This window comes from Paenibacillus sp. JSM ZJ436, from assembly GCF_044383795.1.
In the GTDB taxonomy this organism is placed as follows: Bacteria; Bacillota; Bacilli; order Paenibacillales; family Paenibacillaceae; genus Paenibacillus_AQ; species Paenibacillus_AQ algicola.
On record NZ_JBISEO010000021.1, the window covers coordinates 1 to 57,298 of the forward strand.

A 57,298-nucleotide genomic window follows, 5' to 3' on the forward strand; every position below is an offset into this window, starting at 1 on the left:
GCACGAAGGAGTTGAACTCGTCAGTTCCCTCTTTCCCTTTATACCAGATTTTAAAGAAACTCTCAGATCTAAGCGATCCTATGAATCTACAGAATTCGGTGTTAGCCACTCAATTCAGCGAAGAGCCAAAATATAACGCCCGCTTGTATTTTAAAATGTCATCTGCTATAATCAATTCTGTTGCTAAATTTTTAACTGAATATGCGCCCGTGGTCCAATGGATATGACGTAGGCCTCCGGAGCCTGAGATCGAGGTTCGATTCCTCGCGGGCGCGCCATTTTTACTTACCATCTTCAGTTTTCCCAATATTGTTTTACCCATAAGCGCCCTGAACGGCTCTTTTTTTTACCCATTAGTTTGACTTTCTTTGACTTTTTGATTTCAATTGTTTATCATATGGGTAATACGGTAACAGTATTTTAATGAGGAATGTACTTTAGAGGAGGTTTCACGAATGAGTTTTATCCCTATGGTCGTAGAACAAAGCAACCGCGGTGAGCGGGCCTATGACATCTATTCCAGACTGCTGAAAGACCGCATTATCTTCCTCGGCTCCGATGTCAATGACGTGGTCGCCAATTCCATCATTGCGCAAATGCTGTTTTTGACAGCGGAAGACCCAGAGAAGGACATTCATCTGTATATTAACAGTCCGGGCGGCTCCATCACGGCCGGTATGGCTATTTTTGATACAATGCAATTTATTAAGCCGGACGTATCCACAATCTGTGTCGGCATGGCTGCCTCGATGGGCGCGTTCCTGCTGAATGCCGGCGCCAAGGGCAAGCGCTTCGCGCTGCCAAACAGTGAAATTATGATCCACCAGCCGCTGGGCGGTGCTCAGGGACAGGCTACGGATATTGAAATTCGCGCCCGCCGCATCCTGAAGATGCGCGATAAGCTGAACCACATTCTTGCCGAGCGCACCGGACAGCCGCTGGAGCGCATCGAGAAGGATACCGACCGTGACTACTTCATGACCGCTTCCGAAGCGAAGGAGTACGGACTGGTGGATCAGGTGCTGGAAAGCACACCGCCGCAAGGCATCTAACATCCAATCAACTTTTTCTCACAGCAAGAACAGGGGCTGTCTCTTGAGATCCGTAATCTCAAGGGACCGCCCCTTTTTCATGTGCCTAGATGCTCCTGCCAGAAACAGGCCTACTTCTTCCAAACGCTGAAGGGCAGCTTCATCTCCGGGAAGCCGTAGGCGTACGCCGTATATTCATACAGCTGGAAGTAGAGCACCGCCGCATCCCCTTGAATATAGAACGATGCATCGGCCGGCACACCCTGGAACCCGCCGAGGTAACCGCCTCCTTCCTCCAGCGTTTCCAGCACATACGTATCCAGCTTTTGTTTACGGTCACCCTGCAGGTTGATTACATCAGCAAGCTGCAGCTTCTTTCCATCTTGAAGTGAGAATGTCCAGCTGGTGCGATAGGTCATTCCGTGCGCCCCGCCAGCATAGGTATACTCATGTGCAGTCAGGCTCAGAATACCGTCACGATTATGGTGCACGATAAAATCTCCGGTATACTCATACGGTATCCCTTCCCGCGGAGCCGGCATCTCCTTCAATCCCTCGACCGATTCCGAGATGAAATCCTCGGCATGCTGTCTGAAGACGGCATTCATATCCGCCTCCGCCTTGGCATTCGCCATCCCGCTCAGAACCGGGTAGCGAACCGAGATGTCCGCCTTTGGCGTCACTTCACGAAGAGTCCGGGTTTCAAGAATGAGCTTATTTTGCGGCAGGCTGGTCAGGCTCAAGGTTTGTTCTGCAGAGCTCCAAGCTCCCTGCACGCCCATATATTGATGAAGCAGGTCGTATGGCAGGTATAGTCGTCCGTTGACCAGCTTTGCGTCTTTGCTGTTGCTGTAATAGCCGTTCACGAGCAGTCCGATCTCATCTCCCCCGTACACGTAGATCTTGATTTCGTGAAGAGCTCCGCTCAGCGTATAGGAACGCTCTTTGGCATCATAATGCAAGGACAAGCCCAGGACATCCCGCACCTCGGTGATTGGAACATAAGAAGAGCCGAGGCTGACTATGCCCTTGCGGGAGAGCTCTTTTCCATCCCAGGTTACGGTAATCTCATTCACGGCCTGCAGGTGGCTCCGGGAGACCGTCGCGGCCTCAGCGCCCTGCGCCCCGCCGTCCATGACACTGCCCAAGGCAACGCCTGCTGCCAGCATCGCTGTGATCCATGTTCTGCGTAAGTTCATTTCCATCACCTTTTCCTTATTTTGAAAAATTATGTATATGTCATTACCCGTCTCCCATTATATCTAACGGCACAGGGGTGAAAGGTAACAATGTCAGTGACAATTCTGCAATGCAACACAATGCAAAAAAAGAACTGCCTCCGCATCGAATTTCTCCGCTTCAGGCAGCTCTTATGCATATTCAAACTCACCGCTGACGGTCTTAACGTCCGCTCTTCAGCTCACTCCAGGCCCGGTCATACACCGGCAGCGCTTCGCCGACATCGCTGAGCCACTCCGTGCGCTCCAGCTCTTCCGCTGTAAGATTAATCATGCGGTCATTGCGATATTCTTCACTGTGGAATTCCATTGCCTTGACGTTCGGGTTGCTGTAGCCGATATATTCGTAGTTCTTTGCGCTGACCTCCGGCTCCATCATGTAGTTCATAAACTTCTCGGCAAGCTCCTTGTTCTCTGCTCCCTTAGGAATGGCATAGTTGTCAGAGAAGATGGTCGCCCCCTCTTCCGGTACGACAAAGCCGAGATCCGGCAGCTCTTTCGCAATAAAGGAGGCATCCCCGGACCATACAGTAGCGATCCAGCCTTCCTCCTGAATCATTTTCTGCTTGATGCTGTCGGTATCGAAGGCCAGTACATTCGGCACCAGGCTCTTCAGATCATTCACTGCCTCTTGAATTTCGGCCTCATTCGTAGAACTGTTGGAATAGCCATTCTTCTTCAGCGACATGCCGATGACCTCGCGATTGTCATCCAGCAGCAGCTTGCCGCTGTATTCCGGATTCCACAGGTCGTCCCAGCTGCTAATGTCTTCCTTCACATAGTTCTTGTTATAGGCGATACCGGTAACCCCGGAGGTGTAAATGATCGAATACTTGTTGCCCGGGTCAAAATCCGGGTTCTTGAAGGTATCCGACAGGTTCGCAAAATTAGGAATGTTGTCCAGCTCCAGCGGCTCCAGCAGATCCTCGCTGATCATCGTCTTCACCATATAATCGGAAGGCTGAATCAAGTCATAGCCGCCGCCGCCCGCCTGGAGCTTCGCCAGCAGGTCCTCATTGTTGGCGTAGTTGTCATACGTCACCTTGACATCGTACTTCTCCTCGAAATCCGCCAGCACCTCCGGGTCAAAATTATCCGCCCAGCTATAAATATTCAAGGTTTCCTTCTCCGAGCCGCAGCCGGCCAGAGACAAGGCTGCCACTGCAGACAGCATTCCGGCCAGCAGGAGCCGGGTCCATTTGTTTTTCAGGTTCAATTCCATCCATCTCCTTTCAAAATAAACCGCCAGCATCAGCTAAGCTGAATGCAATGCGGACATCCATTTGCTGCGTGGCTTGCAGGCTAGAACGGAAGCGCCTTTTGCTTCTTCTGTCCTTTGCCGCGATTGAGCATATACTGTGCAAGCAGAATCAATATCACGCTGACGAGAATAAGCAGCGTACACAGTGCATTAATCTCCGGCGAGATGCCGCGCTTGACCTGTCCATAAATATAGATCGGCAGCGTGGTAGAGCTGGGACCGGCCACAAAAAAGCTGACCATAAAATCATCCAGCGACAGCGTAAACGCGATCAGCGCACCGGCAATCATACCGGGAGCAATTTGCGGCAGGGTCACATGCCGGAAGGTCTGCCAGCCGCTCGCACCCAGATCCATCGCCGCCTCCTCCAGCTGCCTGCCCATATTGGCCAGGCGGGCAGACACCACCACGTACACATACGACAAGCTGAATGTAATGTGGGCGATCATGACCGTGAGCTTGCTGAGCTCCAGCTGCAGCTGGGAGAACAGCACGAGCAGAGACAGCCCCATAATAATATCCGGGATGATGACCGGCAAATACAAGAGTCCGTTCAATCCCCCGCGGCTGCGGCGGCTCAAGGTCCGGAGCGACAAGGCTGCCAGCGTGCCCAGTACCGTGGAGACCGCTGTCGATACCAGTGCAATACTTAGGCTGTTTATCAGCGCCTCCTTCACATGCCGGTTATCCAGCAGCGAAAGGTACCAATCAAACGTAAAGCCTTCCCAGCTGCCGCTGAGCCGCGTGTTATTAAAGGAGTAGAGGACAATCATCAGGATCGGCAAATACAAAAACACCATCATGAGCAAGGAGTGCAGACCTAGCAACGCAGAGCCGCGCTTGTTCAAGATCTCCCCTCCTTCACATTCAGATGCCGGGCCTGCATGGCCCGGTTAAACAGCAGGATCATCACCAGCGAGGTCAGCACAAAAATAACTGACAGCGCGGCACCGAAAGGCCAGTTCCGCGCCCCCTGAAACTGGGCTTGAATGATGTTACTGAGCATGCTGGATTTGGCGCCGCCCAGAATGTCCGACACGACGAACATGCCAGAGGTAGACACATAAACCAGCACGCAGCCGGTCATCATGCCGGAGCGGCTCTGAGGCAGAGTCACGTATCGGAAAGCTTTCCAGCGGGAAGCGCCCAGATCGGAAGCGGCATCCAGCAGGCGCTTGTCCATCTGCTCCAGTGCAACATAAATCGGCAGCACCATAAATGGAATAAAGTTGTACACCATGCCGAGCAGCACGGCTCCCGGCGTGTACAGCATCTGCAGCGGCTCGGCAATCAAGCCCGTCTCCAGCAGCAGCGTATTGACTACACCCTGCGTTCTCAAGAGGAGCACCCAAGCATAGGTGCGGATCAGAAAATTGATCCAGAACGGTACCGTTACCAGCAGCAGGCCCCAGGTCTGGACACGCGGGGAAGCGTTGGCTATATAGTAGGCCATAGGGTAGCTAATGAGCAGGCAGATAACGGTCGTTAACACAGACAGCACAATGGTATCCCAGTAAATGCCGATATAGAGAGGGTCAAAAAATGTCTTATAGCCCTCTATGCTAAACGAGAATTGAAGCTGGCCGAGTGCATTCCGCTGCAGCAGAGAGATGCCGATAACAATCAGCATCGGTACAATCAGAAATAGAGCCATCCACAGCAGCACAGGTGTCAGCAGCAGCTTGTTTCTGTTCATGGCCCAATCACCACTTGATCCACGTCGTTCCAGCTTAGGCCAATAAAATCTCCGATGTCATACAGGTGCTCTTGGGACAGGTCCAGCGCCAGCGTCACCTTCATCGGCTCCTGATCCAGCTGAACCACCAGCTTGTGCACATTGCCAAGATACTGGATATCTTGAATGACGCCTGCCCTGCGAGCGCGGCTGTCTCCTTGAGGGAGCGGAATCAGCTTCTCCGGCCGGACAGCAAAAAGACCCTCCGGCGCAGAGAATATATTGTTCTCTCCGACAAAGGTCGCCGCGAACAGCGTCTTGGGCGACGCATAAATCTCCCGCGGCGTGCCGATCTGCTCTACTCGGCCTCCGTTCATAATGACGATCCGGTCGGAGAGCATCATCGCCTCCTCCTGATCATGCGTCACATACACGAACGTAATGCCCAGCGTTCGCTGCAGATGCTTCAGCTCTGACTGCAGGCTTTTGCGCAGCTGCAGATCGAGTGCTCCCAGCGGCTCGTCCAGCAGCAGCACCTTGGGTTTGTTCGCAATTGCCCGGGCAATAGCCACACGCTGCTGCTGGCCGCCGGACAGCTGATGCGGATAGCGCCCAGTGAACGCAGCCAGCTGGGTCATGGCGACAGCCTCATCGACGCGCTTTTTGATTTCGGATTTGGAAAGCTTCTTCATCTTCAGTCCGAAGGCAATATTGTCCGCTACCGTCATATGCGGAAACAACGCGTAGTGCTGAAACACGAGATTCAGGTCCCGCTGGTTCGCCGGCTGCTGTGTTACATCCTGCCCTGCGAGCCAGATTTGTCCCTCCGTCGGGTTCTCAAAGCCGGCAATCATGCGGAGAATCGTCGTTTTTCCGCAGCCGCTGGGGCCGAGCAGAGTCAGGAACTCTCCCTCCCGAATGGACAGAGACAGCGGCTGCACGACGGTCTGTCCCTGAAATTGCTTGGTAATCTGGACAAGCTCTATCACAGATAAGTTCCTCCCCTTCCCGTTTCGGAAAACCGTCTTTTTGCGATACCAAGAAAAAAGACCATATCCACACGGTATGGTCCGGACTATAGTCATGGTCGATTTTTGCATATTCACTATACCTTGTTTTGATGCGGTACACAACACTTTTGTCAGATGTAATCTCTTGCAGAAGGCGGGTTTCAACCCATCCTGTAACAAGCTTCACTCCACGCAAAAAATGCCCGGCTGCACCAAGGGGCAGCCAGGCATCACTTTAGGCTCTCATGCGGATCTGCAAGGCATATAGATCCCTTTACTTCAACTCGTACTGCACCTGCAGCTGTGTATTCAGCTTGATTTCGCCCGGCTCCACCGATGTGGAGGCGAAGTCCGCTGAGGACGACAGCTTGGCTTCGTTTTGTACATATTCAAAACCGTAGTTCTGAACCTGACCTTCTACCACCTGGGTCACCACACCTAACTGGCGTTTAGCGGACTTGGCAATAGCTTGTGCCTTCATCTCTGCATTCGCCATCGCTTTCTCGATCACCTGAGCTTCAAACGCATCGCGGTTTTCCACGGAGAAGCGGACATCGCCAATCGCGTTCGCTCCTGCCTTGGATACGCCATCCAGCAGCTCACCGACCTTGCTGAGATCGCGCAGCGTCACCTGAAGCGAATGGCGGGCCGTGTAGCCTTTAACCTGCTGACCCTCTTTTTCGGTATAGGTATAGTTAGGCTGTACGTGGAACCGCTCGGTTTGAATGTCCTTATCCTGAAGCTTCCAGGTGTTCTTCAGCACCTTCAGCACCTTATCCATTTTCTCGGCGTTATGCTTCTGGGCCGATTCTGCAGTAGCGGCCGTGGACTCTGCCCCAATGGACAGATAGACGATATCCGGCTTCACCGAAAGCTCGCCCTTACCGATCACCGTCACTCCCTGCTGTGCCGCGGCTTCCACAGCCAGCACCTCTGCCGCACCTCCAGCAGTAGAAAGCACAGCCGCGCCGCCGGTCAGCAGCGAGCCAGCCAGCATGACAGCACCTAAACGCTTGATCAGACTATTCATGTTAACATCAGCCTCCTTCATCAAATATATGGCAGCCCCTCTACTGTAGCTTGCCTTACTTTTCTGACGAAGCTGTACTGGTAAATGTTGCAGAAGAAAGAGAGTTCTCTAAAGTTTAATCCGGCACTCCTCAATCGACACTCTGCGCTGTCCTCCACTGCGCACCTCATGAGCGACAATCTCCGGCGCATCCTCGCCGGCCTCCACCATTCGCGTGATCAGTCGTGCTCGCAGCTCGTCAGCAACAGTACGATAGGCCTCCATGCCTGCAAGATTGCTCAGCTCATACGGATCTGCTTCCAGATCATACAATAGCTCCTCAACATACCGGGCAGAGCCTGCATCATCCTTCGGGTGGGCATCCGGCGCGGTCACGGCATACTTCCAGCGCTGCGTCCGAATCGCTCTGCCCACCTGAGATTCGCTGATTTGCACAAGGACCTCCTCCGGCCAGGATACCGGCTGCTTCTGAATAATCGGCAAAATCGAGCGCCCCTGCATGTCTGCCGGCACCTCGATGCCAGCGGCGTCGAGCAGGGTCGCAGGCAGGTCCACCAGGCTGACCAGCTCACGCAGCTGTCCGCCTTGCAGGAAGCCAGGGCCATACAGCGCTGTCGGTACGCGAATGGAGCTGTCATGGGCGCTGCGCTTATACTCCTCATTCCGCGTCTTGAAGTGACAGCCGTGGTCAGAGGTAAAGAGAATGATTGTACGCGAGGTCAGATTTAGGCTTTTCAGCGCGTCCCGGATTCTTCCTAAGCCCTCATCCAGCCGTTTCACCATGCCGTAATAGCCTCCCAGGTGCTGCGGCGAGCTGCCCGTGAGCGCCCGCAGATCCGGCGGTGTCCAGCGGTCCGTATACAGCTCCTCCGAGCCGTCCGGTGCAGGATAATTGTCGGTATGGTTCTGGTGATGAGGCTCTATATAGGATAAGAAAAGAAAGAACGGATGATCCTGATGGGCATCCATGTATCGAATCGCTGCATCGGTCTGGGCATCGACCCGGTATCCTGGCAGCCTGACCTCGTTGCAGTCGTTGTCGTACATGACCGTGTTGTAGGCATCCGAGGAGAATTCAAGCACATTGGATGCGAGCCAGTATTCATATCCGCCCCGCTCGTCAGCGGGAACCGGCTCTTGAGACGCCAGATGCCATTTGCCGATATATCCGGTGTCGTAGCCGGCATCCTTGAAATGATGCGCCAGTGTACGGCGGTCTCGCGGCAGCGGTATGGAATTGCGGTAGCAGCCGCTTGCTGTCGCATACAGGCCAGTCTGCAGACAGGAACGGGCAGGGCCGCAGACCGGCTGGCAGGTGAACATATTATAGACATGCGTCCCTTCTCTTGCCATTCGGTCAAAGTTGGGCGTCAGCCCCAGTGGATTACCATGAACTCCCGTAGTATCCCACCGCTGCTGATCTGTAAAAAAAACGATTACATTAGGCTGTTCATTCGAGCGGGCTGCAGTCATATCAGCACCATCCTTTACTCAGATTCGTTCCTGGCCAGAGGCACAGCAGCATGCTGCTCAAGGCCCAGCCGGATGTACTGCTCTGCCGGCGCCTCCTCGCGGGCCATGACCTCCTGCAGCAGCTTCAGCATTCGCTCCTCTGCGTCCGGATCAGTGATCGGCTCCAGCTGCTGCGGGTCCTGCTCCACGTCAAACAGCATCGTCCGGAGATCGTCGATCGGCTTGCCGTGAGCCACCGGTATTTGCAGCACCGGCACGCCCTTCGTGAAGGCAAAAGGCTCGTGCAGCTGAGACGACCTCAGCTCTGCCACCTCAAAGCGGGAGCGCATCCGCGTCGGCATCAGCGTGTAATTATATAACGGTCTGTTGTCTGAAGAAGCCGGTCCCCTCATGTAGACATACCGGCCGTCGGTACAATTCACATGTCCTCCGTGAATGCCGAAGATCGCGGCTTCCCGTACCGGTACATCCTGAGCAATGGTTTGCTGCAGGCAATGCCCTGTCATATCCGGGGGCACCTCAATCCCGAAATAGCGGAGGAGTGTGGGGGCCAGGTCTACATTTTGAACCAGGCTGGAGCGCCGTACTCCGCTTGCCTGTGTCCGCGGGTCCCAGATAAAGAGCGGCATATGGGCAATCTCGTTGTAAAACGGCATATTGCTCTTGGCCCACCAGTCATGCTCCCCCAGCAGAAAGCCATGGTCGGTATTCACAATAAGCATCGTATCCTCCCACATGCCCAGCTCATCCATTACGTCCAGTACCTTGCCTAAGTAGGCATCGCACATACTTAGCAGTGCCGCATACTCCAGCCGGACATGATCAATCTCCTCCTGCGTCTCTGTCACCCGCCGATACATCGGCCAGTCAAAGTGCTTGCCCTCATACGTGTGAGGGTACAGCTCCCGGTATTTCTCCGGTGCATGAAACGGCTCGTGCGGATCAAAGGTTTCCAGCTGCAGGAACCAGCGGTCCTCGCCATGGTTGCGGCGGATAAATTCCAGCCCGGCCGCAAACGTCTTCGCTTGCGGGAAATCTTCTTCCTGACGGCAATATTGACGATTGATCCAATCCTGGCGGAACATGCCCTGCAGCGGACGGGTCGTTACCGTCTCCGGAGGAACCGGGTCCTTCACATGTCCTTTCCACGGATCGCCCTCCTGGCCCCGAATCAGCTCGAATGAGCTGTACCGGGTGTGATAGGTCGCGCCGCCGTCCTCCCAGTAATGCTGATGATCTGTTACAAGATGGGAATACACGCCATGACGCTTTAGCAGCTCCGGCATAGAGTCATCAAACGGCTCGATCGGCCCCCAGCTGCGATGCAAAAAGTTGTGCCGGCCGGTGTGCAGCTCCCGGCGTGCAGGCATGCATGGCATGCTGCCTACGTACGCCTGATCGAACACGGCCGTGCGCTCCGCCAGTCGGCGGAAATTCGGTGTATGGGTCCAGTCGCAGCCATAGGGGGACAGCATGCGGCGGTTCAGCGTGTCAAACATGAGCATTACAGCTTTCATGGACATCCCCTCCAGAAGGATTATGATTAGATTTTTACAGATCTCATGAACCGATATATTAGCAAACCTTAGTTGTAATCGATGCTGCTCAGCACACTCACATCATCAAACCGGGAGTCACTCCGGTGAGAGAACAGCCCGATGGAGCCGGCGGCAAACTGGGTGTCCGTAGTAGACAGCTCCAGCACTCCGTTCACCCAGAACTCCAGATTGTTTCCGTTCAACACGGCCTTGAACGTATACCATGTGCCAGGATTGAAGGTATACGCTTTGGTGGTCAGATCCGTGTACACCCCGCCAACGGTCTTCTGAATCTTGAGAATATTGCCGTTCGTGGAGTAAGAGAATGTGTACTTATTCGCCGCATCCTGATAGCGCGCCTCCAAGCCAATTCCGGAGTAAGACCCCCCGAAGGCACCTGCCTTCACCCGGGCAGACACCTCGTAATCTGTCCAGGATGCACTGCCTTGTACTGCCCTCGCACTTACCGCCGTCGTATTACTCTGGCGATACGCTTTGCTGCCGTCTGTCATCACAGCCCATGACCCGGTATTCGTCACCCAACCTGATGCGGTCCCCGACTCGAAATCGTCGCTGAACAGCACGGCGGGCGAGGCGGGTATTGAACTCACACTCACATCATCAAACCGGGAATCACTCCGGTGAGAGAACAGCCCGATGGAGCCGGCCGCAAACTGGGTGTCCGTAGTAGACAGCTCCAGCACTCCGTTCACCCAGAACTCCAGATTGTTTCCGTTCAATACGGCCTTGAACGTATACCATGTGCCAGGATTGAAGGTATACGCTTTGGTGGTCAGATCCGTGTACACCCCGCCAACGGTCTTCTGAATCTTGAGAATATTGCCGTTCGTGGAGTAAGAGAATGTGTACTTATTCGCCGCATCCTGATAGCGCGCCTCCAAGCCAATTCCGGAGTAAGACCCCCCGAAGGCACCTGCCTTCACCCGGGCAGACACCTCGTAATCTGTCCAGGATGCACTGCCTTGTACTGCCCTCGCACTTACCGCCGTCGTATTACTCTGGCGATACGCTTTGCTGCCGTCTGTCATCACAGCCCATGACCCGGTATTCGTCACCCAACCTGATGCGGTCCCCGACTCGAAATCGTCGCTGAACAGCACGGCGGGCGAGGCGCCGCCGGTATCTGGCCCGGTACGGAACATAACCGTTACCTGTGCCTGAGTGCCTCCGGCTTCCGTAAACGTCAGCACTCTGCTGTAGCTCGTATCCGGCGCCAGACTGGAGGGGTCCATGGAGAAATAGATTTCCCGCTCTCCCCGCAGATTGCCTGAAGTCTGCGACAGGGTTAACCCTCCGCCCTGACCGGCAGCGGACCACAGGGTGCTGAGCCCTCCGCCTTGGTTCACCAGCTTGATTTTGTGCATTTGATTCCGGTTGTCTATCGTTTTGGTGCCGATGTCAATGACAGGAGCAGTATATATTTGGGCTGGCGGAATGCTGCCGATGGCGCCGATCTCATTGGTCTCCTCAAATTTGAGGGTAGCTCCTTTTCGGGCGGTCAGCTTCAGCTGCAGCCAGCGCGCCGATACGTTTGCCGGCACCGTAAAGCTGATGGCCTGCTCCCCTTTATTGCCGTAGGGAACATTGATATTGAACGAGCCGCTCTGAAAGCTGGTGTACGTCCCGTTCGCGGGGTTCGTGTAGCCCGCTTCCCAGGCTACCTCAATACCTGTTCCGTCTCTCTGCTCGTCGTTATACACGATAATGGTTCGGGTTGTACTGCTGCCTGCCGCGAAGACCGGAGGATGGACGCCAATCCGGTTCAGGCGGTCTCCTTCCTTATCAAAGGCAGCCACCGGAGAAAATGTATTCTTGGTATATTCGTAAGAATCCGAACGAATGAAGGCAGGATGCGACGAAGAGAAGACATTGAACATGGGCCGCTCGATTTTGGCAGGCTTGATCCCTTTGGCAGAGAGGTCGGCCCATACCGGGTAAATCGTATCCTCAATCACTTCATAAGCATAAATCCAGTTATGGTAATACCGGATGTCGGCATACCCTGCATAGCGCATACCCCGGACCATGCGATCCGCCGCACGATGCCAGACAGCCTGAGAAACCAAATTATCGTTCATATAATCCTTGGTATTCCCGCTGGTGTAAGCGCCGTTTGCATCCAGCACCGTCCAGCCCTGAGAAGGGGTGTAGGCTTCGCCTTCGCCCTTTGGCTTGGAGGCATTGTTCGTATACAGCCCGTATAAATTGCTGTGGTTCATCCATCCGTCCGGGTACCCGCCGGTATAATGATGGTTCTCCTGATCGTCTGTCGTCGCGTCATCCTGAATGATGGGGCGGGTGGTATCCACCGCCTTGATGGCGTTAGTGACTGCGGGAATCAGCGTATTGGCATTGCCGGAAATATGCTGGAAATTCTCATTTCCGCCGCTCCACATGACAATGCTGGGGTGATTTCTGTTACCAATGACCCATTGCTGAACCCATTTATTCACATGGTCCATCGCAGCCGGATTAAAGCTGTGGCGATTGTGATATTGCCAAAAAGGGGTTTCATCAATAAGCAGCAGTCCGATTTCATCCGCATAATCGTACAGCTCCCGAATGGCTCCACCAATATGAGTTCGGGCCACATTGTAGACGGACTTCCACTCATCCATCTGCAATTTGACCTGGGCAATATTCGTGTCCTTATAGGATTCCTTTGCAGAGAGCGCGGTTCCTGCGCCGCTTCTTACATGCCAGTTGGATTGAAGGGAATCGCCTCTCAGATTGGTCTTGATTCCATTCAGCTGATAGTAATTGCTGTTCACCGAAAATTCCCGGAACCCGAAGCGGGTCGCAGAGGAATCCCTTGTAACGCCTCCCTGTACCAAGGAGGTATTCAGGCTGTACAGCTTGGGATCATGCGTCCACCAATACTTGGCATCGGTCCAGGGTACATTGGACAGCGATACCGTTTGGCTGCTATTCGCAGCCAGGGTTACGGTGCGGTCGCCAAAGCTTTTTTCCAGGCTCCCGCCGATCAAAGACGCACTATTCGTTACGGTCACGCTCTGACTAGAGGAGGTCGCATTCGTAACGGTCACGTGTACAGAGATGGTATCATCAGCTGCATTACTGTTATTGTTCAGATCGGTAAGGATATGGGTGTCTGAAATGTACACCTTCGGATACGCGATGAGCTCGACATCATCGGTAATGCCGCGGCCCTGACCCCAGGACCGATCATCTACGCCTACCGGGTACAGAGATTGTCCACTGGCATCCACCGCATCCGCAGGCAGCTGGTTCGAGCTCCACACCCTCACCTCCACCGTATTGCTCCCACCCACTTGAGCGACAGCCGTAATATTCAGCTTGTAGGGAAGCCGTGTCATTAAATAGCCGTCTGTTTCGGTAGCTAGCGGAACACCGTTTACCAGCACCTTGGCCAGTGGAGCTACCTGCTCAAAGGATAAAAAGATTTCTTTTCCCGCCATCGAGGAAGGCACGGTAAAGCTGCTTCGGTAAATCCCGTGATTCAGCGATTCCCAGCTCGCCGGGTACCCGAAATCGTCAGGACTGTCCCAGTAGGAGGGAACCCGTATATCATGCCGGGCAGCTCCGCCATTAGGGTAAAAATCCCATATTCCGTTTAACGATACGTTCTCACGGTCATGTGCACCTGCATGTGCTGGAGTCGGAAAGGTAACCATGGGCAGCATGGCCAATACCATGCTGATTACGATCAAAAGTGAGAGTGCTTTCAGGGAGTGAACTTGACTACCCATACGCTTGACCTCCTTTTAATGGTCGTTCCGTGCCACAGAGTGCTCATCCAGATTCAGTGTCGAGGAAGCTCCGTCTGCGGAGCGGATCGTGATCTGCAGTCGTTTGCCGCTCTCCTCGATCAAGGCGTTCGTAATGCTCACCTCCTTCTCATCATAGATGATGCTCAAGAGACATGCATTGTCCTGAATCACCCCCTTTACGGAAATGGCCAGCGTTGGCGCTTTGGTTCCGTATTGCTGCGCAATAAAGGCCTCACCCACACGGCTTCTGGCCTGGCTGAAGGTGCCGTCTGTGTACCATCTCATCGTCAGCTGGCGGCCTCCACCAGCCAGATGAAGCGGCTGCACGCCCTCGTCCGGCTCTGCGGCTGGGACTGCCAGCCAGCCCTCCTGCAGCTGAAACCGCTGCTCCGCCTCGTGCGTGCCGGTGCCTTGCAGCCAGTCGGCAAGGATGATAAGCGGCAGCTGACGGTCCACATACAGCCAGCGGCGGTGACGGACCGGTGAAGCCAGGCGTTCATAGCCATTATGAGCCGCATCCACCAGCTCATACTGCTCCGTGCTCAGATGACGGTATACCGTCGGCACGGCCTCGGGCTCTGACCATTGCTGGGTGGAGGCATACGGGGTCTGATCCAAGCCATCAATCGTTACCGTATTGTGCGCATAGGTTGATTTGAAGTATCTCCGCCATTCCCCCTCTTGGTACGTGTATCTGCCCGGGTCCACGAATACCAGCTGGCCATCCAGTGCCCATTCGAAGGAGAGGCAATCGGCATGCCCGTGAGCATCGCCCAGCGGACCGGCATCAAAGGCCAGATAATGTCTGGATGAACGCATGATGTAGTAGCCGGCATCAGGAAATACGGTGCTGACCCCATTTGAAGGAGTATGCCGTGACTCCTGAATGGCATTAAAAGCGGCCTCATAGGCCTCAGGCCCAAGCTGCCACAAGGCATCTGCGGACAGCTCGCCTAGTGCCAGCAGCGAGGAATCCTCCAGCAGTGCCCCGGCCAGACCGATCATATAGCGCCCGCTCTTGCTCCAGTCCGAATCCGACCAAGGTGTACAGGTGCCATCCGGGCGGGTAATGGCCGCCACATAACGTGCCATACGCTCCAGCCGGTCTCCAAACAGAGAAGGAAGGGCATAGCCCAGGCGTGCTCCCATCAGCGCCGGAAGCAGAAACAGGTTCATACTCGAAATATGATAAGAGGTCGCCATTTCGTTGTGCACTCCGTCCGGCAGCACCTGCCGCAGCAGGCACAGCTCCAGCCGCTCCGCAGCAAGCTGACGCCACATCGGAGCCTCCGGTGCAGCCGGCAGGCATATGCCGAGAAAGAACAAGCCCTGCATATGTATGGAGGCATGATTCATGTCCGGCGTACCGAAGTAGGCTGTCAAGTAACGAGCATGCTGACGCAGCGACGCCTCCAGCTTCCCCTGGAAGCTGCCTTCCTGCAGCACCCGGCTTCTCTGCAGCAGCGTTGCACCCCAGAGCCAGCTGTGTGCCCGCATGCTGACCTCCAGCAGACGCCACGGCCCGCGTTTTTGAAAATACGCTGCGGCCTCATACGCCTCTCCCTCCGGCATCGGATTTTGTTCAATCCAGGTGATTACATCACGCTGAAACACCTCCGCGTAGCTCTCCTCACCGGTCAGCAGGTATGCAATCCCCAAACTCATGACATGCAGGTGACGGTTCAGAATCCATTCGAATTCCAGATCCTCCGTGGGATTTACACTCCAGCTGGGCGGAACTCCAATCGGCACAAATTCACGCGCAGCCATGGAAAAAGGTACTTTATAGCAGCCCGTGACAGCCATGTCAGCGGTCTGCATCGCCTGCTCCAGCTCATCTGCGAAATGCTTTTTGTAGATCTGTATGGCTTTGTCCAGCTCTCCTTCGCTCAGAAAATACCGGAGTCCGCCAACATGGACGCTCTGTTCATCTGTATTCAAAGTCTTCATTGCCGCTTACCTCATTTCTATCAGCATTTATGCTTGCATAGTGTTGAACGCTTTCTGGAGCTGCCTGCGGAATCGGTGTCATGATCATGCGGCCCGGCAGGTGCGAAAGAAGGGCTTCAGAGATGGTCATCTCCAAGCCCTGCCGTCGCCAGCCCTATTCCAACGTTATTTCATGGACGAATACCATTCATTGGCTTCCTTCTCCAGCTGCTCGCCACCCGCCTTGCGCCACTTCTCTACAAATTCATCAAAGTAGCTGATCGGCTTGTCGCCAGTAATAATCGAAATGTAGGCCTCATCCTGCAGCTTGTCGAGCTCCGCACGGTATTTGCCTTCTGACTCCAGCGCCGTGAACAGCTCGTTCTGGATGCCGCCCTCGTCCAGCTTATGCTCTGCGCCGAATTGATTTCTCATCTTGTTGTCCACATCCTGGTGCTCCAGCATCTGGAACGGATTGATAACCAGGTGACCGCCAAGCTTCGCCATCGCGGCTGCGTTATGCTCAGGATTCATCGGAGTAGCTACCTTTACGCCATCCTCATCCTGGTAATGCCAGTGCTTGTTCTCCATGCCGTACCACATAATGCTGCGCTCTTGATAAGTAGCGTTCATCGTTTCCAGCATCTCCAGCATGCGGATCATCTTGTCTGGATCCTTCTCCACTTGCTTGCCAAAGCTCACGAAGCTGCCGCTCATCATATTTTGCTGCCACATGCCCCGCTTGCCATCCTCGCCAACCGGCGGCTCGCCCTGCACGAGAGCTTCCGCTGCAGCGCTGTTCAGCTTGCCCAGCTCCGTATTGTTCGGACCTGCATTTCTGCTGCCCAGCTGCGGAATCCAGTGATAGAAGTAGCCCTGGCCAGATGTACCGATACGTCCGTTAATAAACGCATGGGTCAGTGCCCAGTTGCCGCCCTGGTTTTCCCCTGTAATAAATTCCGGATCAATAATGCCGTCCTTAAACCATTGGTTCAGCATTGTAAGCGCTTCCTTCATTTCCGGCTGAATCGCGGAGTAGACGAGCTTGTCATCCCGAACCTGCCAGATCATCTTGTCATTGCCTTTGTCCCCGTTGAAAATATCCGGCATATAGCCGAAGGCGCCAAAGACTGCAGCCATCGCAGAATAGGATAGACCGTACGTGTCCTTCTTGCCGTTGCCGTCCGGGTCCTCCGTTGCAAATTTATACATGAGCTCCTCAAATTCTTCAAGGGTCTTCGGTGCCTCTTCGACCCCGACGTTCTTCATCCAGTCGCCCCGATACACAAGCGGTGCCCGGTGCTGACCCTGTGGAACGACATACGGAATGCCATACAGCTTGCCGTCAATTTTGGAATATTCAAAAATACCAGGAAAGCTCTTCTCCAGGCTGGCATACAGCGTCGGCGCATGCTGCTTCAGCAGGTCCTCCGGAATTTCTGCAAGCACATCGGACTTGATATATTTCTGCAGTGAGCCGAAGCTGCGCACCTGCATCCGGTCCGGAATTTCACCGGAAGCGAACTTTAGGTTCAGAAGCTCCTCGTATTTGTTATTCTCGATGTTCAGAATGTCGAGCTCCACGTTGTATTTTTCATTGGCATACTTCACAAGCTCCCCATCTTTGTCTGTCGGGCCGATGTGATAGGATGCGATGGAAATAGTATGCTTCTTGTCCTTTTCCTCCTCCACAGCCGGTGTACTTGGGCTGCTCGTTCCGCCTTGCCCCGCACTCGTGCTTTCCTTGGAACAGCCGGATACGATCAGAGCCGACGACAGCAGCAGTGCAGCAGAGCCTCGAAGCCATACAGATGCTTTGTTTTTCATGTTTCATGGACCTCCCTGAATAAATTATTATCCTTTTAATGAGCCTACAAGAATTCCTTTTACGAAATGCTTTTGCAGGAAAGGGTAGAACAGGATAATCGGAATCGTCGTTACCATAACCGTCGCCGCTTTGATGGTCTCCGGGTTGGCAACCTCTTCGGCATCGTTTAGATTCATCATCTGCTGCGTACCCTCCAGAACGATTCGGCGCATGACAACCTGCAGCACCTGATTGTTCGGATCGGTAATATAGATGAGGGAATCGAACCACGCATTCCAATGCCATACCGCGGTCCACAGAACGACCGTAGCCAGAATTGGCATGGAGAGCGGAATCACAATCCGGAACAGAATGACAATGTCATTGGCACCGTCAATCTTGGCAGACTCCTCCAGGCTTTCCGGCAGCGCCATGAAGAAGTTACGGCAAATAATCATATGAAAGGTATGAAGAAGTGTCGGGAGCACGAGCGCCCAGGTCGTATTCATCATCCCCAGTGACTTAACGAGCAGGAACAGCGGGATGAGACCGCCGCTGAAGAACATCGTAAAGACAACAAACATCGTCCAGAAATTCCGGTGCGGAAAATGCCGCTTGGCCAGCGGATACGCTGTACATACGGTTACGATCAACGTCAGCGCCGTTCCCAGGGCCGTCCTTATGATCGTATTGCCGAAGCCCGCCAGCACGAACTCGTTGGACAGCACCTTTGCGTAATTGTCCAGCGTCCACGTCTCCGGCAGCAGCCGAACGGTCGCGAACGACGATTCCGGCGAGCTGAAGGAGAGGGTGAACAGAAACAGGAACGGGTATAGCATACTTATACATAATAGAATGAGCAGTGCGTAGTTAAATACGTCAAACGCCACACTCGATAAACTCCATCTGTGCTTCATTGCAGCTTCCCTCCTACCACAAGCCGTAGTCGTTCACCCGTTTAACTATGGCGTTTGTAATGACGATCAATGTAAAGGCGACGACGTTCTTGAACAAACCCACTGCTGTTGCAAAGCTGTACTCCATATCGACTAGGCCTCTTCGATAGGTGTAGGTGCTCAGGACATCCCCGACTTCATACACCGCGGAGTTGTACATATTGAAGACCTGGTCGAAGTCGTCGTTCACCAGCTTGCCGATAGCAAAAATAAACATAATCGTAATAACCGGCATCATCGAAGGAAGTGTAATAAAACGGATGTTATGATAACGATTCGCTCCGTCTACCTTGGATGCCTCGTACAGCTCAGGGTTAATCCCTGTAAGCGCTGCCAAATAAATGATTGAGCTCCAGCCGATTTCTTTCCACATGTCGGTAACGACCAGGACCGTACGGAACCACTTCGGATCGGCCATGAAGTAGATGGGATCGAAGCCCAGCCATTTAATCACGGCATTCAGCGGTCCGATGGACGGGGACAGAAACTGGATGAACAAGGATGCGATCACGACCCAGGATAGAAAATGGGGCATGTAGCTCACCGTCTGGACAATCCGCTTGAAGAACACCAGCCGGATCTCATTCAACAGAATTGCCAGGATAATCGGAGCCGGGAAGCCGAACAGCAGCTTATACGCACTAATAATAAGCGTATTGCGAAACACCTGCCAGAAGCTCTCCATCCCGAAAATGTCCCGGAAGTGCTCCAGTCCAACCCACTCGCTCCCCCAGATCCCTTTACTGAACACATAATCCTTGAAAGCGATCTGGAGTCCGTAGATCGGTACATAATGGAACATGACATAATAGAGGAAAGCCGGCAGAAACAACAGCACCAGATATTTGTGTCTGACATAGGGGCGAAGTGCAGGCAGCTTCAGCTTATTCATATGTTGTTCACCTCGTCTTTCATCGCGGTTTAGCGTGCATCCCGCTTGCGTAGCCTAACTATATCGGCCCTGATGCTTGTTGAACATCGTAAACATTCGCAGGCATATAAAAATGCGTCATTTTGGCAATATAAACATTTCCACCTCATAATAAAAAGCGACGGAATGCCGCGAATCCATTGACTTTTCTCCACTTATTTCCTACATTTTAAAGACTACGTACGATAAGGAGGAGGATCGATGCTAACGAAACTGCGGCGCAGAAGCAATTTCTTCTTCCGGCTTATTCTGTCGTACATCCTGCTGCTCGTGCTTGCGGTTGTGCTGGTAGGCTACGGCTCGTATCTGCAGTTCACCGAGCAGTATAATGAGCAGGTTCAGCAGGTCAATGAGCGGATTCTGAGCCAGTGGAGCGCAACGATTGACATGTCGATTGTCCAGAAAGCGGAATCCATCTACCTGGGGCTTGTCACCGACTCCTTCCAAAATGCCGACCTGCTGCATCTGTTCACCAATACCGCCGACGGACAGTATACCAAGATCCGGAACGTCCAGAGCCTGCTGTCTACAGCCGCGGCCACCGCACCGGACATTGTAGAGTCCGTGGACATGTATGTGCTGGGCTCATCCCTGCGGGTATCGTCACTGCGCGGCGTCACGTACGGGAATGATCCGGCCTCTGACAGCAAGCAGAAGCTGGAGTGGATTACCGCCGCGGCCGAAACAGGCCCGACCTCCTTGTGGCTGCTGACCGACGCCGAGACGCGGCTGGCAGGGCAGCAGCCTGCCAAGCGGCTCACCTTCCTGCGGCCTTATCCCCTGGTAGCCGACCGCTCAAAGCAGCGCGGCTTTATCGCGATTCATATGCATGCCCAGCTGATCGATCAGCTGATTGCCAATAAATCATCCAATGACGAGAGCAGCACGCTCCTGCTGGATGCCTCCGGGAAGGTGCTCGCCTCCAGCGCGCCTTTTTTGCCCAGTGAGGGCTGGGATGACATGGTAAGTCGCATTGTGAATGAGCCCCAGCCCAGCCTGCACCAGCTTGTCGATCTTGGCGGCCAGGCTACCATTGCCGGCTACCAGACCCTGCCTTCCTATGGCTGGAGGCTTGTCAGCTTCACCCCCGTGGAGGAGTTCTACAGCAAGGGCCGCCGCATTCGCAACAATGTGCTGTTTACGAGCCTGGCGGTCATTGCCATCGGCCTGCTGCTGGCGCATATCTTCGCCTCCCGCTTCTACAACCCGGTACGGACCATTGTAACCTCCGCCCGGGCGTGGCTGGAGCAGGATCATGCCGAGGTGAAGCGGAAAGAGAACAGCTCCTCCAATGAGTTCCTGATGATTAATGAGATGATTGGCGGCTTATCTGTCCAGGTGAACGAGCTGCAGCGCACGCTGAGCTCGAACCTGCCGGTCATGAAGCATAATTTCGTATATGGATTGCTGCTGCAGGGCTATACATCGAATGAAGAGGTCAGCGCTCGCCTGAAGCTGCTGCGGTCCTCCTTCCCCTTCTGCCGCTACGCAGCGGTTCAGATTCAGCTTCCTCCGCAGCAGATGATTGAAATGGACACGGAAACCCGAGAGTTTGTGAAGTTCTATGTCATGGGTAAGGCGGAGGAGCAGCTCAGCGATGATACCATGCGGGTCATGGCCGCGGACCTGCCGGGCGATATTATCGGCATCGTCGTCAATCTGGAGGAGCCCGCCATGAGCACTCTGGCAGAGCGTTGTCAGGATCTCGTGTCTGTCATCTACGCCAACTTTATGGTCGAGGCTACGGTGCTGCTCGGCAGCACTGTAGAATCCGCACTCGCGCTCCCCGACTCCTATAAGCAGACGGAGAAGCTGTCAAGCTATCTGTACTACCTGCCGCGAGTGCAAGCGGTGTATGAGGTTGAGCTGCTCCGCCGGGAGGAGAGTCAGGAGGAGATTCCGGAGGAGCTTGTAGACAGCTTCGCCAAGAGCCTTCGCAGCCGCCAGCCGGAGGTGACGGAGCAGGCCATGCTGCTGATCATCGAGCATATGGCCAAGGGAAGCTACTCCCTGCATCATTGCGAGCAGCGCTGGTCGGAGACGATTAATGCTTTTTACGGCTACCTGAAAGAAATGAACTTCCGCTCCAAGGATATTGTGTCTGCTTATATGCAGGAGGAGCTGAAGGAGGTCAAGCACATTGTCGAGTTTCAGCAGCTGCTGTTCCGGATGATCGTCAAGACCTGGACGATGCTGGAGAAGAAGAGCAATGACCGGACTTACGAGGTCGTGGATCGGGTTAAATCCTACATTGAGGAGCAGTACCATATGCCGCTGTCCCTGGATTATTTAGCAGACCTCGTGCAGACCAGCCCGCGTTACTTGAGCAAAATCTTCAAGGATGAGACCGGCATGAACTTCGTGGACTACCTCAATTCGGTCCGTATGGACCGGGCAAAGGAGCTGCTGCTTACGACCGAGCTGACTGTTGAGGACATCTCCAGCAAAACCGGCTTCAACAGCTCTGCTTACTTCATCCGCAAATTCCGTGAAGCGCATGGAACCACCCCTAAAATGTTTCGGCAAATGCAGCAGTAGGACGCTGCGCTACACATACTGAATACCGCCACACCGACAATGGGGCCGCCTTCAAGATCCAAGGATCTTGAGGGCGGCCCCATCATGCGCTACAGCGGTGCGGTTAGTGCCAGCGCAGCGCTAATATTAAAAAAGCCTTGATGCTCAAGGCTTTTCCTTACTTATGTCACAGTGGACGGCGGAGCCATCCTGCATTACTGATTCTCCAGCTCTTCTTTGCTCACCAGGTTCACTAAGGAAGTAACCGCCTGCTCCGCGTCAGCGCCATCGGCGCTGATATAAACCTCAGTACCCGAACTGATAGCAAGGCTCATGATGCCCATAATACTTTTGGCGTTCACTTTTTTATCATCTTTTTCCACGAAAATTTCAGATGAATATTTATTCGCTTCTTGAACGAACAACGCGGCCGGTCTGGCATGTAGACCCGTCTTCAGCCGAACAACTACCGGGTGCTTGGTCATGGAAAGTTTACCCCCTATTTATAAAATCTTGATTACCTTTTTCAGCCTTCACATTTCTAATATTATACCATCTTACCATACAGGACACTAGTTTATAAAGCTTCAGCCGTTTCGGATTTTTTCCGCCAACTCGTCAATCTTGCGCAGCCTGTGGTTCACTCCCGACTTGCTGACGGTTCCCTTCAGCAGCTCTCCGACCTCTTTCAGATTCATATCGGGATGCTGAAGCCTGATCTCGGCGACCTCGCGGAGCTTATCTGGCAGCTTGTCGAGGCCGACCTCTCGTTGAAGCAGCTTGATGTTCTCAATCTGCCGGATGGCGGCACCGATCGTCTTGTTCAGATTCGCCGTTTCACAATTCACGATCCGGTTCACCGAATTGCGCATGTCCCGCATGATGCGGACATCCTCGAATTTGAACAGCGCCTGATGGGCCCCGATCAGATTCAGGAACTCGATAATCTTCTCGCCTTCCTTGATGTAGAAGATGAACCCCTTCTTGCGCTCGATACAGCGCGCGTTCAGGTGAAATTCATTCGCCAGATCGACCAGGGCCTGACAGTGCTCCTCATACATGGAGGCAATCTCCAGATGATAAGAGGAGCCCTCCGGATTGTTCACCGAGCCTCCGGCCATAAAGGCGCCGCGTAGGTAAGCGCGTTTACAGCAATTTTTGCGGATAATTTGATCATCAATCCGGGGAAGAAACAGAAAGCCCTCGGACACAATATGGAGTCCCTTTAAAATTTCCTGAACCTGAGCGGGAATCCGGACGATATATACATTATTCTTCTTCAAGCGCATTTTTTTACGCACCAGGAGCTCCGTATGCACTTGAAAATGCTTCTTGATCAAGGAATAAATCCGCCTTGCAATCGCGGCATTTTCTGTCGATATGTCCAGAACGATCTTCTTGCTGGATAGCTGAACGGATCCGTTCATGCGAATGAGCGCGGACAGCTCGGCTTTCTCGCAGCAGCTCTGGCTTTCGATCATGGTTAGTTCTTTTTTGGTTTGAGCCGCAAAAGACAAGGGACTCACCTCTCTCTGGAAATCCAGTCGTTCACCAGCTGGTAAATATGCTGGCTCAGACGTTCCGCATCATGACGGAGGTAGGTCCGGAACAGCACGAGCTTGTCGGCAATCAGCTTGTAGCCCCGGCTCGTGACCTCATCCCGGTCCAGAAGCACGGGCTTCGCCCCCTGCTCCGCATACTGATCCTGGACCTGTGGCGGAATTTCTCCGTCATTGACGATCACATAGTCAAACAGATGAAGGCCTATATGATCATAAATGGCCTGGAGATGATCACCGACCGTATAATTGTCGGTTTCTCCGGGCTGTGTCATAACATTACATACAAATATTTTTATAGCCTTGGACTGTACTACTGCTTCCGCGAGCTTCGGCACGAGCAGATTGGGAAGAATGCTCGTATACAGGCTTCCCGGTCCGATCAGAATCGCATCCGCCTGCATGACAGCCTCCAGCGCTTCCGGCAGCGGCTCCACTTCCTCCGGCTCGAGAAATACGCGCTTGATCACGCCTCCAGCCTCCGGAATCTTGGATTCCCCGGAAACGATACTGCCGTCCTCCATCTCCGCATGCAGCACCACGCCCTCGCCAGCCGCAGGCAAAACCGCTCCACGACAGACGAAAACCCGGCTCATCTCCTTGACCGCGGTTACAAAGTCACCGTGCATGTCGGTGAGCGCTGCCAGGATCAGATTGCCGAGGCTGTGGCCTGCCAGATTGGAGCCGGCGCTGAAGCGGTACTTCAGAATATCCGCCAGCAGCGGCTCAACATCGGCAAGCGCCGTTAATACGTTCCGAATATCTCCCGGAGGAGGCATCTGCAGCTCACTGCGAAGAATGCCGGAGCTGCCTCCATCATCGGCTACAGTGACGATTGCTGTGATGTCGAGCGGCTTCTCTTTAAGCCCCCGAAGCATGACAGACAGTCCTGTTCCGCCCCCCATCACGACGATGCGGGGACGCTTTCCGGCTGCTTGAGCCACATTCATCACTTCCCTCAGTTAATGCCGGTCCCGGTCATGATCGCGGTGGCTTACCGAAACCTTCTCGGTTTCACTCGCCGACAGCATCTTTCCGAGATATTCCGAGATTGCCACAGAGCGGTGCTTGCCACCGGTGCAGCCAATGCCGATGATTACCTGGCTCTTTCCTTCCTTGCGGTACTGCGGGATCAGGAAATGGAGCATATCGAGCAGCTTCGTCAGAAAGGCCTGCGTTTCCGGCCACTTCATCACATACTCGTATACATCACTGTGCTGGCCCGTATTGGGGCGAAGGGTCTCTACATAATGGGGATTCGGCAAAAAGCGGACGTCAAACACCAAATCCGCATCAATCGGAATGCCGTATTTGAAGCCAAAGGAGGTCACGTTGACCGTCAGCATGCGGTTTTCCAGATGCGTAAACCGGGAAATAATCGTTTCCTTCAGCCGCGCCGGCTTCATGAGGCTGGTGTCGATAACCTGCGTCGCTGAGTTCTTCAGCTCATCCAGCATCTTGCGCTCCAGGCGGATTCCGTCGAGCGGCATCCCCTCCGGCGCCAGCGGATGGCGGCGGCGGCTCTCCTTGTAGCGCTGGACGAGCACGGAATCCGTCGCATCCAGAAACATGATTTCGCTGTGGATCGTAAAGTGATCCTTGATGTAGTTCAGCGACTCCGCCAGCGCGGTGAAAAATTCCCGGCCGCGAAGATCAATGACCAGCGCGACCTTGCCGATCTTGCCGTTTGATTGCTCAATCAGCTCCGCAAACTTCGGAATCAGCACCGGGGGCAGATTGTCGACACAGAAAAACCCGAGGTCCTCCAGGCTCTGTACAGCCAGCGTCTTTCCTGCTCCTGACATGCCGGTAATGATAATTAGCGTGGCCATCGAATTGGTCTTGCCGCGTTCCTCTGTTTCCAGCATCAGCATTCCCTCCCTTGAACATTATCCTCTAGTGACAGGCCGTCTCCTTCGTTATCGTCTTGATTAAGAGCGCAGGTGAAGGCCGGCAGCGCCGACGATTCCAGCATCATTGCCAAGCTCTGCCGCTACGATGCGAACACCGCGCTGCAGCGGCTCCGGCGTCAGCTTCTGAAATACCGAACGAATTTCATTAAACAGGAAATCTCCGGCCTTGGATACACCCCCGCCGATAATGAACACTTCAGGATTCAGGACCGCGGCCACGGAAGACATGGACTTGCCCAGGTAGTAGGCCGCACGGTTGACGATGCGCATAGCTACCTCATCTCCAGCCTTTGCCGCATCAAACACTTCCTTCGCCGTTATGCTGTCTGCCAGTGCCAGCGAGGTGCGATCCCCCCGGGCCACCGCGTCCTTCGCCATCCGAATAATGCCGGTTGCCGAGGAGACCGTCTCCAGGCATCCCATCTTGCCGCAGCCGCATTGAATCGCTTCCAGATCCGGCACGACGGTAATATGCCCGAGCTCGCCGGCCATGCCGCCAAAGCCCTGATAAATCCTGCCGTTGATAATAATACCTCCGCCAACGCCGGTACCCAGGGTAAAGCAGACACAGTTATCCACGCCGCGTCCGGCACCGCTCCAGGCTTCTCCCAGCGCGGCTACATTGGCATCGTTGTCTATTTTGACAGGCTTGCCGAATCGTTCCTCCAGTATGGCGCGAATCGGAACATCCTTGAACCCTACGTTCGGTGCGAATATGATGATGCCTTCACGGATATTTGTAAAGCCTGCAAAGCCGGCTCCCACGCCCGCTAACTGGTCCCAGCTGTAAGGAGACTCCTCGACAATATGACGAACATATTTCTCTATATTGTTAATAACCGCCTCCACGCCCTTGGACGTTTCTGTCGGTCCCTCATATGTCTGCAGAAGCTGCCCTTCCTCGTTGCAGATCCCGACCTTGATCGCCGTTCCGCCTAAATCGACACCTACGTAGATGTTCTCAGACATGTTACAAGCCACCTTTTTCCTTCTATATTATAGATTGCTTCTACTGTACCCACTATAATTGAAGGCATCATTTCGGTCAAGAGAAGACCCCTGCGCCAAAAAAGCTCCGAGCCCTCTTCGGCCCGAAGCTTGAAATTCCTTCGCCATGACGCTGAAGTGCACACAGATGTCATCAACCTAACCGTTTCCTCCCTGAAAGGAAGGATACTTGGTCATGCCGCCATCCGCAAACAGGGTAATCCCGGTAACATAGCTCGATTCCGAGGACGCCAGCCAGGCGGCAACAGAGGCAATCTGCTCCGGCTTTCCGATATATCCCATCGGAATCATCGCCTCTACACTTTTGCGCGATTCCGGATCGTCGAACTTCTCCTGGTTAATCGGCGTGTAAATCGCCCCCGGACCAATGTTGTTCACCCGAATCCCCTTCGGGGCAAATTCCAGCGCCAGCGTTTCCGTCATGAGCTTGACCCCGCCTTTACTGGCAGCATAGTGGACAAAATGCGGCCAGGGGATGACCTCATGCACACTCGACATATTGATGACCGAGCCCTCAATGCCATGCTCCAGCATGTAGCTGATCGCTTCCCTGGATCCCAGGAAGGCCCCGGTCAGATTCACATCAATGACCTTTTTCCAGTCGTCTAGGGACAGCTTCTCGGAGGGAACCTCATTCTCAATGCCGGCATTGTTCACCATGACATGCAGGGCACCGAAATGCTCGTGCGCGGTGGAGATCAGCTTGCGGATATCCTCCTCCTGCGAGACATTTGCCTGCACTGCGACAGCTTGTCCTCCCGCCTCCTTAATCTCTGCGATCATTTCCTCCATCGGGTCCGGATTGCTGTTATAGGTCATGACCACATTGGCCTTCTCCTTGCCGAACCGAAGAGCGATCGCCTTCCCGATCCCGGATGACGCTCCCGTCACGATTACAGTCTTTCCTTGCAAATCTCCGTACATATGCCTTACCTCCTCTTCGCCGGAGCCTGCCCCCGCGGTTGATAATACTTCATTAAACCATTTGCCGAATTTTAATAACGCTTGTCTCGCACTCTTCTAGCCGTCCTCGCCCCGCAGGTCTCTTTCTAGATTGTCCCGAGATGACAAAAGTCATATCAAGTCATGACAAAGTTTACTCATCAGGGCGGGGGCCTCTTCGATAAGATAACCATACCAAGCAATAGAAAGGTGCGGTTGCATTGAGTTTGAATATTACGCAAAATACGGCGGTGGCAGTGGCACTTCATAACGTCAGCAAGCAGTTTGGCAGCAAGCGGGCCGTAGATGGGGTATCCTTTACCCTCCAGCAAGGCAGCATTACAGCCATTCTGGGTCCCAACGGGGCCGGAAAAACCACAAGCCTATCCATGATGCTGGGCTTGCTGGAGCCGGATGCCGGCACGGTTGAGGTGCTTGGCGGCAGTCCGAAGGACCTGAAGGTCCGGCGCCGGATCGGGGCGATGCTGCAGGAGGTCAGTGTGATGGACAGCCTGAAGGCTGGTGAAATCCTGGAGCTGATCAGAGGCTATTACCCCAAGCCAATGGAAACGGCGGAAGTGATGCAGCTGACCGGGCTTAACCAAGAAGATCTTAGCAAGCGGGCGACCAAAATGTCCGGCGGACAAAAGCGCAAGCTGAGCTTTGCCCTGGCGCTGGCCGGTAATCCGGACCTGCTCTTCTTCGACGAGCCCACCGTGGGGCTGGATACGACCGCGCGGCGGCTGTTCTGGTCTACGGTCCGGAGTTTGGCGGCACAAGGAAAAAGCATCCTGTTTACGACTCACTACCTTCAAGAAGCCGACGACAACGCAGACCGGATAGTGCTGTTTAAGGACGGGCGTATCGCTGCAGACGGCAGCCCGGCTGAGATCAAAGCCAGGCTGTCCCGTAAATCCCTGTCGTTCCAGTGCCGCAGCGGCACCGCTGCGAACATCATTGCCCGGCTGGAGGCTGTGCCTGACGTCACCGGGCTCCAGCAGGAGCAGGGGCGCCTGCATGTTTACACTAACAATACCGATTTGGTGTTATCGATCATTTTCAAAGAGGAGCTGCCCGTTCACGACATCCAGATGGATCAGGGCAGTCTTGATGAAGCGTTTGAACAGCTCACAGCCCGGAAAGAGGAGGTCGTCTGATATGACTGGAAAGCTGATTTCCCTGCAGTGCCGCATGGAACTGCTTCGCATTCTGCGCAATCCGTATTTTATATTTTGGTCGCTCGTGATGCCCATTGCGTTCTATTACATCTTTACCCGCGTCGTTAATACGGGGGCTGGGGACCCCGGCGCATACCAGGCTCGCTATCTGATGTCCATGACCACATTCAGCGTGATGGGCTCAGCGATCATGACGCTCGGCATCCGGCTCGTGCAGGAGCAATCGCTCGGCTGGTCCACTCTGATGAAGGTCGTGCCGTTGCCGGGCAGCATTTATTTCCTGGGAAAAATGTTCGGCCAGACGCTGCTGCTGCTGCTCTCCATCGCTGTCATTTTCTCAGCAGGTGTCCTGATCAATGATGTTCAGCTGGAAGCCTGGCAATGGATCAGCAGCGGTGTATGGATCCTGGCCGCATCTGCCCCTTTTCTGGCCATCGGCACACTCATTGGCACCATGAAGCGCGTCGACACCGCCAGCGGCGTGAGCAACGGAATTTATCTGGTACTGGCGCTGCTTGGCGGCATGTGGATGCCGCTGGAGATGCTGCCCTCCTTCCTGCAGTCTATCGGCAAGTGGCTGCCCTCCTACCACTTTACAAGCGGAGGCTGGGCCATAGCCGAGGGCAGCCTGCCGGAGCTGCAGTCCGTGCTTATTTTGACAGGATATTTAGTCCTGTTTATGGTAATATCCACGTATGTACGCCATAAACAGCAAGCTGTCTAAGAGGATGATGCCCATTGAAGCAGCCATTTGAGCTATTTCCGCACAAGCTGGGACTGCTCCCTTATGTATTTCTCATTTATTTATCACTCCCGATCGTCAATCTGTTTACTTACGAGGATGGCCTGAAGTTCGGGTTCGGCGTGGTCATGCTGCTCTTGTTCCTCGTGTCATACCGGGAGCTGTACTTCGGGGAAACTCGGCCCGGCTTTCTATTCTGGCTGCTGCTGCAGCTGGGAATCATATTCACGTTCTCCATGCTCTACGGTCTTACATATTTGTTTATGGGCTTTTATACGGCTAATTTTATCGGCTGGTATACCCAGTCCCGTAAATTCTGGAGTGCCCTGCTGCTGCTCTATATGGTAGAGCTGATCCCGCTGATATATCGAATCAGCCAGGCTTGGAATCCCGATCTGCTCTTTGTATTTCCTTTTATGATCATTATGCTGCTTTCTCCATTCGCCATTCGCTCCATGAACAGCAAGCTGGAGCTGAAAGCGCAGCTGGATCAGGCGAATGAGCAGATACGCAATCTGATCAAGGGGGAGGAACGGATGCGGATTGCCCGGGATTTGCATGATACGCTGGGACATACGCTGTCCTTGATTACTTTGAAGAGCCAGGTGATCGACAAGCTTGCTGCCGTAAATCCGGATCAGGTCCGGGAGGAAGCCCGGGAGATCGAGAGACAGTCGCGCGCCGCGCTCCGCCAGGTTCGCGAGCTTGTGTCCGATATGCGCACCGCCACGCTGGCCGGCGAGCTGCAGGAGGCCGCTGTGCTTCTAAGCAGCGCGGGAATAGAGATGAGGATCGAAGGCGAGCCCCATTTTCAGAGGATGCCGGATACGACGCACAACATTCTAAGTCTTTGCCTGAGAGAAGCCATTACGAACATCGTGAAGCACAGCCAGGCCTCCCACTGCCGCCTCTGCTTTCAGCAGACGGACAGAGACTGGAAAATGACGGTACAGGATGACGGTATCGGGATTTCCCGTGAGGCCGCAAGCTTTAACGTCAGGGAGAAGAACGGGCTGAAGGGTATGGCAGAACGGCTAGCCTTGGTCAATGGCAAAATGGAGCTGCTGAACGCAAAGGGCACACTCCTTCAGCTTTCAGTACCGATTGTCGTGAAGGATCCCCAAAGGAGTGAGGCAGGATGAGCATCCGGGTGTTTATTGCAGAAGACCAGCGCATGGTGCGGGGAGCACTGGCCCTGCTGCTCGATTTAGAAGAGGATATTGAGGTGGTTGGCCAGGCGGGCGACGGCCAGGAGGCGCTGAATGTCATCCGGCAGCTGCAGCCGGACATTGCGCTGCTGGATATCGAGATGCCGGTCTTGTCGGGACTTGAGGTTGCCGAAAAAATCGCGGCAGCTGTCCCGGCATGCCGGTGCGTGATACTCACGACCTTCGCAAGGCCGGGATATTTCGAGCGGGCGGTGAAGGCAGGTGTACAGGGCTATCTGCTGAAGGACGAGCCCAGCGAGCGATTGGCTGAAGCGCTGCGGCGCATTATGGACGGCCGGCGGGAGGTATCGCCAGAGCTTGTGTTCGGCACCGTGAGAGAGGCCAACCCGTTGTCGCAGCGGGAGCAGCAGATTTTGCGCCTGGCTGCGAACGGCAGCAGTTCCAGTGACATCGCACAGCAGCTTCACCTCTCCTACGGTACGGTTCGCAATTATATGTCAGAGGCACTGAACAAGCTGGGGGCCCGAAACCGGCTGGAGGCCATTGCCCTGGCCGAAGAAAAAGGCTGGATCTCATCATGAGAATCCAGCCTTTTCTCGTGCTATGCAGCGGCCAAGAAGCCGCTTTTTTATAATCCTGTAAAGACACGGCGCTTAAAGATCGCAATAATATCCCGCGACTGTCCTTGAGAAATGCTCGTATCAAAGCACGACACCAGCTCCCAGCCCTCGTACCCGAGACCGTTAAACAGCTCGCTCAGATCCTCCTCGTCCACCTTTCCGCCCAGAAATCCCTTGGTGGCGTACTTGACCGTCTTGTACTCCCATTGCTCCATGGATTCCACCTCCTCTCCTTTCTCCACTGGCTAAGAGCATCCGCTTAACGCCGACCTCTCACGCAAATGTCTTATTGGAGTAGTCTTCAACCGCCTTCACATACGATTGCTCTGCCTCAGGACTTCCAAAGGAACGCTTCGGAATGATGACCGCTTGCATCGAATTCACGAAAATATACAAGTAATCCCGATCCCGCCGCAAATCATGAATGCCGCTCCAGTCATAGCGCAGCTGGGTCTTGTCATTGGACTCGTGCACCGCTGTACGGTCCACGGTAATGGTTCGTTCTCCCAGAATGCCCTCATTATGCTTCACCATGCTCATCGTACGGCTCTTGATCCGGTATACAAACAGCAGGTCGCACAGAATGCCGATCAGCACGCCCACCACCACTGAATACACCCAGTCAAAGCTGGAGAATCTCAGCAGCAGAATACTGAGCAGCGGTACGGAAATCAGCGCTGACAGCATCATCGTTCTATACTTCGGCATATGAAACATCACATACCGGTTAAAGCGCCAAAAATCTTCTTTGTGTAAATCAACGTGTACTTCCATCGGTTCTCTCTCCATTCTGAATGGTCACGGCTCCCTGCCGGGCTTTCGGTCCATTATATCACAGGTTGGATATACAAAAGCGCCGCTCTCTCTGGAGACAACGGCACTTCATGGGAAGCTACATTCTTTTATATAACAGGTAAAAAAAGAACGGCGCACCAATCGCAGCGGTAAACACGCCTGCCGGTATGTCCAGCGGCTGGAACAGCATCCGCCCGGCGAGGTCCGCCAGCAGCAGAATGACCGCGCCGATCAGCGCCGCGGTTGGCATCAGGATGCCGTAGGCGCTGCCTACCAGTCGCCTTGCGATATGCGGAGCAATCAAGCCGATAAAGGACAGCGTGCCGGCAATGCCCACCGCCGCGCCCGCCAGGGCAATGCTGCACAGAATAATGAGCATCCTGTCCCGCTGAATCCGCGTTCCAAGCCCGATGGCGACCGTATCGCCCATCGACTGCGCGTTCAGCGAGCGGGAGAAGAGAAAGGACAGCGGAATGATGACACCTGCCCAGGGCGCGATGGCCGCAACCTGCTTCCAGCCTGTGCCATAGACGCTGCCCGTAATCCAGTTCAGCACCTGAGCCGCATGATAAGCTGTGCCGCTGATCAGCAGGAACGTGGTCATCGCGCTGAGGGCTGTCGAAATGCCTACGCCGATCAGCACGAGCCGCAGCGGTGAAACGCCATTTTTCCACGCCAGCACGTATACCAGCATGCCCGCTCCCAGTGCCCCGAGAATCGCCAGCACCGGAATGAAGTGATAGCTGAATGCGCCGGTGTACAGAGTCATAAAGGCCACGACCACCACAGAGGCCCCGCCGGTGACACCGATCAGATCCGGGGCAGCGAGCGGATTACGAATCACGCCCTGCAGCAAGGCGCCGGCTACCGCCAGCATGGCTCCTACCAGCAAGGCAGCCAGGACCCGGGGCAGACGGAACTGGATGACAATCAAGGAACTGCCGCTCTCTCCAAGCCCCAGCAGGGAAGCGGCTACCTCTAGCAGCGGGATGGTGGTGCTGCCGACCGAGATGCTGATTAGCACTAGCAGGATGACCAGCAGCGAAAGCACGCTTAAGATGAGCGCATTTCTTCGGCGGCGGGAGGCAGGATCGTGGCGGACTGCATTCAGTTTATAAGACATAGGACTTCCTCCGTACGATATAAATCAGAAATGGAACGCCAATCAATGCCATGGCAACCCCCACAGGCACCTCTTTTGGCATAATAATGAAGCGCGAGACCAGATCCCCTGAGACGAGCAGGATCCCACCGCCAATGGCACAGTAAGGAATGAGCCAGCGATGGTCGTGACCGACCAGCGAGCGGCACAGATGCGGGACCACAATCCCGACAAAAGCAATCGGCCCCGCAACCGCAACGCCGCTGCCGGCGAGCAGCACGACCGACGCACAGGCGCCGGCCCGCACCAGAAACAACGAAATGCCGAGTCCCTTGGACACATCATCGCCCAGCATGGCTACATTCAAGGCTCTTGCCAGCAGCAGCGCCACGACCATGCCGGCTGCGAAATACGGAAGCATCGCCGTGACGTGCTCGATGCTCCGGTTCACGACAGAGCCGATCATCCAGAACATCGCCTGATCCAGTGACTGCTTATCAATCAGAATAATGCCTGAGGTGATGGAGGCCGAAAATGCCGCAATGGCGGAGCCTGCCAAAGTCAGCTTGACGGGGGCAAAGCCCCCGGGCCCGCTAAAGCCAAGCACGAACACAAGCAGAGCGGTCAGGGCGGCGCCTGCAAACGCAATCCAGATCATGCCGCTCATGGTCAAACCGCCCCCAAGAACGGCAATCGCAATGACGATGCACAGCACGGCGCCGGAATTAATGCCGAATATGGACGGAGACGCCAGCGGATTGCGGGTGATAGCCTGCATAACGGCTCCCGAAGCTGCAAGCCCCGCACCGACCATGGCCCCGATCAAGGTTCGCGGCACCCGCGTATCGCGAATAATCATATGCTCGGTAGAGCCGTTGAAGGCTTGATAGGTATCCAGCAGCATGCTGAAATTGAAATTTTGCAAGCCCAGCAAGATGCTCATCAGCATGACTGCCAGCAGCAGGAACAGCCCCCCAAGCAATCCCCACAGCCGGGCATTGCGGCTTTGAAGCACTCCCATGATGGTATTCCACTCCCTAAAGGATGTTTAATGGTTCAATCAACCCCTTTATTGTAGATGTGAGCGCTTTACGTGTCAATGAATGTGATAATCATTTTCATTTAAAGTCTTGACAAGTGCCTGTTATCACTTTATATTTTAGTTAATTGATAATGATTGTCATTATCATATATAAAAATGTACATAAGGGGAGAGCATTAAACATGTCATCTTTATTTCGTAATAAATCCTGGCTGGTTCTGTTGGCCTTGTCCATGCTGCTGATCGTTTCGGCCTGCGGCGGAAGCTCCAGCAGTGATACAGCAGAGACGCCGGCGGCTTCCGGCTCCAATAACAGCACGAACGAAGGTAGTGCTGCAGAAGGCGAGTCCCGCACCATCAAGCATGCGATGGGAGAAGAGACACTGACAGGCACACCGGAGCGCGTCGTAGTGCTGACGAACGAAGGTACAGAAGCGCTGCTGGCCGTTGGCGTGAAGCCTGTCGGTGCCGTTCAATCCTGGGTAGGTGACCCTTGGTATGATCATATTAAGGACCAGATGGAAGGTGTTGAGGTGCTGGGAGAGGAAACCCAGCCGAACATCGAACTGATCGCGGGACTAAAGCCGGATCTCATTATCGGCAACAAGGTTCGTCACGAGCAAATCTATGACCAGCTGAAGCAGATTGCTCCGACTGTATTTGCCGAAGAACTGTCCGGCAACTGGAAGAACAACATGACGCTGTATGCCGAGGCGGTAAACAAGAAAGCCGAAGGCGAGCAAGCTTTTGCTGATTTTGACAAGCGTGTGGAGGAAGTGAAATCCAAGCTGGACGAGAAGGCCAGTACGAAAGTGTCTGTCGTTCGTTTCACAGCAGCGGATGTCCGTACCTACATGAAGGACAGCTTTAGCGGCGTCATGCTGGAGCAGCTCGGCATTGCCAGACCTGCCGATCAGGACAAGAACGAGTTCGTGGAGAAGCTGACGAAGGAACGTATTCCGGCGATGGACGGTGACGTGATGTTCTACTTCGTGCAGGAGGACGTAGGCTCCACCGATGCTCAGAAGGCAGCCGACGAGTGGATGAACGAGCCGCTCTTCCAGAGCCTGAATGTGGCCAAGACCGGCGAGGTTCATCAGGTGAACGAGGTCGTATGGAACCTGGCTGGCGGCTACCTCGCAGCCAACCTCCTGCTGGAAGAGATTGCGACTTACTTCGAAGTCAATTAATGTAAATACAGCAAGGGAGCCATCTCCCAAGTAGATCATTGGATGCCCACATCTGTAAGACAAAAGCATATATAAGGCAAAATAACCAGCTCAGGGTGTTATACCTGGCTGGTTATTTTTCTTTGTAAGCTACTATATGTCTCGAGGGAATACCAATACGTTCACAGCTGATGAAGCCGGCTGTAAATATAACCTCTGCGATCCTGAATGTAGCGGTAGATGACGCCGAGATCAGCCTGGATTTCCTGCCTGCTCCATTTATATTCCTTATCCTTGTACAGCTCCCCTGCGATAGCATCAAGCCGCTCTCCCGCCTGCTCCAGCTGCCTATGCGGAGTAAATACCGTATCCATGCTGTGAAGCAGCAGGCTCCGGTACAGCCTGCGGTAGGAGGGGATGCTCAAAATCTGCTCGGTCAGCTTGTTATAGCCCGTAATCCGGACTAAATCCGCCCCTACTCTCTTTCCGTAGCAGTTGCGCCCCCAGGTGCCCTCATAGTCCCAGGGCAGCATGTGATAACGCCGGGTTTCTCCATGCTCGTAGATCGTATAGTTTTGATTGAATCCGTCATAATTCCCTGTCAGCACTGCCCCGCATAGCCAGCGTAAATACTGCTCCACGTGAAGATGCTGCTCAAGATACTGCGCCCTCTCCGCCCTGCTCCCTTCATGCATTCCCTGCAAAAAGGCAACGAAGCGCCGCCGCTCCCCCTCTTCCCCGGCGATCAGGCGGTATCCTGCGAACCAGGACAGCCCGCGGCTTTCTTTGTGGGAGAAGTCGGCATGGCGGTTTACCGCGTAAATGATGCTCTTCACGGGAATCCTCCGCCTGCGAAAAAATCGCGGCAGCACGGCCTCAATCTGCAAATACACGCCCGCCCGCTTTTGATTGATATAAAGCAGGCAATGACGGGTTCGGGGACTCGGCACCTTCAACGTCTCAAATAACTGGAACGACAGGGCATTACGAATTAATGATGGATCATCGTGCTCAGCATTGAAATGATAGGTGGCTGACGCCGTACGAATTTCGTAAGAGCGCTTGGGATATTCCCGGGTGTGCCCTCCGCGGTAACGGAGGGAGATAGGCACCTCTTTTCCTTTATAAGAGATCCGGGCTTTGACGAACTGCTCCGACCAGATGTGCTTGTTAAGCCAGGCCAGCTTGTTGTCCTCAATCAGGATTCGGTACACCGGCAGCTCCATACCAGGCCTCCTTCCTTCCCCAGGCAGGCAGCTGCTGATCTTGCAGCCTACCCTGCATGAAACCAGTCCCATATTGACCTTCATTACATATAATGTGGCAGTTAGATTTCATTCCCATCTTGAAAGGAGTAGGGACAGTGCGTACAAATAGAACGAAGCCAGTCTCTCCATATTCCAAAAGAACAACCGCCCGCGTCAAAGCCTTCACCGCTTGGCCGTGGTCTCCCGCAGCCGGCAATGCTTCAGAGGGAATCGCCGCAACCCCGTCCTCAGGCGGTCAGGCTTCCCCGGGCGCTTACGACGGCTACTTCCCCGGCGAGCCGCTCAGTCAGGCGCACCATGGGCATCAATCCGGCTTCCCCGGCTTCCCCGGCTCGCTCGGGCATGCTTCGCACGGCCATCATTCCAGCAGCCACGCCTCTGCAGGCCACTATTCGCACGGCCATCATTCCAGCGGCCATGCCTCTACGGGTCACCACTCGCAGAGCCACCATTCCGGCCTGTACCCGGATGGGCTCCACCCGCCGGATCAGTGGGGCGCATACGACGGCTCCAGCGGTGTTGGCGGCAGCCACTCCTTCGGCAGCGAGCATTGCAGCTGGGCCAGCGAGGGCTGGACGCCGAAGAAGACCCTCAAGAAGCGCAAAAAAAGAGCAGCTGCAGGCGGGCCTTCCAAGCCAGCCAGGACGAAGCCGCGCCCCTCAATGCAGCGCAAGCGAACCGCAAAGCCCAAGTCGAAGCGCTGCTAACAGCGCAGCGCATAGCCATGGCTGGTCCGCAAACGTCATAAAGCATTGTCATACTGACATGGCCATATGCCGTGTCCATCCGACAGCGGATGCCAGCATGGCGTCCGCTTTTTAAGCATGCACCCGTCCTGTTCTGAGATAGTATATGCAATCCGCCCACCTTGGTGAGTTTTCTTGCTTACAGCGTGTGGTTCTCGGGCTTGGGCTTGCGCACCCGCTCATACACAAAGCCCGCCGTAAACACTAGCAGCATGAGTATATAAGACATAATAATGATTTGCGCAGCATCGATACTCCCTGTCAGAAGCAACTGCAGCTGGGTTCCAAATCCTACAATCAGCAGCACATACAGCTGGGCCATCAGTGCAAGCACAAGGCTTCGGGATTCGTCGCCGGCCAGCATAAACTGCCACAGAAACAGCAGCAGACATATTAGCCACAGCGAGTTACCCATGACAAAGCTGAGCGCTGTACTCTTTTTCATCTGCGAGAACTGTCGCCCGGCCCAGAACCAGAACACCACGAATCCGAGATGAATGGTCCAGATCAGCACGCCCGACGCAGGTATCCGCGTCATCAGGGCTTGAAATAACCAGCCGCCCAGCAAAGGGGCAAGCACAATCCAGGTCATTTTATTTTTCTTTAAATAGTCGTTTAGCATCTGTAAGCTCCTCTATCGGCCGTGGACCCTGTCCCGTGCCTCATTTCATCCGCATTATAACATACATCCCGCTCTCGCCAATCATCATCCATATCATAGAGCCGCGCAAAAAAGAGGCCGGTTGCCCGGCCTCTCACCTTCAAAGCTCCATTTACGGATTCAGCGTTTCGCTCCAGTCATGGACCATATGACCTTCAATGAACTTCTCACAATCCATGGCAGCCATACAGCCAGAGCCGGCTGCGGTAATCGCCTGGCGATACCGGGTATCCTGCACGTCACCGCAGGCGAACACGCCTGGAATATTCGTCTCCGTTGTGCCTGGCTTCACCAGAATATATCCGGTCGGATCTGTATTGATCTGGCTTCCCAGGAAGCCTGTGTTCGGCGTATGGCCAATTGCCACGAATACGCCTTCCGCTTCAATCAGCTCTTCGGCGCCAGTCTCGTTGTTCCGAACCTTCAAGCCCTTCACGCCCGTTTCCGTCGTTACGACCTCTAGCGGTGTACGGTCAAGTGCCCACTGAATTTTCTCGTTCTCGCGAGCACGATCCTGCATGATCTTGGAAGCGCGCAGCTCTTCCCGGCGGTGAACCAATGTGACGCTGGAAGCGAAGCGTGTTAAGAAGCTCGCTTCCTCCATCGCGGAATCGCCTCCGCCCACCACGATAATCTTTTTGCCGCGGAAGAAGAAGCCGTCGCAGGTCGCACATGTGCTGACACCCCGGCCCACATTCTCCTGCTCCCCGGGAATGCCCAGATACTTGGCCGAGGCACCTGTAGAAATGATGACCGACTCAGCCTGCAATTCTCCCATGCCCTCGACATTAATCTTGAATGGACGCTGCGAGAAATCAACAGACTCTACCCAGGCGCTCTTGAATTCCGCACCGAAGCGCTCTGCCTGCTGGCGCATATTATCCATCAGCTCAGGTCCCATGATGCCTTGAGGGAATCCCGGAAAGTTCTCGACTTCGGTAGTTGTGGTCAACTGGCCCCCCGGCTGCATTCCTTCAATGACCAGTGGCTTCATATTCGCGCGTGCCAGGTAGATGGCTGCGGTCAGTCCGGCAGGGCCGGTTCCGATTACGATTGATTTGTACATAGAGATTGCCTCCTTTATTGGGTCCTGTTGGTTAGCTTGTCCCGGTTCTAAGATTTTTCTGTAAACGGGCGAAAATTATTGCGAGCCTCTTCCCGATCGGCATCCGTCATTGCCAGCTGCCGGGCGTAACGCCTCACGGTAGAGGATGAAATCTGATAGCGCTCCGCGAGCTTCTCATACGTATACGAGTCTCCCGCTAGCTTGCCGGCCGTATATTCCAGCGCTGCCGCCCAGCCGGAAAGGTTACGCATCTTCGGAATGTCGGGATACATCCGGCTCAGGAATTGAGACCAGAGCCTTTCCATCTCTCTTTTGCGGTAAGGGTCCTGCCGTTGTCCCATAGAGACCGCCAGATCCAGCACCTGCTGCCATTCCTTATGCCACTCCGGAAGGACCTCGTTTAACGAGTCGCTGGGCATCTCGTCTGCTGCCTCCCGGCCTGAAGCTCCCTCCAAGCGCGTTAGCACGAGCTCCGCCGCAGCTTTCAGCTCTACATCCTCTCCTGGCTCCTGAAGAAACAGGTGCAGCGCATGCTGAACCTCTTCATCGGCAATCAGCTCCAGCGTCTGTATAACCTGCAGCTTGATGTGAGGCTCGCCATGGCGTAGCGCCCAGAAGAAGGAGGAGCGGATTAACGGATTGCTCTTCGCTTCCTCAGTTAAGGCAGCTCCATCATGCTCCCACACCTTAAACTGCTCTTCAAAGGGGAGATGATAGTGATAGCTGACCTTCAGGCTTCCGGAATCACTTTCCTGCAAAGAGTCCAGCTGAGCCAGGTAGAAATCAGCGACATCATTTGCCGGGTCCAGCCTCTTGCACTGGCGCCAGTATCTGACCGCATCTTCCATTCTGCCGCTGTTGCAGGCTGCAACGGCTGTATAATGATACAGGCTTGCATCACTGCTAAATTCCTCATCCTTCGTCAGACGGCGAAAATGGCCGTAGGCCGCTTCGTGCCTCCCCAGAATGCCCATCGTTGTCGCGAGCTTGAAGACATGCTCCTGATGAAACGGAACCGTAACAGACAGCATGTCCAGCAGACGGTGAAGCCCTTCCTCATCCTTCTCATGCTGATAAAAAATCGCCAGATTGCACAGCGCATGCAGATTGCCCGGCTCCTTGTCCAGCACATCACCGATGACCTCCTTCGCCTTCGCGAAGCGGCCCATGTAATAGAAGGCAAGCGCCAGATTGTTGCGGGCCGACATAAAGTCCGGACAGTCCTCTACGATCGTCTCCAACAGCTTGGCAGCCTGAGCGAATTTCCCTTCCTCCAGCAGCGCGCGTGCCTGCTCATGCTCCACCATGCCCTCGCGGCTCTTGATCTTGTTCACCTTCGTGGGCCGGTTCAGCTCATAGTGAAGCAGCTCCATCATCTCTTCGGCCTCGTCCATAAACTGGCCGCTGGAATCCTCCTCCAGATACGTAATCAGCGCCTGCTCGGCTTCTTCAAACTGCTCCAGATTCGCGTAGTTGTTCGCCATATAGAAATGGCATTCCGTCATCGAGGAATCTACCTGATCCAGTATATGCTTCAATACCCGGTTCGAGCCCTCATAATCACCGGTCTCTGATAATATACCCGCCATATTGCAATGATTCACAGGATTATCCGGTTCATATTCCACAGCCTTGCGAAAATATTTCAGCGCCTTGCCATATTGGAAACGGTCCAGCGACTTCACGGCGCGTTCAAAGAAAAAATTAGCGTTGTAATCGATAGGAATTATATTTTGCAGGTCCTGATGACCTGGAATGTTTGCATGCATCGAAGCAAGACACCTCCTTTAACTTGCTTCTCTCTATCCTCAACAGTATACCATGATCTCCTGCCGCTTGCAGAGAAAAAGACGCCGGTCATCAGACGCCGGCGTCTTTAAATAAGGTCGCAATGCTGCCGCCTTCCATAATAATATGGATGGCTTCAGCGAGGATCGGCGCTGCCGATAAGATGGTCATGCCTTTCATCGGCGGCTCCCGAAGCGCGATGGAATCTGTCACTACCAGCTCCTTGATATGGCCATGATCCAGGCGGGACAATGCCTCCCCCGAGAATACGCCATGCGTCGCACATACGATCGTATCCTTGGCGCCTAACTTCTTGAGAGACTCCACGACCTGTACAATGGTAGTACCTGTGTCAATAATATCTTCGATGATGATTGGCGTGCGTCCCTCTACGTCTCCAACCACATGCGTAATGACCGCTTCATTATGGGCCGGGCGCTGCTTGACCATCATCGCAAAGCCCGCACCCAGCCGGCCTGCCAGCTTCTCGGCAATTTTAGCCCGGCCGGCATCGGGAGAGACGATGACCGGCTGCTCCAGCTGCTTGCTTCTCAGGTAGTTGGTGATCAGATCCATGGCCGTCAGATGATCGACTGGAATATTGAAGAAGCCCTGAATAGCCGGGGCATGCAGATCAATGGTAATGACGCGGCTGGCTCCGGCTGTCGTCAGCACATCGGCGACCATTTTGGCGGATATGGGCTCGCGGGGTGCAGCTTTTCTCTCCTGCCGGGCGTAGCCGTAGTAGGGGACAATAATATTTATCGTGCGTGCAGAGGCCTGCTTGGCCGCATCAATCATAACCAGCAGCTCTACGAACATTTCATTAATCGGATGGGAGAAGGACTGCAGCAGAAACACATCACAATTACGGATGCTTTCCTCATAATGGACGTAGATTTCTCCATTTTTGAAACGGGACAGCTTGATCTTGCCCAATTCGACGCCCAGCTGCCGACTGATATCCGCGGCCAGCCGCGGATTGGATGATCCGGCGAACAGACGAAGTTTCTGATACATGAATGCCTCCTGGAATACCCAAAGTATAGGGATTGCTTGTACTCTATTATAGCGCATCAGGAAAGCGCTGTCGCGCAAGCAGGCCGTCTCCATCAGCCGCCAGTCCGCGCTCCTCATAAGAACATAGAGCGCGGGACTATGACTTCAGGAAACAGCCTGTATAATTGGCGGTACATTTAGAACAGCTTCAAAAGGCTGGCCGCTTCCATTACAGCGCAGCCATGTCCCGCTGCCGTCCCTCAAAGACAGCCACCTGCTTCACTCCGAGCTCGATTAACAGCTCCCTCGCCTGATCCAGATGCTCACCGAGCTTCAAGGGCTGATGCGCGTCAGAGCCGAGCGTCAGCGGAATGCCGAGCCGAAGGGCCTCCTCCAGCATACGCCGGCTTGGAAACATCTCCCGGCAGTCCTTGCTCAGACCGGAGGCGTTCAGCTCCATCGCCTTGCCGCTCCGGCGGACAGCGGCAAGCGCCTCATTCTCCAGCGCCACAACCTCATCCTGATGCTCCGGCCCAGGGGTAAAGCCGAAGCGCTTGATGACATCCAGATGTCCCATAATGTCATACAAGCCTGTCGATGCCGCCTTGCAGACCGCATCGTAATAGCGCCTGTATACCGTGATCGGGTCACGCCCCTCCCAGCCATGAGTCTGGCGGTAATCGGTAATATCCCATTTCCCGAGAAAATGGACCGAGCCGATCACATAATCCCAAGGATACGCCTCAATCACCTTCCGGACGTCCTCTTCATAGCCTTCGATATAGTCCCCTTCCAGACCGACACGGATCTCAATCTGGCCTTTATAGCGCTCCTTGAGGGTCAGGCATTCCTCCACATAGCGTGGAAGCTCCTCCATCGGCATCGCCATCTCCGGGTAATATTCATGCGGCTTGATATGAATAAGCGGCATGTGATCGGACAGGCCCAGCTGGTCCAGCCCAATCTCAATGCCCCGCAATACATACTCTTCCAGTGCTCCAACAGCGTGTCCGCACCGGGCATGGTGAGTGTGATAGTCAATATGCATAGCCTTGTGCCCTCTTTAACCGTCGCGGCGTGGACGCTCATGACGGCGGCCCAGCTCGTCCAGAATATGATCCAATGGCAGCTTGCGCTCCTGCAGCAGCACCATCAGATGGTAAATCAGATCGCTGACCTCCAGGCGCAGCTCCTCGTTATCGCGATTTTTAGCCGCAATAATCGTCTCGGAGGCTTCTTCCCCGATCTTTTTCAGAATCTTATCCACGCCTTTATCGAACAGATAGGTCGTATATGCCCCTTCCGGACGCTCTGCTTCCCGCTGTGCAATGACCTGCTCCAGCTCACCCAGCACTGCAAAGCGGTCTTGGCTGCCCGAGGACTGCACATCTTCGCCGGACACTGTCGATTGTCCCTGAACGGTAATCGTGTTGAAGAAGCAGGTATTCTCGCCGGTGTGACAAGCAGGTCCTTTAGGATCTACCAGCACCAGCAGCGTGTCGCCATCACAATCGTAGGACAGAGAGATCACCGTCTGCGTATTGCCAGAGGTTGCCCCCTTGTTCCACAGCTCCTTTCGGGAGCGGCTCCAGAACCAGGTTTCTCCTTTTTCCAGGGTCAGCTGCAGGGATTCCCGGTTCATGTACGCCATCATTAATACTTCCTTGGTCTCTGCATCCTGCACGATCGCCGGAACCAGACCATTCTCGTCCCAGCGGATATGCTCCGACACCTGCTGCAAGGACAAATCCTGCATCATGTCATCATGTACGCTCATCGGATCTCCACTCCTTTATGCTTCAATTGTTGTTTCAGTTGAGGAATCCCGATTTCTTTATAGTGAAAAATCGTCGCCGCCAGCCCCGCATCTGCCCGGCCGTCGGTGAACACATCATAGAAATGCTCTTCCTTCCCGGCTCCGCCAGAGGCGATTACCGGAATGGATACCGTGCTGCACACGGCCGAGGTCAGCTTCAAATCGAAGCCATCCTTCGTGCCGTCGGCATCCATGCTGGTCAGCAGAATTTCTCCGGCCCCCAGCGACTCCGCCTGTTTAACCCAATCCAGTGCCTTAATGCCGGAAGGGGTACGTCCGCCGTGCGTGTACACCTCCCACTCATCCCACTCCGGATTGAACCTTGCGTCCACGGCTACGACGACACACTGAGAGCCGAAGCGCCGTGCACCGGCGGATATAAGCTCTGGCTGCCTCACAGCTGCCGTGTTCATGCCGATCTTGTCCGCACCGGCGCGCAGGATCCGCTTCATATCGTCCACCGAGGAAATGCCGCCGCCGACGGTAAAGGGAATCGCAATCTCTCCCGCCGTCCGCCGCACAACCTCCTCCATCGTCGCCCGGCCTTCCACGGAAGCGGAGATATCCAGAAAGACCAGCTCATCGGCGCCTTCCCGGTCATATAGCGCAGCTAGCTCTACCGGATCTCCGGCATCACGCAGATTGACAAAGTTAACCCCTTTAACGACCCGTCCATCCTTCACATCCAGACAAGGTATAATCCGCTTGGCCAGCATCCTTCACATCTCCCCCGATTAATTTCACTTCTGAATCTTCTGGACAGCCTCTGCCAGATCAATATTTCCTGTGTACAGCGCCTTGCCTACAATGGCGCCGCCGACACCGTCCTCGCGGTGCTTGCCCAGAGCCTCCAGATCCTCCATCCGCGTCACACCGCCTGAGGCGATAACCGTCCGGCCGCTGGCTTTGGCTAAAGCTACAATGGCTTCCACATTCGGACCCTGCATCATGCCGTCCCGGGAAATATCGGTAAAAATAAAGTTTTCCGCGCCCTTCGCCGCAAGCTCCTTCGCCAGCACCTCAGCCTGCACCTCTGACGTTTCCAGCCAGCCGCGGGTTGCGACATATCCGTTTCGGGCATCAATGCCGATCGCCACCTTATCTCCATAGCGGCCCAGTACCGTTTCCGTGAATACCCGGTCCTCAATGGCGGCTGTGCCGATAATAACCCGGCTCACACCGAGAGAGAGCAGACGCTCAACATCCTCGATCCGGCGCAGTCCGCCGCCAACCTGAACCGGCACCTGAACATGGGCTGCAATTTGCGCAATGATCTCATCATTGACGGGATGCCCCGCTTTCGCTCCATCCAGGTCCACCAGATGAATGAATTTGCCGCCCTGCTCTTCCCATGAACGGGCTACAGACAGCGGACTGTCGTTGTAAACCGTTTCCTGGTTATAATCTCCTTGCACGAGCCGGACGCACTTGCCGCCGCGGATATCAATCGCGGGATAAATAATGAATGATGACATTTGCAGATTCCCCGTTTCTGTAGAAATAATTAGCTTGCTCCATCCGTTAACGCCAGAAAGCCGCGCAAGAGGCTCATGCCGAGCTCCCCGCTTTTCTCCGGGTGAAACTGCATGCCGTATACATGCCCCCGGCCGACAATGGCGGTCACCGTTTGCCCGTAATCCGTCACGGCCAGAAGATCACTGTTCACTTCAGGAAGAACATGATACGAGTGGACAAAGTACACATGGCCCTCCTCAAGCCCCGCAAACAGCGGCACCTCCGGCTGCAGGAAGCTCAGGCTGTTCCAGCCCATATGCGGCACCTTGTAATCTCCACCTGTAAACCGGACTACCTTGCCGGGCAAAATATTCAAGCCCTCATGCACACCATGCTCTTCACTTTGACTGAACAGCAGCTGCATCCCGAGACAAATCCCTAACAGCGGCGCTGTCCCGGCCGCAGCCTCACGCATGACCTGATCAAGCCCGCTTTCCCGCAAATGCTCCATCGCATCTCCAAATGCGCCGACCCCTGGCAGAATAATGCCGTCCGCCGACAAGATTTCCTCCCGCACTCCGGTAATCAGCGGCTCATAGCCGAGCCGCTCTACCGCTTTGCTGACACTATGGAGATTGCCCATGCCGTAATCCACTACCGCAATGGCCATGTATTACAGCACTCCCTTCGTGGATGGCACGCCCGTGACGCGGGGATCAATACTCGTTGCCTCATCCAGAGCGCGTCCCAGTGCTTTAAACACCGCTTCAATCATGTGATGCGTATTGTGTCCGTAATGCACGATGACATGCAGGGTAATGCGCGCCTCCAGAGCCAGCTTCCACAAAAATTCATGCACCATCTGCGTATCAAAAGAGCCGACCTGCTGAGTCGGATATTCCGCGCGGTACTCGAAATGAGGCCGGTTGCTAATATCAATGACGACCTGAGCGAGAGACTCGTCCATGGGAACAAAGACGCTGGCATAGCGCTTGATGCCCTTCTTATCGCCGAGCGCCTCCCGCAGCACCTGACCCAGACAAATCCCGATATCCTCTACAGTATGGTGATCATCAATCTCGATGTCGCCCTTCGCATTCACGCTGAGGTCAAAGTGTCCGTGCTTCGTGAACAAATCCAGCATATGATTCAAGAACGGCACATCGGTCTCCAGCTGTGACACCCCGGTACCATCCACATTGAATTTTAAGGAAATATCGGTCTCATTCGTTTTGCGGCTGACGCTTGACGTCCGCCCGTTAGCTTCAAAGCTCACTCTGAATTCCCCCCTGTTTGTGATTCCTGCTCCAGCCGGATTTCGATCGCTCGGGCATGACCCTCCAGCCCTTCCCGGCGTGCCAGCTCCATGATGGTCTCGCCGTCGCGGAGCAGTGCTTCCTTACTATAGTAAATCATGCTGGATTTCTTAATGAAATCGTCCAGATCGACCGGCGAGGAGAAGCGTGCCGTCCCGTTAGTCGGAATGATATGATTGGGACCGGCAAAATAATCTCCGACCGGCTCCGAGCTGTACGGACCGAGGAAGATGGCACCTGCATTTTCAATCCGGCCCAGGATGCCCATCGGGTCCTCTGTCATAATTTCAAGATGCTCCGGTGCCAGCTTGTTCACGATCGAGATGGCCTCGTCCATGGAGCGAGCCACAATAGCCGCCCCGTAGCTATCAACCGATGCCCGGGCGATATCGCGGCGCGGCAGCAGCTCCAGCTGGCGTTCTACTTCTGCGCTGACGGCTTTTGCGAGGGCTGCTGACGTCGTCACCAGCACCGCCGAAGCCATTTCATCATGCTCAGCCTGGGAGAGCAGGTCCGCTGCCGCATACGCTGCCTCAGCACTGTCATCGGCCAGAACGACGATCTCACTCGGGCCGGCAATGCTGTCAATGTTTACAGCACCGTACACCTCGCGCTTCGCCAGCGCCACATAAATGTTGCCGGGCCCGCAAATTTTATCGACAGAAGCAATCGACGCGGTTCCATAGGCCAGCGCGGCAATCGCCTGAGCGCCGCCCACCCGGTAGATCTCGGTCACACCAGCCTCCGCTGCTGCCACCAGGATGTACGGATTGATACCTTCCGTGCCTCCCGTTGCCGGAGGGGTGACCATCACAATTTCGGGCACCCCGGCTACCTGCGCCGGAATAACGTTCATCAGCACCGAGGAGGGGTAGGCTGCTTTCCCGCCGGGCACATATACACCGACTCGCTGCAGGGGCCGAATAATCTGGCCCAGGATGCTTCCATCCGGCTGCACATCCATCCACGAGCTGCGCTTCTGCTTCTGATGATAGCTGCGAATCCGTTCTGCTGCCGAACGGATTGCGGTCACGAACGACTCCTCCACCTCGTCATACGCAGCCATCAGCTCGCTGTGCTGTACCCGCAGGCCGCTTGCTGTCAGCTTCGTGTTGTCGAACTGCTCCGTATACCGCAGCAAGGCGGCATCACCTTCGCGGCGAACGTTCCGGACAATCTCCTTGACGGCCTCATTCTGCTCGGGTGTGCCGTAGTCACTTTCCCGCTTTAAATCAAACTCCTCTGCCGGCACTATTCTCATTCCTGATTCCTCCCCGCCTGCTTCCTATGAATTATGCTGCCGATCTACTTGTCTGTATTTGCAAAAATAACGCTCTGAAGCCGGTCGCACAGCTCCTGAATTTCCCGGTTCTTCATCCGGTAGCTGACCCGGTTGGCAACGAGCCGGCTTGTAATTTCGAACATACTCGTCATCTCAACCAAGCCATTCTCGCGCAGCGTCTGACCGGTTTCAACCATATCGACGATGCGATCGGCCAGGCCGATCAAAGGGGCAAGCTCAATCGATCCGTTCAGCTTGACGACCTCTACCTGCTGTCCCTGCTCCCGGAAGTAACGGGAGGCTGTGTTGGGATACTTCGTCGCCACGCGCTGCCGGATGCCCGGCGTCCAGTCTGGCAGGCCAATGACCGACATGCGGCAGCGGGCAATGCCGAGATCAAGAAGCTCATATACATCCTTGTCTTCCTCAATCAGCACGTCCTTGCCGACAATACCGATATCCGCCACGCCGTACTCGACATACGTCGGAACATCGACAGGCTTGGCCAATATAAATTCCATTCCCGCCTCCGGCAGCGGGATCACAAGCTTGCGCGTTTCATCCACGTCAAGGGGAATCGGCAGCCCGGCCTCGCGAAACAGGGCTGAGGCTTTCTTGTATATCCGTCCCTTGGGCATAGCTACTTTTAAGGTTTCTGCCATGTGAGGCACCTCCTGTCTAGGATTGAGATCTATTGTAAGGTAATAATTTCGTCATAGCCTTGATGCAGCAGGCTGGCACCAGGAACATCATTCCGTGCATCCTGCAAGCTTCCATGCTCGCCATCCCCCATCATGGAGGTAATTACGATCCGGCCGCTTTCCCGGAGGGCACTGGCCTTGGCCAAGCCTTCCTTGCGATGCTGCAGCGTGTACTGAATCAGCACCGGCTTCACGGCTTCGCTGTCCTCTGCATCCACACCATCCAGAATCCGGTTCGTCTTCAAAGCAAAGCCCGTGGCCGGCACGCTTCTGCCGAATTGCTGCAGCAGCTTGTTATAGCGTCCGCCGCTGGCTACAGGAGAACCGATCTCGGCCGCATAGCCTTCAAAGGTCATACCCGTATAGTAAGAGAAGTCACCAATCATGGTCAGGTCAATCAGCACATGACTAGAAGCATTGTAAGCCTCCAGCACCTCCCACACCTTGCATAGATGCTCGATCGAGGCCCGGGCCAGCGGGTTCAGGCTCAGCTCTCTCGCTTCCGTGCATACCTCCCGGCCGCCGCGCAGACGGAGAATGCCCTCAAGCTTCGCTGCCTCCTGCGGGGGCAGCTGCAGAGCTTGAATAGTGCTGCGATAGCCGACATAGTCCCGGTTCAGCAGATCACGCTTCAGGCTCTCCTGATCGCCCGGACGGTCCGGCAGCACCTCTTCCAGCAGTCCGTTGAGGAAGCCCATATGACCCATAGCCATTTTGAACGTCTTCACGCCTGCCGCCCGAAGGCTCTCAATCGCAAGCGCCACCACCTCGGCATCCGCCTCCGGAGAGTCGTCTCCCACAAGCTCCACGCCAGTCTGGTAAAATTCAGCCTCCCGTCCCGCTTCCTCTTCGATTGCCCGAAACACATTGGCATGGTAGGACAAGCGAATCGGCAGAGCTTCTTCCTTTAATAGAGACGATACAACCCGGGCAATAGGAGCCGTCATATCGGAACGCAGCACCATTGTCGTGCCCCGGTTATTGAGCAGCTTGAACAGCTTCTGGTCAGAGGTGGAGCTCGACACACCCACCGTATCATAAAATTCAATCGTCGGGGTCATGATTTGCCGATAACCCCAGCGCTCCATGCATTGCAGCACCCGGGATTCAATCTGGCGCAGCCGGGATACCGCATGGGGGAGATAGTCCCGCACACCGGCGGGTTTTTCAAAACCTTTCGGTTTAGACATGGCGTAGTCACCTCGAATTCTATTTTTAAACGATCAAGTCCGGCATTACCCTCTATAAAATAACACCTGACTCTTTATTATGGTAAAGTGCTACCTTGCTAATAAAGTAAAGAATAATGGCTATAGTATCATATCCCTGCCTACGCCGTCAATTCACCTTACTGACCTCAAGCGTATCGGTATCATCTACAGCCCGTACTCTGTATTATAACCTGTATGACCCTCTGCTTTCACGTTAAATCATCATTCCTTCTCAGCACAAAAAAGCCGCCCGCGCTTCTCGCGGACAGCTATATCAGCTACCAATCGACCGACCGGCTCCTTCCCCCGGCGCGAACGTCCCGTTTGGGATTTCCTTTTGGAGGAGAGGGCATCTTGCTCTTGAGGGATTTGGGCACACTGCCTAGCAGCATCCAGGCCCCCGGCATGTATTTCATGATGGTCTGCACCACAATTGCGCTGATTACCAGTGCCGTAACCATTCCCCCATACACCCAGATCAGATAATCATCCGTGACCGGATTTAAATTGAAATCATACAGCCGATAAAAAGCCAGCCAGAGCGGATGCACTAAATAGATGGCAAAAGAAAGCTCTCCAATCCGGATCAGCATAGATTTCATCATCCTCCAGTCGCTGTTGAACAGCCAATTGGTGAGCTGCATCAGCACCAGCGCCGAGAGCATCGTATGCATGTTCCACAGTCCCTCATACCACAACGAATCATGCCAATTGCTGTACAGGCGCGCCTCATACCAGATCAGAACATGCGACAGCCCCATTGCCAGCCAGCCGACCCACAGGATGAAGGTACCCTTTTTCTGCCGCGGGGTCTGATCTTTCCAGCTGGAGCTCAGCCAGGCCTTAAAGGTATCATAATGGATCGCCAGGTACGCTCCCAGTACATAATAGGCCATATAAGAGATCGCAAGGCTGCCTTTATCCACAAACTTCAAATCGTACTTGTTCCAGAGAATGAATCCCCACTGCAGTAGCAATCCGATCGGGACCGCCCAGCGCACCAGAAATTTGGAGGATTTGAACAGCAGCAGGAACAGCGGAAACAGAATATAGAACTGCAAGCTGATAAAAACAAAGTATAAATGCGTATAATTTTTACCGGTAATCAGCCGATGCCAGAAATCAGCCCATAATGCTGATCCGTCCAGCGGACCGGAGAGCATTCCATTTTGGTAGAGCCGTACTCCAAAATATCCGATCGAAATGAGCAAATACGGAAGCAGGATGAACAGCAGCCGTCTTTTGTAGAAGTTAAGAATCAGTCCTTTGGTCAGCGGCCGGTCATAATAATTGTAGAACAGCACAAAGCTGCTCAAAAAAATAAAAGAAGGCGTCCCGTACTTAAAAAAGATATTGATAAAATTGATCATAAAGTAGAATCGGGAGTCTACAGCTTCGACGGTGGCAAACGAGGTGGCATGGACATGCAATACACCTAAAATAGCCATGGCGCGGTAGATGTCCAGCTGCGGCAGCCTCTCCCTTGAGTTGATGGTGGCTTCCATTGCTTTTCACTCCCTTTTAAATTTGCAGGACATGAATCATTAAACCATTCGCTCTTGTTCCTACTCTTCCAACCCTAAAACCTTCATCCTAAAAAAAGAAAAGCCCCTCACGGCGCATCTCGTGGGAGCTACTAGCTTACATTTACTTTTGCGTCCTTACTAATTTTACTACAAGTCCATAAAGATTGGAACTTTATTGCGGTAACGTACTCATGCATTCTCTTCTTCTGGCTTAGAAGGCTTTAGCTCCCGAAGCGGATTTCCGCCGACAAAAGCGCCCGGCGCTACATCCTTATGCACGACAGCACCCGCGGCAACCACAGCGCCGTCTCCGATTGTGACGCCCGGCAGAATCGTGACATTGGCACCGATCAGCACATTGTCCCCGATCACCACATCCCCTAGCCGATATTCCTTGATCAGGTATTCATGAGCCAGGATAGTGCTGTTATATCCAATGACTGAATTTTCGCCAATCGTGATCCGTTCGGGAAAGAATACATCCACCATCACCATCAGTCCAAACGCCGTATGACTCCCTACTCTCATTCCCAGCGTGCGCCGGTAAATCCAGTTCTTGAGCGGAAGCACCGGGCAGTAGCGCGCCAACTGAATACAAATAAAGTTTTTGACCCCTTTCCAGGGGCTCACGGTTCGATAAATATGCCAAAGCGCATTATGGCCCTCTACGGGATAGCGAGTTACGTTCCTGCCCATTCTTAACGGCTCCATTTCTTTTGCTGGATCTGAACTGCTGGCTCTTGGTGCTTCAGATTCATTTAGGCTATCCTTGCCCCGGCTCTAGCAGACGGTACAGATCACGCATATCCTGCAAAATATAATCGGCTCCACATGACCGCAGCATTTCCGGCCCCTTCAATGACCAGGCGACCCCTGCTGCAAGTGCTCCTGCCGCCTTGGCCGACTGCATATCCACCGCACTGTCGCCCACCATCAGGGTCGTTGCCGGGTTAGCACCCAGAAGCTCGATCGCCTTTTGCACCGGCTCCGGATGGGGCTTCGGATGCTCTACATCATTGACCGTCACCACGGCATCCATGTAGGGAGCCAGCTTGAATTTGTCCAGCGTCATCAGCGTCGACGGCCGGATCTTCGTTGTTACGACGCCCATGCGAAGGCCTTGTCCTTGAATCCATTCCACCACTTCATTGACGTAGGGAAAGGTTTTGACCATTTGATCATGATGCTGTTTATTGTACGCGCGGTATAAGGGAACCAGCTCCTCGACGTCCTCTAGGCCAGAGAAGGTCTGAAGCTGATACTCCAGTGTAGTCCCCATGTGGGGAATGATCTGTTCTCGTGTCAGCGGTCCATCGGGATTGCGCTGAAATACATGCATAAATGAAGCAATAATCAAGTCATTGGTATCTATAATCGTGCCATCCAGATCAAAAAGTACAGTTTCAATCATTTACGTTACTCCTTGTGCGAGCTTTTACTTTTCTTTATCGTCTGGCGAGTCCACTACAGAATCCGTCTGCCGCGCTTGGGGCTTCGGCGTCTCCGGCGTTGACGTGGATCGCTGTTCTGAGAGCTCCTCCTTGCGGCGGGAACGGTTCAGATCCGCTTCCGGCGTAGGTGCTCCGGCATTTTTGGTGCTTACAATCGGGTCCATATATCTTGCGCTCGCTTTTCCCGTAGTCCGGCGGATCACAATCAGTGCAATGGCGGCGATAATAATCAGCAGAGCTAGCAGCTGGGAAATCCGAACGTTTCCGTATACAGGATCCAGATAGCCCTGTTCAAAGCCCATCCAGGTCATCGGGCTCCACAGACTGTTCAGGAAGGAAGCCAGGCCCGCCGAGCCTTGAAACGCCAAGCTGTCAGTACGCAGCGCTTCAATAAAGAAGCGTCCGATGGAATACCAGATGAAATAGCTGATAAACAGCTCGCCCGCACGCAGAAACTTTTGTCTTCGAAGCACCAGCAGCAGCGCGATGCCCACGAAATTCCACAGCGATTCATAAAGGAACGTAGGGTGATGGAATACGCCTTTTACGTTCATTTGATCGACAATAAAATCAGGCAAGTGCAGTGTGTTTCGTAAAAAAGACTCTTCCACCGGTCCGCCATAGGCTTCCTGGTTCACAAAGTTACCCCAACGGCCAATAGCTTGCCCGATTAACAGCGATGGTGCACAAATATCGGCAATTCGCCAGAAGGAGTAGCCCTGTCTGCGAACATAAATGAAAGCACAAATAATGGCCCCGATCAGGGCGCCGTAGATGGCAATACCACCCTCCCAAATCTTGAAGGCATCCCAAATATTATCCTTGTAATCCTCCCATTTGAAGGCGACATAATAAATTCGGGCCGCTACAATTGCAGACGGTACCCCGAGCAGCAGGAGGTCCATGAAGAATTCCTGCGGTATGCCGAAGCGCTTCCCTTCTCTGATCGCAAGCAGTAAGCCTGCCAATGCGCCCAGACCCAAAATAATTCCGTACCAATGCACCGGCAGCGAGCCTATTTGAAATGCAATCGGATTGATGAGCAGAGACATCCCCAATTCCCCCTAGTCCATATCGTCCATATCCTCGGCAATGGTTGCCGTTAATTTGTTCGTGAATTGCAGCGCCGCATTTAAACCCATCTGCTTCAGGCGATAATTCATAGCCGCAACCTCGATAATGACCGCCAGGTTTCGGCCTGGTCGGACGGGTATGGTAACGAGGGGAATGTCGGTATCAATAATTCGTGTCGTTTCCTCATCCAGACCCAGACGATCATATTGCTTATCCTGCTGCCAGGCTTCCAGTCGAACCACAAGTGTAATCCGCTTGTTATTGCGTACCGCACCCGCACCGAACAAGGTCATGACGTTAATAATGCCAACGCCCCGAATTTCCAGAAGATGCCGGATCAGCTCCGGTGCAGTACCGTGAAGCTGGTAGTCCGAGGTCTGCCGGATTTCCACCGCATCATCGGCAATCAAGCGATGTCCGCGCTTGACAAGCTCCAGCGCCGTCTCACTTTTACCGATCCCGCTGGATCCTGTAATCAACATGCCAACGCCATAGACGTCACATAATACACCATGAATCGTTGTCGTCGGTGCCAGCTTGCGTTCTAAGAAACCGGTAATCCGGCTCGTTAACGTTGTGGTCGCCATGCTGCTGCGAAGCACCGGCATGCCCTTGGCATTGCTCACCTCGATTAGCTCCTCCGGAACCTCCAGGGAACGTGTCACAATAATACAAGGTGTTTCATCCGTACATAAACGTGACATACGGTCTTTGCGCTCCTCCGGCTCCAGCATGGCATAGAATGCCAGCTCTGTCCGTCCCAGCAGCTGAACCCGTTCGATGGGATGGTATTCGAAATATCCGGCCATCTCCAGTCCCGGACGATTCAAGTCGTCGGTTGTGATCGGCCGTTTCAGCCCCGCTTCACCAGAAATAACCTCCAGCTGGAATTGCTGCACCAGCTCGGATACCCGTACTTTCTTGGCCATGGTCGTACCCCTTTTCGTAGCTATATGAAGTGAACCGTTAAGGTTCTTGCTCTTGACCTCGGGCTTACTTGCGTACTTGCACTTGCTACCGCACGAACCCTTCCTGCTATGGATTCCCAGGTCATACTTCTTGATCATCTTAACAGGAATCAGGTGTCTAATGCAATGTTCTCAGCCGCGATCGCCAGGGCCTGCCCCTGTAAACAAACAGTCTCACGTGCTCAGCAATCCAATGCTCTATAAAGTAAAAAACCGCCCAGCAGGGCGGTTTCTATCGATATGCTGGGATCTTAATCTGCCAGCAATATGTTCAATTCGGATTCTCTGTCAAAGAGATGAACTTTGTTCATGTCTACTGCCAGCTTTACATTGTCGCCTTCACGAGTGGTGGAACGTCCATCCACACGGCCGATTACGGTATCGTTGCCCAGTCCGCTCAGGTACAAGAGCATTTCGTGACCCAGGTTCTCGGTTACGTCAACCTTGGCATTAAATACCGTGTTCGGGGAAGCTTCCAGGAATACTGGCTCTTCGTGAATGTCTTCCGGACGAACGCCCATGATTACTTCCTTACCGATCATGGATTTGTTCTTCAGCAGCTGTGCTTTACCGCCAGGAACCTGTACATTCAGGCCTTCGGAAGTGAAGAATACGCCGCCGTTTTGCTCGGAAAGCTTACCGGAAATAAAGTTCATTGTCGGGGAACCGATAAAGCCTGCTACGAACATGTTTACAGGCTGGTTGTACAGCTCTTCCGGAGAAGCCGCCTGCTGGATGATTCCGTCCTTCATAACGACGATCCGATCACCCATCGTCATCGCTTCGATCTGGTCATGCGTTACATAGATACAAGTAGTTTCAAGACGCTTTACCAGCTTTGTAATCTCAGCACGCATCTGACCGCGCAACTTCGCGTCCAAGTTGGAAAGTGGTTCGTCCATCAGGAACACTTGCGGATCACGGACGATCGCACGACCCAAGGCCACACGCTGACGCTGACCACCGGAGAGTGCCTTCGGTTTACGGTCCAGCAAATGCTCGATGTCGAGAATCTTCGCTGCTTCACGTACACGCTTGTCGATTTCATCCTTCTTTACTTTACGGAGCTTCAAGCCAAAGGCCATGTTCTGATACACATTCATGTGCGGGTACAAAGCGTAGGATTGGAATACCATCGCAATGTCACGGTCTTTCGGTGCTACGTCGTTAACAACGCGGTCGCCGATGTACAGTTTACCTTCGGAGATTTCTTCAAGTCCTGCGATCATACGCAGTGTAGTGGACTTACCACAACCGGACGGACCTACCAGAACCAAAAATTCTTTATCCTTAATATCAAGGTTAACGTCAATTACCGTTGCCTTATCGGAACCTGCATATTTTTTGTAAATGTGCTCTAAGCGTACACCTGCCATGCTAATTGCCCCCTTGTTCATATTATGAAATGAAATCGGATACATTGAATATCTTTATATTACATGACCGCGTGGTTGCTGGCTATGCACAATCTGCACAAAAATTTTAGGCTCTTTTCGTTAATTTGTACAATAGGAGTGTAAGCTTCACCAATACTGCGTCATTAAAGCTGCGAACGTCCAGTCCGGTTTCCTGTTTTATCTTGTCCAGTCTATATAAGAGGGTGTTGCGGTGGATATATAAATGCTTCGCTGTTTCACTAACATTACAGTCCAGATCAAAAAAAGACTCCAAGGTAGACAGTGTCTCCGGATCATGAAACAATTCTGTACAGCCTTCGGCATACTGCTGAAGATACAGCGCCCGCTGCTCCTGCGGAATGTGAAACAGCAATCGTTCCAGGTGCAGGCTGCCCGATAGATGTATATGCTCCTTGACCTGAAAAATTCTTCCCAAGTGCATCGTCTGCTTCAATAGGTTCACAGCATCAGGGAGGCCATGCAGGGCATCCGCTTCCGGAATACTGCTGACATAAAAATCACCCACCCACTCGGTAGAGATTAGCTCATGCAATCCCACACAAAAAGAGTACAGTGCATTTTCATGTCCTCGCTCCTGACCCTTCTCATCCAACAGGTCATCCATATCATCCTTGATACTCTGCAGAAGCTCCTGCTTCGCGAGAATTAGCCACTCTGCCTCGTGCAACGGAATCAGTGTGACCTCCCCATTAAAATAACTGCGAAGCAGTCTAGACAGGACCTTATATTGAATGTCTATAACATGATCGCTCTCATTAACTAAAAGGAAAGGAATCATATCTTTAGTCAACCCGTCACTCATGCCTATGTCTTCCGGGAGCTCTGCCTCCAGCTGACCGGCTTGCAAACTATGAACGATCCACTCCCCTAATTTGCGGAGCTGCCGCTCGTCCTCTTGTTTGGATCCTGTTCTAGGGTTCATGCTGCTTTCTTTACTTCTTACGGAATGCAGCCACAGCTGAATTAAGATAATTTCGGAGTCTGTCAGATCTTCGGCACGAAATGCCAGCACCTGATTGGTCTGCTCCGCCTCCAGCGGTATCCAAATTTGATCTTCAGCTTTATGGTAAAAATAGAGTGTGCCGTTGCGATCTACCTTTTCAGACTTACTTACTTCTTCATCCGATATGAGTCTCGAGGTTAC

The 57,298-nt window shown here is 54.0% G+C and carries 54 protein-coding genes and 1 tRNA gene (1 of these 55 cut by a window edge); 10 read left to right on the forward strand and 45 right to left on the reverse strand.

Annotation, left to right across the window (positions count from 1 at the left end):
* The 3 genes from ACH6EH_RS18210 to clpP all read left to right on the forward strand — a co-directional run.
* A partial coding sequence (locus tag ACH6EH_RS18210) for a hypothetical protein (protein WP_397333330.1) occupies positions 1 to 227 on the forward strand: 227 nt, incomplete at its 5' end.
* A tRNA-Arg gene (locus tag ACH6EH_RS18215) sits at positions 204 to 278 on the forward strand. The genes ACH6EH_RS18210 and ACH6EH_RS18215, both read left to right, overlap by 24 nt.
* 177 nt (positions 279 to 455) lie before the next feature.
* On the forward strand, positions 456 to 1,052 hold the full coding sequence (gene clpP / locus ACH6EH_RS18220; protein WP_138224051.1) for an ATP-dependent Clp endopeptidase proteolytic subunit ClpP: 597 nt from the start codon (positions 456 to 458) through the stop codon (positions 1,050 to 1,052).
* 110 nt (positions 1,053 to 1,162) lie between these two features.
* On the opposite strand, the gene ACH6EH_RS18225 is transcribed toward clpP, so the two are convergent.
* The 14 genes from ACH6EH_RS18225 to ACH6EH_RS18290 all read right to left on the reverse strand — a co-directional run bounded on the left by ACH6EH_RS18225 (position 1,163) and on the right by ACH6EH_RS18290 (position 19,613).
* Positions 1,163 to 2,236, reverse strand: a complete 1,074-nt coding sequence (locus tag ACH6EH_RS18225) for a PdaC/SigV domain-containing protein (RefSeq protein ID WP_397333331.1) — start codon at positions 2,234 to 2,236, stop codon at positions 1,163 to 1,165.
* A gap of 196 nt (positions 2,237 to 2,432) precedes the next feature.
* A complete protein-coding gene (locus ACH6EH_RS18230) occupies positions 2,433 to 3,443 on the reverse strand; it encodes a polyamine ABC transporter substrate-binding protein (protein ID WP_397333362.1) in 1,011 nt (336 codons plus the stop codon).
* A gap of 128 nt (positions 3,444 to 3,571) precedes the next feature.
* On the reverse strand, positions 3,572 to 4,333 hold the full coding sequence (locus ACH6EH_RS18235; RefSeq protein ID WP_138227560.1) for an ABC transporter permease: 762 nt from the start codon (positions 4,331 to 4,333) through the stop codon (positions 3,572 to 3,574).
* 41 nt (positions 4,334 to 4,374) lie between these two features.
* Positions 4,375 to 5,226: an ABC transporter permease gene (locus tag ACH6EH_RS18240; RefSeq protein WP_138224048.1), complete on the reverse strand. Its 852-nt coding sequence runs from the start codon at positions 5,224 to 5,226 to the stop codon at positions 4,375 to 4,377.
* The gene (locus tag ACH6EH_RS18245; RefSeq protein ID WP_397333332.1) at positions 5,223 to 6,194 is read right to left on the reverse strand and encodes an ABC transporter ATP-binding protein; all 972 of its coding nucleotides are present in this window, start codon (positions 6,192 to 6,194) and stop codon (positions 5,223 to 5,225) included. Before ACH6EH_RS18245 ends, ACH6EH_RS18240 begins: the two co-directional genes overlap by 4 nt.
* Positions 6,195 to 6,489: 295 nt before the next feature.
* Positions 6,490 to 7,245 carry an SIMPL domain-containing protein gene (locus ACH6EH_RS18250; protein ID WP_397333333.1) on the reverse strand — a complete coding sequence of 252 codons (756 nt, stop codon included), beginning with the start codon at positions 7,243 to 7,245 and terminating at the stop codon, positions 6,490 to 6,492.
* A gap of 108 nt (positions 7,246 to 7,353) precedes the next feature.
* A complete protein-coding gene (locus tag ACH6EH_RS18255) occupies positions 7,354 to 8,718 on the reverse strand; it encodes a sulfatase family protein (RefSeq protein ID WP_397333334.1) in 1,365 nt (454 codons plus the stop codon).
* Between the two features lie 14 nt (positions 8,719 to 8,732).
* Positions 8,733 to 10,235 (reverse strand): sulfatase, encoded by a 1,503-nt coding sequence (locus ACH6EH_RS18260; RefSeq protein ID WP_397333335.1) that lies wholly within the window; start codon positions 10,233 to 10,235, stop codon positions 8,733 to 8,735.
* Between the two features lie 68 nt (positions 10,236 to 10,303).
* A complete protein-coding gene (locus ACH6EH_RS18265) occupies positions 10,304 to 14,008 on the reverse strand; it encodes a 3-keto-alpha-glucoside-1,2-lyase-like domain-containing protein (protein ID WP_397333336.1) in 3,705 nt (1,234 codons plus the stop codon).
* Between the two features lie 15 nt (positions 14,009 to 14,023).
* Positions 14,024 to 15,979 (reverse strand): heparinase II/III family protein, encoded by a 1,956-nt coding sequence (locus tag ACH6EH_RS18270; RefSeq protein ID WP_397333337.1) that lies wholly within the window; start codon positions 15,977 to 15,979, stop codon positions 14,024 to 14,026.
* Entirely contained in the window at positions 15,957 to 16,109 is a 153-nt protein-coding gene (locus ACH6EH_RS18275) for a hypothetical protein (RefSeq protein ID WP_397333338.1), read from the reverse strand. The genes ACH6EH_RS18270 and ACH6EH_RS18275 overlap by 23 nt, the downstream gene beginning before the upstream one ends.
* A gap of 35 nt (positions 16,110 to 16,144) precedes the next feature.
* A complete protein-coding gene (locus ACH6EH_RS18280; RefSeq protein WP_397333339.1) occupies positions 16,145 to 17,785 on the reverse strand; it encodes an extracellular solute-binding protein in 1,641 nt (546 codons plus the stop codon).
* Between the two features lie 27 nt (positions 17,786 to 17,812).
* On the reverse strand, positions 17,813 to 18,682 hold the full coding sequence (locus ACH6EH_RS18285) for a carbohydrate ABC transporter permease (protein WP_138224040.1): 870 nt from the start codon (positions 18,680 to 18,682) through the stop codon (positions 17,813 to 17,815).
* Positions 18,683 to 18,695: 13 nt separating this feature from the next.
* Positions 18,696 to 19,613, reverse strand: coding sequence for an ABC transporter permease (locus ACH6EH_RS18290; RefSeq protein WP_138224039.1), 918 nt, complete (start codon positions 19,611 to 19,613; stop codon positions 18,696 to 18,698).
* A 240-nt stretch (positions 19,614 to 19,853) separates the two neighbouring features.
* Here ACH6EH_RS18290 and ACH6EH_RS18295 point away from each other — a divergent pair, with 240 nt between their 5' ends.
* Positions 19,854 to 22,190 (forward strand): helix-turn-helix domain-containing protein, encoded by a 2,337-nt coding sequence (locus tag ACH6EH_RS18295; RefSeq protein WP_397333340.1) that lies wholly within the window; start codon positions 19,854 to 19,856, stop codon positions 22,188 to 22,190.
* 194 nt (positions 22,191 to 22,384) lie between these two features.
* On the opposite strand, the gene ACH6EH_RS18300 is transcribed toward ACH6EH_RS18295, so the two are convergent.
* The 6 genes from ACH6EH_RS18300 to ACH6EH_RS18325 all read right to left on the reverse strand — a co-directional run bounded on the left by ACH6EH_RS18300 (position 22,385) and on the right by ACH6EH_RS18325 (position 27,573).
* Complete coding sequence (locus ACH6EH_RS18300; RefSeq protein ID WP_138224037.1) at positions 22,385 to 22,654, reverse strand: HPr family phosphocarrier protein; 270 nt, start codon at positions 22,652 to 22,654, stop codon at positions 22,385 to 22,387.
* Between the two features lie 102 nt (positions 22,655 to 22,756).
* Positions 22,757 to 23,686 (reverse strand): DNA-binding protein WhiA, encoded by a 930-nt coding sequence (gene whiA / locus ACH6EH_RS18305; RefSeq protein WP_138224036.1) that lies wholly within the window; start codon positions 23,684 to 23,686, stop codon positions 22,757 to 22,759.
* 5 nt (positions 23,687 to 23,691) lie between these two features.
* Positions 23,692 to 24,678: a gluconeogenesis factor YvcK family protein gene (locus ACH6EH_RS18310; RefSeq protein ID WP_397333341.1), complete on the reverse strand. Its 987-nt coding sequence runs from the start codon at positions 24,676 to 24,678 to the stop codon at positions 23,692 to 23,694.
* A gap of 12 nt (positions 24,679 to 24,690) precedes the next feature.
* Complete coding sequence (gene rapZ / locus ACH6EH_RS18315) at positions 24,691 to 25,596, reverse strand: RNase adapter RapZ (RefSeq protein ID WP_138224034.1); 906 nt, start codon at positions 25,594 to 25,596, stop codon at positions 24,691 to 24,693.
* Positions 25,597 to 25,659: 63 nt separating this feature from the next.
* The gene (locus tag ACH6EH_RS18320; protein ID WP_397333342.1) at positions 25,660 to 26,610 is read right to left on the reverse strand and encodes an ROK family glucokinase; all 951 of its coding nucleotides are present in this window, start codon (positions 26,608 to 26,610) and stop codon (positions 25,660 to 25,662) included.
* Between the two features lie 177 nt (positions 26,611 to 26,787).
* Positions 26,788 to 27,573: a glucose-1-dehydrogenase gene (locus ACH6EH_RS18325; protein WP_208204270.1), complete on the reverse strand. Its 786-nt coding sequence runs from the start codon at positions 27,571 to 27,573 to the stop codon at positions 26,788 to 26,790.
* Positions 27,574 to 27,812: 239 nt separating this feature from the next.
* Here ACH6EH_RS18325 and ACH6EH_RS18330 point away from each other — a divergent pair, with 239 nt between their 5' ends.
* Genes ACH6EH_RS18330 through ACH6EH_RS18345 form a run of 4 tightly spaced genes read left to right on the forward strand, consistent with a single transcriptional unit; the run spans position 27,813 to position 31,261 of the window.
* Positions 27,813 to 28,748, forward strand: a complete 936-nt coding sequence (locus tag ACH6EH_RS18330) for an ABC transporter ATP-binding protein (RefSeq protein WP_397333343.1) — start codon at positions 27,813 to 27,815, stop codon at positions 28,746 to 28,748.
* A 1-nt stretch (position 28,749) separates the two neighbouring features.
* Positions 28,750 to 29,493, forward strand: a complete 744-nt coding sequence (locus ACH6EH_RS18335; RefSeq protein ID WP_397333344.1) for an ABC transporter permease — start codon at positions 28,750 to 28,752, stop codon at positions 29,491 to 29,493.
* Between the two features lie 14 nt (positions 29,494 to 29,507).
* A complete protein-coding gene (locus ACH6EH_RS18340; RefSeq protein ID WP_397333345.1) occupies positions 29,508 to 30,653 on the forward strand; it encodes a sensor histidine kinase in 1,146 nt (381 codons plus the stop codon).
* On the forward strand, positions 30,650 to 31,261 hold the full coding sequence (locus tag ACH6EH_RS18345; RefSeq protein ID WP_208204267.1) for a response regulator transcription factor: 612 nt from the start codon (positions 30,650 to 30,652) through the stop codon (positions 31,259 to 31,261). The genes ACH6EH_RS18340 and ACH6EH_RS18345 overlap by 4 nt, the downstream gene beginning before the upstream one ends.
* A gap of 47 nt (positions 31,262 to 31,308) precedes the next feature.
* On the opposite strand, the gene ACH6EH_RS18350 is transcribed toward ACH6EH_RS18345, so the two are convergent.
* The 4 genes from ACH6EH_RS18350 to ACH6EH_RS18365 all read right to left on the reverse strand — a co-directional run bounded on the left by ACH6EH_RS18350 (position 31,309) and on the right by ACH6EH_RS18365 (position 34,218).
* Positions 31,309 to 31,515, reverse strand: a complete 207-nt coding sequence (locus ACH6EH_RS18350) for a DUF4177 domain-containing protein (RefSeq protein WP_397333346.1) — start codon at positions 31,513 to 31,515, stop codon at positions 31,309 to 31,311.
* A gap of 58 nt (positions 31,516 to 31,573) precedes the next feature.
* Entirely contained in the window at positions 31,574 to 32,074 is a 501-nt protein-coding gene (locus tag ACH6EH_RS18355) for a YcxB family protein (RefSeq protein WP_397333347.1), read from the reverse strand.
* 118 nt (positions 32,075 to 32,192) lie between these two features.
* Entirely contained in the window at positions 32,193 to 33,218 is a 1,026-nt protein-coding gene (locus ACH6EH_RS18360) for a FecCD family ABC transporter permease (protein WP_138224026.1), read from the reverse strand.
* On the reverse strand, positions 33,208 to 34,218 hold the full coding sequence (locus tag ACH6EH_RS18365) for a FecCD family ABC transporter permease (RefSeq protein ID WP_397333348.1): 1,011 nt from the start codon (positions 34,216 to 34,218) through the stop codon (positions 33,208 to 33,210). Before ACH6EH_RS18365 ends, ACH6EH_RS18360 begins: the two co-directional genes overlap by 11 nt.
* Before the next feature lie 203 nt (positions 34,219 to 34,421).
* Between ACH6EH_RS18365 and ACH6EH_RS18370 the strand changes: the two genes are divergently transcribed.
* Complete coding sequence (locus ACH6EH_RS18370; RefSeq protein ID WP_397333349.1) at positions 34,422 to 35,429, forward strand: ABC transporter substrate-binding protein; 1,008 nt, start codon at positions 34,422 to 34,424, stop codon at positions 35,427 to 35,429.
* 161 nt (positions 35,430 to 35,590) lie between these two features.
* Here the strand turns inward: ACH6EH_RS18370 and ACH6EH_RS18375 are convergent, their stop codons facing one another.
* A complete protein-coding gene (locus ACH6EH_RS18375) occupies positions 35,591 to 36,634 on the reverse strand; it encodes a CotH kinase family protein (protein WP_397333350.1) in 1,044 nt (347 codons plus the stop codon).
* Positions 36,635 to 36,771: 137 nt separating this feature from the next.
* Between ACH6EH_RS18375 and ACH6EH_RS18380 the strand changes: the two genes are divergently transcribed.
* Entirely contained in the window at positions 36,772 to 37,383 is a 612-nt protein-coding gene (locus ACH6EH_RS18380; protein ID WP_397333351.1) for a hypothetical protein, read from the forward strand.
* Between the two features lie 178 nt (positions 37,384 to 37,561).
* Here the strand turns inward: ACH6EH_RS18380 and ACH6EH_RS18385 are convergent, their stop codons facing one another.
* The 20 genes from ACH6EH_RS18385 to ACH6EH_RS18480 all read right to left on the reverse strand — a co-directional run.
* Positions 37,562 to 38,044, reverse strand: a complete 483-nt coding sequence (locus ACH6EH_RS18385; protein ID WP_138224021.1) for a hypothetical protein — start codon at positions 38,042 to 38,044, stop codon at positions 37,562 to 37,564.
* 151 nt (positions 38,045 to 38,195) lie between these two features.
* The gene (trxB, locus tag ACH6EH_RS18390) at positions 38,196 to 39,149 is read right to left on the reverse strand and encodes a thioredoxin-disulfide reductase (RefSeq protein ID WP_138224020.1); all 954 of its coding nucleotides are present in this window, start codon (positions 39,147 to 39,149) and stop codon (positions 38,196 to 38,198) included.
* A gap of 47 nt (positions 39,150 to 39,196) precedes the next feature.
* The gene (locus ACH6EH_RS18395) at positions 39,197 to 40,918 is read right to left on the reverse strand and encodes a tetratricopeptide repeat protein (protein ID WP_397333352.1); all 1,722 of its coding nucleotides are present in this window, start codon (positions 40,916 to 40,918) and stop codon (positions 39,197 to 39,199) included.
* 91 nt (positions 40,919 to 41,009) lie between these two features.
* Positions 41,010 to 41,957 carry a ribose-phosphate diphosphokinase gene (locus ACH6EH_RS18400; protein ID WP_397333353.1) on the reverse strand — a complete coding sequence of 316 codons (948 nt, stop codon included), beginning with the start codon at positions 41,955 to 41,957 and terminating at the stop codon, positions 41,010 to 41,012.
* A gap of 208 nt (positions 41,958 to 42,165) precedes the next feature.
* Positions 42,166 to 42,984 (reverse strand): histidinol-phosphatase HisJ, encoded by an 819-nt coding sequence (hisJ, locus tag ACH6EH_RS18405; protein WP_208204260.1) that lies wholly within the window; start codon positions 42,982 to 42,984, stop codon positions 42,166 to 42,168.
* Positions 42,985 to 42,999: 15 nt separating this feature from the next.
* Positions 43,000 to 43,713: a bifunctional phosphoribosyl-AMP cyclohydrolase/phosphoribosyl-ATP diphosphatase HisIE gene (gene hisIE / locus ACH6EH_RS18410; RefSeq protein ID WP_138224014.1), complete on the reverse strand. Its 714-nt coding sequence runs from the start codon at positions 43,711 to 43,713 to the stop codon at positions 43,000 to 43,002.
* Positions 43,710 to 44,468: an imidazole glycerol phosphate synthase subunit HisF gene (hisF, locus tag ACH6EH_RS18415; RefSeq protein WP_138224013.1), complete on the reverse strand. Its 759-nt coding sequence runs from the start codon at positions 44,466 to 44,468 to the stop codon at positions 43,710 to 43,712. The genes hisIE and hisF overlap by 4 nt, the downstream gene beginning before the upstream one ends.
* A 24-nt stretch (positions 44,469 to 44,492) precedes the next feature.
* Positions 44,493 to 45,227, reverse strand: a complete 735-nt coding sequence (gene hisA / locus ACH6EH_RS18420) for a 1-(5-phosphoribosyl)-5-[(5-phosphoribosylamino)methylideneamino]imidazole-4-carboxamide isomerase (RefSeq protein WP_175415119.1) — start codon at positions 45,225 to 45,227, stop codon at positions 44,493 to 44,495.
* 29 nt (positions 45,228 to 45,256) lie between these two features.
* A complete protein-coding gene (gene hisH / locus ACH6EH_RS18425) occupies positions 45,257 to 45,877 on the reverse strand; it encodes an imidazole glycerol phosphate synthase subunit HisH (RefSeq protein WP_397333354.1) in 621 nt (206 codons plus the stop codon).
* A gap of 3 nt (positions 45,878 to 45,880) precedes the next feature.
* Entirely contained in the window at positions 45,881 to 46,483 is a 603-nt protein-coding gene (gene hisB / locus ACH6EH_RS18430) for an imidazoleglycerol-phosphate dehydratase HisB (RefSeq protein ID WP_138224010.1), read from the reverse strand.
* Positions 46,480 to 47,784 (reverse strand): histidinol dehydrogenase, encoded by a 1,305-nt coding sequence (gene hisD, locus ACH6EH_RS18435; RefSeq protein ID WP_397333355.1) that lies wholly within the window; start codon positions 47,782 to 47,784, stop codon positions 46,480 to 46,482. Before hisD ends, hisB begins: the two co-directional genes overlap by 4 nt.
* A gap of 44 nt (positions 47,785 to 47,828) precedes the next feature.
* Complete coding sequence (hisG, locus tag ACH6EH_RS18440; RefSeq protein WP_138224008.1) at positions 47,829 to 48,467, reverse strand: ATP phosphoribosyltransferase; 639 nt, start codon at positions 48,465 to 48,467, stop codon at positions 47,829 to 47,831.
* Between the two features lie 29 nt (positions 48,468 to 48,496).
* Complete coding sequence (locus ACH6EH_RS18445; protein WP_138224007.1) at positions 48,497 to 49,696, reverse strand: ATP phosphoribosyltransferase regulatory subunit; 1,200 nt, start codon at positions 49,694 to 49,696, stop codon at positions 48,497 to 48,499.
* A 299-nt stretch (positions 49,697 to 49,995) separates the two neighbouring features.
* Positions 49,996 to 51,222: an acyltransferase gene (locus tag ACH6EH_RS18450; protein ID WP_397333356.1), complete on the reverse strand. Its 1,227-nt coding sequence runs from the start codon at positions 51,220 to 51,222 to the stop codon at positions 49,996 to 49,998.
* A 210-nt stretch (positions 51,223 to 51,432) separates the two neighbouring features.
* Complete coding sequence (locus tag ACH6EH_RS18455; protein ID WP_397333357.1) at positions 51,433 to 51,939, reverse strand: acyltransferase; 507 nt, start codon at positions 51,937 to 51,939, stop codon at positions 51,433 to 51,435.
* A gap of 67 nt (positions 51,940 to 52,006) precedes the next feature.
* Positions 52,007 to 52,654 (reverse strand): pyrophosphatase PpaX, encoded by a 648-nt coding sequence (gene ppaX, locus ACH6EH_RS18460; protein WP_397333358.1) that lies wholly within the window; start codon positions 52,652 to 52,654, stop codon positions 52,007 to 52,009.
* Positions 52,655 to 52,678: 24 nt separating this feature from the next.
* Complete coding sequence (lgt, locus tag ACH6EH_RS18465; RefSeq protein WP_397333359.1) at positions 52,679 to 53,746, reverse strand: prolipoprotein diacylglyceryl transferase; 1,068 nt, start codon at positions 53,744 to 53,746, stop codon at positions 52,679 to 52,681.
* Positions 53,747 to 53,758: 12 nt separating this feature from the next.
* A complete protein-coding gene (hprK, locus tag ACH6EH_RS18470; RefSeq protein WP_138224002.1) occupies positions 53,759 to 54,697 on the reverse strand; it encodes an HPr(Ser) kinase/phosphatase in 939 nt (312 codons plus the stop codon).
* Positions 54,698 to 54,987: 290 nt separating this feature from the next.
* Positions 54,988 to 56,112, reverse strand: a complete 1,125-nt coding sequence (locus ACH6EH_RS18475) for an ABC transporter ATP-binding protein (RefSeq protein ID WP_397333360.1) — start codon at positions 56,110 to 56,112, stop codon at positions 54,988 to 54,990.
* 106 nt (positions 56,113 to 56,218) lie between these two features.
* Positions 56,219 to 57,298, reverse strand: the 3' portion of a protein-coding gene (locus ACH6EH_RS18480) for a PucR family transcriptional regulator (RefSeq protein ID WP_397333361.1). It continues 87 nt past the right edge of the window; the window shows 1,080 of its 1,167 coding nt (coding positions 88-1,167); the start codon falls outside the window, past its right edge — the gene reads right to left on this strand; the stop codon is at positions 56,219 to 56,221.

What these genes read in the sequence shown, in the direction of transcription:
- clpP (WP_138224051.1), top strand. Translation starts at nt 456, where the DNA reads ATGAGTTTTATCCCTATGGTCGTAGAACAAAGCAACCGCGGTGAGCGG.
- ACH6EH_RS18225 (WP_397333331.1), bottom strand. Translation starts at nt 2,236, where the DNA reads ATGGAAATGAACTTACGCAGAACATGGATCACAGCGATGCTGGCAGCA.
- ACH6EH_RS18230 (WP_397333362.1), bottom strand. Translation starts at nt 3,443, where the DNA reads ATGCTGTCTGCAGTGGCAGCCTTGTCTCTGGCCGGCTGCGGCTCGGAG.
- ACH6EH_RS18235 (WP_138227560.1), bottom strand. Translation starts at nt 4,333, where the DNA reads ATGATGGTGTTTTTGTATTTGCCGATCCTGATGATTGTCCTCTACTCC.
- ACH6EH_RS18240 (WP_138224048.1), bottom strand. Translation starts at nt 5,226, where the DNA reads ATGAACAGAAACAAGCTGCTGCTGACACCTGTGCTGCTGTGGATGGCT.
- ACH6EH_RS18250 (WP_397333333.1), bottom strand. Translation starts at nt 7,245, where the DNA reads ATGAATAGTCTGATCAAGCGTTTAGGTGCTGTCATGCTGGCTGGCTCG.
- ACH6EH_RS18255 (WP_397333334.1), bottom strand. Translation starts at nt 8,718, where the DNA reads ATGACTGCAGCCCGCTCGAATGAACAGCCTAATGTAATCGTTTTTTTT.
- ACH6EH_RS18260 (WP_397333335.1), bottom strand. Translation starts at nt 10,235, where the DNA reads ATGAAAGCTGTAATGCTCATGTTTGACACGCTGAACCGCCGCATGCTG.
- ACH6EH_RS18265 (WP_397333336.1), bottom strand. Translation starts at nt 14,008, where the DNA reads ATGGGTAGTCAAGTTCACTCCCTGAAAGCACTCTCACTTTTGATCGTA.
- ACH6EH_RS18270 (WP_397333337.1), bottom strand. Translation starts at nt 15,979, where the DNA reads ATGAAGACTTTGAATACAGATGAACAGAGCGTCCATGTTGGCGGACTC.
- ACH6EH_RS18275 (WP_397333338.1), bottom strand. Translation starts at nt 16,109, where the DNA reads ATGACCATCTCTGAAGCCCTTCTTTCGCACCTGCCGGGCCGCATGATC.
- ACH6EH_RS18280 (WP_397333339.1), bottom strand. Translation starts at nt 17,785, where the DNA reads ATGAAAAACAAAGCATCTGTATGGCTTCGAGGCTCTGCTGCACTGCTG.
- ACH6EH_RS18285 (WP_138224040.1), bottom strand. Translation starts at nt 18,682, where the DNA reads ATGAAGCACAGATGGAGTTTATCGAGTGTGGCGTTTGACGTATTTAAC.
- ACH6EH_RS18290 (WP_138224039.1), bottom strand. Translation starts at nt 19,613, where the DNA reads ATGAATAAGCTGAAGCTGCCTGCACTTCGCCCCTATGTCAGACACAAA.
- ACH6EH_RS18295 (WP_397333340.1), top strand. Translation starts at nt 19,854, where the DNA reads ATGCTAACGAAACTGCGGCGCAGAAGCAATTTCTTCTTCCGGCTTATT.
- ACH6EH_RS18300 (WP_138224037.1), bottom strand. Translation starts at nt 22,654, where the DNA reads ATGACCAAGCACCCGGTAGTTGTTCGGCTGAAGACGGGTCTACATGCC.
- ACH6EH_RS18310 (WP_397333341.1), bottom strand. Translation starts at nt 24,678, where the DNA reads ATGAATGTGGCTCAAGCAGCCGGAAAGCGTCCCCGCATCGTCGTGATG.
- rapZ (WP_138224034.1), bottom strand. Translation starts at nt 25,596, where the DNA reads ATGCTGGAAACAGAGGAACGCGGCAAGACCAATTCGATGGCCACGCTA.
- ACH6EH_RS18320 (WP_397333342.1), bottom strand. Translation starts at nt 26,610, where the DNA reads ATGTCTGAGAACATCTACGTAGGTGTCGATTTAGGCGGAACGGCGATC.
- ACH6EH_RS18325 (WP_208204270.1), bottom strand. Translation starts at nt 27,573, where the DNA reads ATGTACGGAGATTTGCAAGGAAAGACTGTAATCGTGACGGGAGCGTCA.
- ACH6EH_RS18335 (WP_397333344.1), top strand. Translation starts at nt 28,750, where the DNA reads ATGACTGGAAAGCTGATTTCCCTGCAGTGCCGCATGGAACTGCTTCGC.
- ACH6EH_RS18345 (WP_208204267.1), top strand. Translation starts at nt 30,650, where the DNA reads ATGAGCATCCGGGTGTTTATTGCAGAAGACCAGCGCATGGTGCGGGGA.
- ACH6EH_RS18350 (WP_397333346.1), bottom strand. Translation starts at nt 31,515, where the DNA reads ATGGAGCAATGGGAGTACAAGACGGTCAAGTACGCCACCAAGGGATTT.
- ACH6EH_RS18355 (WP_397333347.1), bottom strand. Translation starts at nt 32,074, where the DNA reads ATGGAAGTACACGTTGATTTACACAAAGAAGATTTTTGGCGCTTTAAC.
- ACH6EH_RS18360 (WP_138224026.1), bottom strand. Translation starts at nt 33,218, where the DNA reads ATGTCTTATAAACTGAATGCAGTCCGCCACGATCCTGCCTCCCGCCGC.
- ACH6EH_RS18365 (WP_397333348.1), bottom strand. Translation starts at nt 34,218, where the DNA reads ATGGGAGTGCTTCAAAGCCGCAATGCCCGGCTGTGGGGATTGCTTGGG.
- ACH6EH_RS18370 (WP_397333349.1), top strand. Translation starts at nt 34,422, where the DNA reads ATGTCATCTTTATTTCGTAATAAATCCTGGCTGGTTCTGTTGGCCTTG.
- ACH6EH_RS18375 (WP_397333350.1), bottom strand. Translation starts at nt 36,634, where the DNA reads ATGGAGCTGCCGGTGTACCGAATCCTGATTGAGGACAACAAGCTGGCC.
- ACH6EH_RS18385 (WP_138224021.1), bottom strand. Translation starts at nt 38,044, where the DNA reads ATGCTAAACGACTATTTAAAGAAAAATAAAATGACCTGGATTGTGCTT.
- trxB (WP_138224020.1), bottom strand. Translation starts at nt 39,149, where the DNA reads ATGTACAAATCAATCGTAATCGGAACCGGCCCTGCCGGACTGACCGCA.
- ACH6EH_RS18395 (WP_397333352.1), bottom strand. Translation starts at nt 40,918, where the DNA reads ATGCATGCAAACATTCCAGGTCATCAGGACCTGCAAAATATAATTCCT.
- ACH6EH_RS18400 (WP_397333353.1), bottom strand. Translation starts at nt 41,957, where the DNA reads ATGTATCAGAAACTTCGTCTGTTCGCCGGATCATCCAATCCGCGGCTG.
- hisJ (WP_208204260.1), bottom strand. Translation starts at nt 42,984, where the DNA reads ATGCATATTGACTATCACACTCACCATGCCCGGTGCGGACACGCTGTT.
- hisIE (WP_138224014.1), bottom strand. Translation starts at nt 43,713, where the DNA reads ATGAGCGTACATGATGACATGATGCAGGATTTGTCCTTGCAGCAGGTG.
- hisF (WP_138224013.1), bottom strand. Translation starts at nt 44,468, where the DNA reads ATGCTGGCCAAGCGGATTATACCTTGTCTGGATGTGAAGGATGGACGG.
- hisA (WP_175415119.1), bottom strand. Translation starts at nt 45,227, where the DNA reads ATGTCATCATTCATTATTTATCCCGCGATTGATATCCGCGGCGGCAAG.
- hisH (WP_397333354.1), bottom strand. Translation starts at nt 45,877, where the DNA reads ATGGCCATTGCGGTAGTGGATTACGGCATGGGCAATCTCCATAGTGTC.
- hisD (WP_397333355.1), bottom strand. Translation starts at nt 47,784, where the DNA reads ATGAGAATAGTGCCGGCAGAGGAGTTTGATTTAAAGCGGGAAAGTGAC.
- hisG (WP_138224008.1), bottom strand. Translation starts at nt 48,467, where the DNA reads ATGGCAGAAACCTTAAAAGTAGCTATGCCCAAGGGACGGATATACAAG.
- ACH6EH_RS18445 (WP_138224007.1), bottom strand. Translation starts at nt 49,696, where the DNA reads ATGTCTAAACCGAAAGGTTTTGAAAAACCCGCCGGTGTGCGGGACTAT.
- ACH6EH_RS18450 (WP_397333356.1), bottom strand. Translation starts at nt 51,222, where the DNA reads ATGGAAGCCACCATCAACTCAAGGGAGAGGCTGCCGCAGCTGGACATC.
- ACH6EH_RS18455 (WP_397333357.1), bottom strand. Translation starts at nt 51,939, where the DNA reads ATGGGCAGGAACGTAACTCGCTATCCCGTAGAGGGCCATAATGCGCTT.
- ppaX (WP_397333358.1), bottom strand. Translation starts at nt 52,654, where the DNA reads ATGATTGAAACTGTACTTTTTGATCTGGATGGCACGATTATAGATACC.
- lgt (WP_397333359.1), bottom strand. Translation starts at nt 53,746, where the DNA reads ATGTCTCTGCTCATCAATCCGATTGCATTTCAAATAGGCTCGCTGCCG.
- hprK (WP_138224002.1), bottom strand. Translation starts at nt 54,697, where the DNA reads ATGGCCAAGAAAGTACGGGTATCCGAGCTGGTGCAGCAATTCCAGCTG.
- ACH6EH_RS18475 (WP_397333360.1), bottom strand. Translation starts at nt 56,112, where the DNA reads ATGGCAGGTGTACGCTTAGAGCACATTTACAAAAAATATGCAGGTTCC.